This is a genomic window from Microcystis sp. M049S2 (assembly GCF_020245625.1).
GTDB classification, from domain to species: Bacteria; Cyanobacteriota; Cyanobacteriia; order Cyanobacteriales; family Microcystaceae; genus Microcystis; species Microcystis ichthyoblabe_A.
Genome location: NZ_JADBUN010000133.1, coordinates 1 through 46,205 on the forward strand (window position 1 = coordinate 1; position 46,205 = coordinate 46,205).

General features: G+C 43.4%; 42 protein-coding genes, 2 tRNA genes and 1 pseudogene. 23 read left to right on the forward strand and 22 right to left on the reverse strand.

From position 1 onward, the window contains the following. The 5 genes from IM496_RS11340 to IM496_RS11360 all read left to right on the forward strand — a co-directional run. Window positions 1-426, forward strand: a 426-nt coding sequence (locus IM496_RS11340) for a WD40 repeat domain-containing protein (protein ID WP_502861835.1), incomplete at its 5' end; no start/stop codon positions are given. Between the two features lie 105 nt (window positions 427-531). Further along, window positions 532-762 (forward strand): hypothetical protein, encoded by a 231-nt coding sequence (locus IM496_RS11345; protein ID WP_002742722.1) that lies wholly within the window; start codon window positions 532-534, stop codon window positions 760-762. A 3-nt stretch (window positions 763-765) separates the two neighbouring features. Then, a complete protein-coding gene (locus IM496_RS11350; protein ID WP_002742721.1) occupies window positions 766-990 on the forward strand; it encodes a DUF2283 domain-containing protein in 225 nt (74 codons plus the stop codon). Window positions 991-1,203: 213 nt separating this feature from the next. After that, complete coding sequence (locus IM496_RS11355; protein WP_287661961.1) at window positions 1,204-1,380, forward strand: hypothetical protein; 177 nt, start codon at window positions 1,204-1,206, stop codon at window positions 1,378-1,380. 88 nt (window positions 1,381-1,468) lie between these two features. Then, window positions 1,469-1,648, forward strand: coding sequence for a hypothetical protein (locus tag IM496_RS11360; protein ID WP_002758288.1), 180 nt, complete (start codon window positions 1,469-1,471; stop codon window positions 1,646-1,648). A gap of 485 nt (window positions 1,649-2,133) precedes the next feature. On the opposite strand, the gene IM496_RS11365 is transcribed toward IM496_RS11360, so the two are convergent. The 3 genes from IM496_RS11365 to nifJ form a co-directional block, all read right to left on the reverse strand. Then, window positions 2,134-3,348 (reverse strand): ATP-dependent 6-phosphofructokinase, encoded by a 1,215-nt coding sequence (locus IM496_RS11365; RefSeq protein ID WP_287661962.1) that lies wholly within the window; start codon window positions 3,346-3,348, stop codon window positions 2,134-2,136. Window positions 3,349-3,526: 178 nt separating this feature from the next. Then, window positions 3,527-4,552: a dihydroorotate dehydrogenase-like protein gene (locus tag IM496_RS11370; RefSeq protein WP_287661963.1), complete on the reverse strand. Its 1,026-nt coding sequence runs from the start codon at window positions 4,550-4,552 to the stop codon at window positions 3,527-3,529. Window positions 4,553-4,554: 2 nt separating this feature from the next. Then, complete coding sequence (gene nifJ / locus IM496_RS11375; RefSeq protein WP_287661964.1) at window positions 4,555-8,109, reverse strand: pyruvate:ferredoxin (flavodoxin) oxidoreductase; 3,555 nt, start codon at window positions 8,107-8,109, stop codon at window positions 4,555-4,557. Window positions 8,110-8,562: 453 nt separating this feature from the next. Between nifJ and lexA the strand changes: the two genes are divergently transcribed. The 5 genes from lexA (at window position 8,563) to IM496_RS11400 (ending at window position 14,187) form a co-directional block, all read left to right on the forward strand. Then, window positions 8,563-9,177 carry a transcriptional repressor LexA gene (gene lexA, locus IM496_RS11380; RefSeq protein WP_287661965.1) on the forward strand — a complete coding sequence of 205 codons (615 nt, stop codon included), beginning with the start codon at window positions 8,563-8,565 and terminating at the stop codon, window positions 9,175-9,177. A gap of 482 nt (window positions 9,178-9,659) precedes the next feature. After that, a complete protein-coding gene (locus IM496_RS11385) occupies window positions 9,660-10,292 on the forward strand; it encodes a cohesin domain-containing protein (protein WP_194014784.1) in 633 nt (210 codons plus the stop codon). Between the two features lie 302 nt (window positions 10,293-10,594). Beyond that, window positions 10,595-12,358 carry an LVIVD repeat-containing protein gene (locus IM496_RS11390; protein ID WP_287661966.1) on the forward strand — a complete coding sequence of 588 codons (1,764 nt, stop codon included), beginning with the start codon at window positions 10,595-10,597 and terminating at the stop codon, window positions 12,356-12,358. A gap of 104 nt (window positions 12,359-12,462) precedes the next feature. Beyond that, entirely contained in the window at window positions 12,463-13,425 is a 963-nt protein-coding gene (locus IM496_RS11395) for a diiron oxygenase (protein WP_108936686.1), read from the forward strand. Between the two features lie 48 nt (window positions 13,426-13,473). Then, window positions 13,474-14,187 carry a glutamine amidotransferase gene (locus IM496_RS11400; RefSeq protein ID WP_108936687.1) on the forward strand — a complete coding sequence of 238 codons (714 nt, stop codon included), beginning with the start codon at window positions 13,474-13,476 and terminating at the stop codon, window positions 14,185-14,187. Here IM496_RS11400 and IM496_RS11405 read toward each other — a convergent pair. Next, a complete protein-coding gene (locus IM496_RS11405; protein WP_255420527.1) occupies window positions 14,184-14,792 on the reverse strand; it encodes a MarR family winged helix-turn-helix transcriptional regulator in 609 nt (202 codons plus the stop codon). The two genes, IM496_RS11400 and IM496_RS11405, sit on opposite strands and share 4 nt — an antisense overlap. A 247-nt stretch (window positions 14,793-15,039) precedes the next feature. Between IM496_RS11405 and IM496_RS11410 the strand changes: the two genes are divergently transcribed. Further along, on the forward strand, window positions 15,040-15,276 hold the full coding sequence (locus IM496_RS11410) for a thioredoxin family protein (RefSeq protein WP_108936689.1): 237 nt from the start codon (window positions 15,040-15,042) through the stop codon (window positions 15,274-15,276). A gap of 616 nt (window positions 15,277-15,892) precedes the next feature. Here IM496_RS11410 and IM496_RS11415 read toward each other — a convergent pair. Further along, a pseudogene (locus tag IM496_RS11415) lies at window positions 15,893-16,194 on the reverse strand (IS5/IS1182 family transposase); the annotation flags it as partial. 169 nt (window positions 16,195-16,363) lie between these two features. Here IM496_RS11415 and IM496_RS11420 point away from each other — a divergent pair. Then, window positions 16,364-16,630, forward strand: a complete 267-nt coding sequence (locus IM496_RS11420) for a TIGR02450 family Trp-rich protein (protein WP_002737176.1) — start codon at window positions 16,364-16,366, stop codon at window positions 16,628-16,630. Window positions 16,631-16,907: 277 nt separating this feature from the next. Here IM496_RS11420 and IM496_RS11425 read toward each other — a convergent pair whose 3' ends face one another. Together IM496_RS11425 and IM496_RS11430 are read right to left on the reverse strand one after the other, a co-directional pair. Then, window positions 16,908-18,242, reverse strand: a complete 1,335-nt coding sequence (locus IM496_RS11425) for a DUF4335 domain-containing protein (RefSeq protein ID WP_287661967.1) — start codon at window positions 18,240-18,242, stop codon at window positions 16,908-16,910. A 196-nt stretch (window positions 18,243-18,438) separates the two neighbouring features. Next, the gene (locus tag IM496_RS11430; protein ID WP_039899825.1) at window positions 18,439-18,978 is read right to left on the reverse strand and encodes a DUF3038 domain-containing protein; all 540 of its coding nucleotides are present in this window, start codon (window positions 18,976-18,978) and stop codon (window positions 18,439-18,441) included. A 136-nt stretch (window positions 18,979-19,114) separates the two neighbouring features. Here IM496_RS11430 and IM496_RS11435 point away from each other — a divergent pair, with 136 nt between their 5' ends. After that, complete coding sequence (locus tag IM496_RS11435; protein WP_002758276.1) at window positions 19,115-20,686, forward strand: Na+/H+ antiporter; 1,572 nt, start codon at window positions 19,115-19,117, stop codon at window positions 20,684-20,686. A gap of 116 nt (window positions 20,687-20,802) precedes the next feature. Here the strand turns inward: IM496_RS11435 and IM496_RS11440 are convergent, their stop codons facing one another. The 4 genes from IM496_RS11440 to IM496_RS11450 form a co-directional block, all read right to left on the reverse strand. Further along, window positions 20,803-21,687, reverse strand: a complete 885-nt coding sequence (locus IM496_RS11440) for a PEP-CTERM sorting domain-containing protein (RefSeq protein WP_194014792.1) — start codon at window positions 21,685-21,687, stop codon at window positions 20,803-20,805. A gap of 288 nt (window positions 21,688-21,975) precedes the next feature. Beyond that, window positions 21,976-22,077, reverse strand: coding sequence for a PIN domain-containing protein (locus tag IM496_RS22715; protein ID WP_464472986.1), 102 nt, complete (start codon window positions 22,075-22,077; stop codon window positions 21,976-21,978). Then, window positions 22,074-22,325 (reverse strand): UPF0175 family protein, encoded by a 252-nt coding sequence (locus IM496_RS11445; protein ID WP_002754345.1) that lies wholly within the window; start codon window positions 22,323-22,325, stop codon window positions 22,074-22,076. The genes IM496_RS22715 and IM496_RS11445 overlap by 4 nt, the downstream gene beginning before the upstream one ends. A 217-nt stretch (window positions 22,326-22,542) precedes the next feature. After that, complete coding sequence (locus IM496_RS11450) at window positions 22,543-23,058, reverse strand: single-stranded DNA-binding protein (protein ID WP_287661968.1); 516 nt, start codon at window positions 23,056-23,058, stop codon at window positions 22,543-22,545. Window positions 23,059-23,143: 85 nt separating this feature from the next. On the opposite strand from IM496_RS11450, the gene IM496_RS11455 reads away from it, so the two are divergent. From IM496_RS11455 to IM496_RS11475, 5 genes are all read left to right on the forward strand, one after another. Continuing rightward, window positions 23,144-24,139, forward strand: coding sequence for an amino acid ABC transporter permease (locus IM496_RS11455; protein WP_287661969.1), 996 nt, complete (start codon window positions 23,144-23,146; stop codon window positions 24,137-24,139). 297 nt (window positions 24,140-24,436) lie between these two features. Then, on the forward strand, window positions 24,437-24,814 hold the full coding sequence (locus tag IM496_RS11460; protein WP_002737069.1) for a hypothetical protein: 378 nt from the start codon (window positions 24,437-24,439) through the stop codon (window positions 24,812-24,814). Between the two features lie 284 nt (window positions 24,815-25,098). After that, window positions 25,099-25,959 (forward strand): shikimate dehydrogenase, encoded by an 861-nt coding sequence (locus IM496_RS11465; RefSeq protein WP_287661970.1) that lies wholly within the window; start codon window positions 25,099-25,101, stop codon window positions 25,957-25,959. Between the two features lie 29 nt (window positions 25,960-25,988). Beyond that, window positions 25,989-27,032, forward strand: coding sequence for an AI-2E family transporter (locus tag IM496_RS11470; protein ID WP_287661971.1), 1,044 nt, complete (start codon window positions 25,989-25,991; stop codon window positions 27,030-27,032). A 67-nt stretch (window positions 27,033-27,099) separates the two neighbouring features. Beyond that, window positions 27,100-28,080 (forward strand): DMT family transporter, encoded by a 981-nt coding sequence (locus tag IM496_RS11475; protein WP_287661972.1) that lies wholly within the window; start codon window positions 27,100-27,102, stop codon window positions 28,078-28,080. Between the two features lie 94 nt (window positions 28,081-28,174). Here the strand turns inward: IM496_RS11475 and IM496_RS11480 are convergent, their stop codons facing one another. Continuing rightward, window positions 28,175-29,458: a class I SAM-dependent methyltransferase gene (locus tag IM496_RS11480; RefSeq protein ID WP_353737638.1), complete on the reverse strand. Its 1,284-nt coding sequence runs from the start codon at window positions 29,456-29,458 to the stop codon at window positions 28,175-28,177. A gap of 131 nt (window positions 29,459-29,589) precedes the next feature. On the opposite strand from IM496_RS11480, the gene IM496_RS11485 reads away from it, so the two are divergent. The 3 genes from IM496_RS11485 to IM496_RS11495 all read left to right on the forward strand — a co-directional run bounded on the left by IM496_RS11485 (window position 29,590) and on the right by IM496_RS11495 (window position 32,559). Beyond that, window positions 29,590-30,453: an MBL fold metallo-hydrolase gene (locus tag IM496_RS11485; RefSeq protein ID WP_287661974.1), complete on the forward strand. Its 864-nt coding sequence runs from the start codon at window positions 29,590-29,592 to the stop codon at window positions 30,451-30,453. Window positions 30,454-30,586: 133 nt separating this feature from the next. Further along, window positions 30,587-31,285, forward strand: a complete 699-nt coding sequence (gene ubiE / locus IM496_RS11490; protein WP_287661975.1) for a bifunctional demethylmenaquinone methyltransferase/2-methoxy-6-polyprenyl-1,4-benzoquinol methylase UbiE — start codon at window positions 30,587-30,589, stop codon at window positions 31,283-31,285. A gap of 35 nt (window positions 31,286-31,320) precedes the next feature. Further along, a complete protein-coding gene (locus IM496_RS11495) occupies window positions 31,321-32,559 on the forward strand; it encodes a DUF445 domain-containing protein (RefSeq protein WP_194017798.1) in 1,239 nt (412 codons plus the stop codon). A gap of 183 nt (window positions 32,560-32,742) precedes the next feature. Here IM496_RS11495 and IM496_RS11500 read toward each other — a convergent pair whose 3' ends face one another. Both IM496_RS11500 and IM496_RS11505 read right to left on the reverse strand, forming a co-directional pair. Next, on the reverse strand, window positions 32,743-33,447 hold the full coding sequence (locus tag IM496_RS11500; RefSeq protein ID WP_287661976.1) for an LmeA family phospholipid-binding protein: 705 nt from the start codon (window positions 33,445-33,447) through the stop codon (window positions 32,743-32,745). Window positions 33,448-33,809: 362 nt separating this feature from the next. Beyond that, window positions 33,810-34,616: a TPM domain-containing protein gene (locus IM496_RS11505; protein WP_012266581.1), complete on the reverse strand. Its 807-nt coding sequence runs from the start codon at window positions 34,614-34,616 to the stop codon at window positions 33,810-33,812. A gap of 572 nt (window positions 34,617-35,188) precedes the next feature. On the opposite strand from IM496_RS11505, the gene IM496_RS11510 reads away from it, so the two are divergent. Beyond that, the gene (locus IM496_RS11510; protein WP_287661977.1) at window positions 35,189-37,813 is read left to right on the forward strand and encodes a leucine-rich repeat domain-containing protein; all 2,625 of its coding nucleotides are present in this window, start codon (window positions 35,189-35,191) and stop codon (window positions 37,811-37,813) included. A 235-nt stretch (window positions 37,814-38,048) separates the two neighbouring features. Here IM496_RS11510 and IM496_RS11515 read toward each other — a convergent pair whose 3' ends face one another. From IM496_RS11515 to IM496_RS11530, 4 genes are all read right to left on the reverse strand, one after another. Continuing rightward, a complete protein-coding gene (locus tag IM496_RS11515; RefSeq protein ID WP_002735843.1) occupies window positions 38,049-38,414 on the reverse strand; it encodes a hypothetical protein in 366 nt (121 codons plus the stop codon). After that, window positions 38,415-38,774 (reverse strand): YtxH domain-containing protein, encoded by a 360-nt coding sequence (locus IM496_RS11520; RefSeq protein WP_287661978.1) that lies wholly within the window; start codon window positions 38,772-38,774, stop codon window positions 38,415-38,417. Between the two features lie 803 nt (window positions 38,775-39,577). After that, window positions 39,578-40,594, reverse strand: coding sequence for a glutaminase A (gene glsA / locus IM496_RS11525; RefSeq protein ID WP_002736106.1), 1,017 nt, complete (start codon window positions 40,592-40,594; stop codon window positions 39,578-39,580). A gap of 82 nt (window positions 40,595-40,676) precedes the next feature. Next, window positions 40,677-41,525 (reverse strand): carbonic anhydrase, encoded by an 849-nt coding sequence (locus IM496_RS11530; RefSeq protein ID WP_287661979.1) that lies wholly within the window; start codon window positions 41,523-41,525, stop codon window positions 40,677-40,679. Window positions 41,526-41,693: 168 nt separating this feature from the next. Here IM496_RS11530 and psbN point away from each other — a divergent pair, with 168 nt between their 5' ends. Beyond that, window positions 41,694-41,825, forward strand: a complete 132-nt coding sequence (gene psbN, locus IM496_RS11535) for a photosystem II reaction center protein PsbN (protein WP_002736132.1) — start codon at window positions 41,694-41,696, stop codon at window positions 41,823-41,825. On the opposite strand, the gene IM496_RS11540 is transcribed toward psbN, so the two are convergent. From IM496_RS11540 to IM496_RS11555, 4 genes are all read right to left on the reverse strand, one after another. After that, complete coding sequence (locus tag IM496_RS11540; protein WP_287661980.1) at window positions 41,822-44,830, reverse strand: alpha-mannosidase; 3,009 nt, start codon at window positions 44,828-44,830, stop codon at window positions 41,822-41,824. The genes psbN and IM496_RS11540 overlap by 4 nt on opposite strands. 365 nt (window positions 44,831-45,195) lie before the next feature. After that, window positions 45,196-45,267: transfer RNA gene (locus IM496_RS11545), tRNA-Thr, on the reverse strand. Window positions 45,268-45,275: 8 nt separating this feature from the next. Continuing rightward, a tRNA-Tyr gene (locus tag IM496_RS11550) sits at window positions 45,276-45,360 on the reverse strand. A 141-nt stretch (window positions 45,361-45,501) separates the two neighbouring features. Then, a complete protein-coding gene (locus IM496_RS11555) occupies window positions 45,502-45,801 on the reverse strand; it encodes a ferredoxin (protein WP_002775899.1) in 300 nt (99 codons plus the stop codon). Between the last annotated feature and the right edge of the window lie 404 nt (window positions 45,802-46,205).

Here is a 46,205-nt window from a genome sequence, read left to right on the forward strand (position 1 = left end):
GGCAAGACTTTAGTGAGCGGTAGTGTTGACAAGACTATCAAACTCTGGAATGTAGAAACAGGCAAAGAAATCCGCACCCTCAAGGGGCATGATGATCTTGTCACAAGCGTTAATTTTAGTCCCGACGGCAAGACTTTGGTGAGCGGTAGTTGGGACAAGACTATCAAACTCTGGAATGTAGAAACAGGCCAAGAAATCCGCACCCTCAAGGGGCATGATAGCGCTGTCAGAAGCGTTAATTTTAGTCCCGACGGCAAGACTTTGGTGAGCGGTAGTGATGACAACACCATCAAACTCTGGAATGGAAACAATGGCTGGGGTTTAGATGCTTTAATGGAGCGTAGTTGCGATTGGGTGCGGGTTTATTTGCACAATCCTAATTCTGGTGTCAGGGAGGAGGATAGGGGTTTGTGTGATGGGATTTGATCCCCCCCTGCCCCCCTTAAAAAGGGGGGAGAATTTAGTATCTGGGGAAATTTATCTAAATTTCGTTAAAATTATGATAGAAGGAATCGATCAGAAAAATGATGAATGAAAACTACCCGCTACTTTGAAGAACAAGTCTTGGTCAAAAGACCCTATCTTAAGCGAGAATGGTGTCAACAGGCTATCCAGAATCCAGTTAGACGAGAAATAGAACCAAATGGACGCATTCGTCATTGGTTATACATTCCCGAATTAGGAAAATACTTGCGAGTTGTCACTCTAGATGATGGAGAAACCATTCATAACGCCTTCCCAGATCGTAACTTTAAGGAGTAAAAAATGAAATTTAGTTATTATCCTGAAACCGATTCTCTATACATTAGCCTATCAGAAAAAACAAGCACCGATTCTCAAGAAATCGCCCCTGATATTGTTTTAGATTTTGATAGCGAAGGAAAATTAGTTGGAATTGATATTGATCAAGCTAGTCAAATTGTTGATTTAACTCGTTTAGAAACTGAATCTTTCCCCCTTAATTCTGTTATTTTAGCTCAATCAAAATAGTCTATATTAGAATCAAATACCCAAAGAGATAACCATGGCTAAAATCTCCATTTCTTTACCCGATGAACTGGTTAATTACCTAAACCAGAAAGTATAAGATAAAAGCATTTTCATCGCCTCAATTTTACAACAATGGCGACAACAACAAGAAGCAGAAGAACTCGCCCAAGCTTTTTTAGCAGTAGATGAACTAGAATTAGGATGGACTGACGAATGGCAAACAGCAGCGATTATCAACTCGGAAGCATTATGGCTGAAGTAAAACTGAGTTCTAAACATCTAAACTCCTTAAAAAAATTTATTGAAGACGCATTAACCGAAAGACTGCAAGAACTTCAAGAAGGAATTAAGCGCACCCAAGAACGAATAACTTTTTTTGAAAATAAGTAGCTGGTTATAATTAAATTAAAAATGGATTTTAGGTTCGATCCCCCCTGCCCCCCTTGATAAGGGGGGTGCCGATAGGCGGGGGGATCTGATGATTTTTAACGCCTACCTACTTAAGTATCAAATGCAGACACAAGAATTTCTCAGACGATTTGAAAACAATGAATTGCAGCATACCTTAGACTTTGATGAATGGATGGGAGAAGCTTGGATGCTAGAAGCTTTACTGCAAGACAAAGAAGAAATTGAGGAGATAGAATTTGTTGATTAATGACTATTTTCAAGAGATTAGACATCTCATTGAAGCTTGTCCAATAGTTCAATCTTATAACCTCATTACTGATAGTAGAAGTCTTTATGTAGGGTTTGCTGAAAAAGTACGGGCGAAGCATTCGGATAGAAAATCTCTGGTTTCACCGATAGGTTATTGCCCGAATGCTTCGCCCCTACAGGACGCGGGCCGATGAAGACGCAAGGTTTTGAACGACGATTCTCTCAAAATCTTGCACCTGTTTCGCGAGAAAAGCCACAAATTTGACAGAAAAGAATTTGATTCGTCGGGTTGAGAAGGATATACAGTTCGGGTTTATAATGATAAAAGTTTATGCTCAGAAAATTAATTACACTCTTTTAAAAAGTTTCTTTATTTCGACAGTAGCTGTCAGTATCTCCCGTAATTGTAGCGTTTAGAAATACCTAATCTTAACCAATTAACAAAGCGAGAAAGTATTAGCAACCCTTCTCGCTTTATTATCACTAAACCAACGCCTCCACAGCTTGCGGAACTACTGCCGTCTCGGTCGTGGTCGTGGGATTTTCCCCTAGATAAATTCCCAAAGAACGGGCTGTTTTCACGATAAAACCCTCAGGATCCACGGGATAGGCACAGCGATGCTCTTGATGACATTGTTTGATAATTTTGATCACTGGTTTCAGGGGCAAACTACGCACTTGTCCCCCGCGCCAAATCACCACGCGATCGAGTTTTCCCTGTTCGATTAATTCTACGGCCTTAATGCCGAAGGCCGTGGCTAACAGTCGATCCATGGCCAAAGGAGGACGACTTCTTTGCAGGTGTCCCAAAGACATGGCCCGCACATCCATGGAATTGAGATAACAGAAGACGGGATCGGTAACGCACAAAGAGCGAGTTTTGTCAAATATTAATTTTTCTAAATAATCGGCAATATACTTCTCTTTTTGGTTATTTTCGTTCTTAACACCCTCAGAAATCACAATGAGAGCGAATTTACGACCTTGAGCGCGTAATTCTGCCAAATGACGACAACAACCGTCGATAATTGCGGGAGTGAGAGCCGGGGTTAATTCGGGAATAAAAATCGCATCGGCCCCCCCGGCAATTCCGGCATGAAGGGCTAGATGACCGGCATCTCTACCCATCACCTGCACAATCATCACCCTTTCGTGACTAGCGGCGGTAAAGGTGAGATCATACAAAGCTTGAGTGACGATATCGACGGCAGTGGTAAAACCGACTGCCCATTCCGTATAGGGAACGTCATTATCGATGGTTTTGGGAACCGCGATAATATTCCAGTTGCCTTTCTGGGCGAGATCGTAGATGATATCGATGCTCCCATCGCCTCCAACGACGATCAGGGCATCTAATCCCAGCATTTCGTATCCTTGAAGGATTTTCGTGGCAATTTCTGGGTTTTCGGGATGTCCTTTGCTCAAAGAACCCAAAACACTACCACTAAGAAACTGCAAAACGTCTAATCCTTTCAAGACCCCGGGTAGGTTATAGCCATGCTGAGTCAGGATTAAATCTTCGGGGTGATATTTTCCCTCGGCAATCTGCATAAAACCGTCGGTCCCGTAGGGAATGCCGTACACATCCCAACCCTTGAGTTTTGATGATTTCACCACGGCACGAATTACCGCATTTAACCCCGGGCAATCGCCACCACTGGTCAGAATGCCGATTTTTTTCTTTTGATTCTCGTTCATAGTTATATCCTCCAGGATTTTTTTTTCTTTGTCGGGAGTCGGGTGGGTGTTAGGGTTTTAGGGTTTTGGGGTTTTGGGGTTTTGGGGTTTTAGGGTTTTAGTTGAAATTCCCCATTCCCCCATTTCCCCATTTCCCCATTTCCCCATTCCCCCATTCCCCCATTCCCACTTCCCACTTTTATTTACTGGTGGTTTGAAAACGTTTCCAAACAGGTTCGTAACTTTGCAGAGCTTTCATATACTGTACCCGTTCAAAAGCGGTCGGATCTGGGCAGTTCATTTGACTCATACTGCCAATTAACTGCTCGATCGATTCGTATTCATTTTCTTCCAACCAATGCAATAAACCCTGTTCGATCTTGGTAATTTCCTCCAAACCGTGGCGTAATAAAACACTAACTAACATGGTCACTTTTGCCCCCACCATCATCATTTTGATCACGTCGATGGCGTTATGAATACCACTGGTAGCGGCAAAATCCGTCGCTACACGACCGTAAAGCATGGCAATCCAGCGCAGGGGTAAACGCATTGCTTGGGGATTACTGAGGATAATATTAGGGTGAACATCTAAGGTGTCTAAGTCGATATCCGGCTGATAGAAACGGTTAAATAATACCAACCCATCGGCCCCCGCTTCCGCTAATTGTTTAGCCATATTGGCCGTATTGCTAAAGTAGGGACTTAACTTCATCGAGACGGGAATCGATACCTCCGATTTGACAATTTTGAGGATATCAATATAGTTTTGTTCGACGTGATTTCCGGTTAATTCCAGGTCGTTGGGAACATAATAAACATTCAACTCCAAAGCATCAGCGCCCGCTTGTTGAATTTGAATGGCATACTCCAACCATCCCCCAGAGGTCTCACCGTTGAGACTGGCAATAATGGGAATATCGACCATTTCTTTGGCTTTGCGAATATGGTTGAGATATTCGTCGGAACCAACGTGAAAAACCTCCGGTTCGGGAAAATAAGTCAAAGCTTCCGCAAAACTCTCGGCTCCGTGGGTAAAATGATGGTGTAGAGCCAGTCTTTCGTGTTTAATCTGCTCCTCGAAAAAGGAGTGTAAAACCACGGCAGCGGCTCCGAAGTCTTCCATTCTCTTGATATTGTCGATATCCTCGCTCAAGGGTGCGGCCGCACCGATAACTAGCGGCGATCGCAATTGTAAACCCATGTAAGTAGTGTGTAGATTCATAACTATTCGTTGCTCCCTGTACCTTTTGCTGCTAAATACTGATACATTTGCCAGCGCGTATCCACATCTGCTTGTGCTTCTTTGAGCAGACGTTTAGCTTCCTCCGGCTTACTGGTGGCCAACATCTTAAAGCGATTCTCCGAGTAGAGAGTTTGCGCTACGGTAAGCTTAGGCGCACGGCTGTCCAATTGTAGGGGATTTTTGCCTTCTTTAGCTAAATCGGGATGATAACGGTACATTAACCAGCGACCGCTTTCCACCACTTCTTTTTGATGGTTCATGGCGGTGGTCATGTTGATCCCGTGAGCAATACAGTGAGAATAGGCGATAATTAACGATGGCCCGTTATAAGCTTCCGCTTCTAGGAAAGCTTTGATAGTTTGCTCGTTTCTTGCCCCCATAGCCACGCTGGCCACATAGACGTTACCGTAGGTCATGGCCATTAAACCGAGGTCTTTTTTCGGCCCTGGTTTGCCACCAGAAGCAAATTTAGCTACGGCGGCGCGAGGAGTAGCTTTCGAGGCCTGGCCGCCCGTATTCGAGTAAACTTCCGTATCCATGACCAAAATATTCACATTGCGACCACTAGCTAAAACGTGATCTAAGCCACCATAACCGATGTCGTAGGCCCAACCGTCACCCCCGACAATCCAGACGCTTTTCTTGACCAGATAATCGGCCACGGATAACAACATTTTCACCTGCGTGGTCGGGGTTAATTGCCCTAAACGGGATTTTAGGGCCTCTACCCGATGCCGTTGTTCGTAAATTTCCGCTTCATCGACTTGGTGACAATTGAGAATATCTGCCGCTAGACTTTCTCCGATTTCACTAGCGAGGGTTCCTAACAGTTCGGCGGCAAATTCTGCCTGTTTATCGATGGAAACTCGGAATCCTAAGCCAAATTCGGCATTATCTTCAAAGAGGGAATTCGACCAGGCCGGACCGCGACCTTCGGCGTTAACTGCCCAGGGCGTTGTCGGTAAATTACCTCCGTAGATAGATGAACAACCGGTGGCATTAGCCACTATCATGCGATCGCCAAATAGCTGACTGACCAATTTAACGTAGGGAGTCTCACCACAACCGGCACAAGCGCCGGAAAACTCAAAGAGAGGTTCCTGCATTTGCTGATGGTTAATTTTATTGAGATTTAGGCTTAATCGGTCTGGATTAGGTAAATTAAGGAAGAAATCCCAGTTAACTCGTTCCTGTTCCCGCAGGGGCAATTGGGGAGCCATATTAATCGCTCTTAGACGTGGTTGCGATTTGTTTTTAGCGGGGCAAACATCAACACAGAGACCGCAACCGGTACAATCTTCGGCGGCCACTTGGATGGTGAATTTTAGCCCTTTCCAGTCGTGATCCTTGGCATTTGCGACTTTAAAGGTTTCCGGGGCCGTGGCTAATTCGGCCTCATCATAAACTTTCGAGCGAATAACGGCGTGGGGACAAACGAGAACGCATTTACCGCACTGAACACAGACATCCGCATCCCAAACGGGGATTTCTTGGGCAATATTGCGTTTTTCCCATTGGCTAGTGGCGGTGGGGTAAGTACCATCGTTGGGAAGGGAGCTAACGGGCAATTCATCCCCGTGACGGGCGATAATTTTGCCGAGGACTTCTCGGACGAAAGCGGGTGCGTTGTCGGGAATCGGTGGTCTTAATTCAAAAGCTTCGGGGGTGACAGTGGCGGGAATTGGCACTTGATAGAGGTGTTCTAGGGCAGAATCCACAGCTTTGATGTTCATCTGCACGATTTCTTCGCCTTTCTTGCCGTAGGTCTTGCGGATGGCTTTTTTGATTTGTGCGATCGCATCTTCCCGAGACAAAACCCCCGCTAGGGCAAAGAAACACACCTGCATCACGGTATTAATCCGACTGCCCATCCCCGCTTCTTTGGCTACTTGAGTCGCATTAATCGTATAAACTTGCAGATTTTTATCGATGATAGTTTGCTGGAGATGGCGAGGTAAGTGACTAAATACCTCCTCCGGTGGATAGGGACTATTCAGCAGAAAAATTGAGTTCGATTTAGCGGTTTCTAGCAGATCAAATTGTTCGACAAATTCCCACTGATGACAGGCGATAAAGTTAGCATCGGTGATTAAATAGGTAGAGCGAATCGGATGGGGGCCAAAGCGTAGGTGAGAAACGGTGACGGAGCCAGATTTTTTGGAATCATAGACGAAATAACCCTGGGCATAATTATCAGTATCTTCACCGATGATTTTAATTGAATTTTTGTTAGCTCCCACCGTACCATCGGAACCTAAACCGTAGAAAACCGCCCGCACTACTTCGTCTGGTTCAGTGGAAAAACTGCGGTCATATTCCAGACTGGAAAAGGTGAGATCGTCAACGATACCAATAGTGAAGTGATTTTTCGGTTTGTCGAGACTTAAGTTATCAAATATACCAGCAACCATGGCTGGAGTAAATTCTTTGGAAGATAAACCGTAGCGTCCTCCCACAATTTTCGGCAGCTTGCCTTCGTACTCTTCCATAAAGGCATTTACCACGTCTAAATATAGCGGATCACCCCCGGCACCGGGTTCTTTACAGCGATCTAAAACGGCTATTTTTTTCACCGTGGTGGGCAAAGCTGCCAGTAATTTGTCGGCGGCAAAGGGACGATAAAGACGAACTTTTAAGACCCCAACTTTAGCCCCATTTTGATTGAGATAATCCACGGTTTCATGGACGGTTTCCCCTCCCGATCCCATTAAAATAATCACTCTTTCGGCATCGGGCGCACCGTGGTATTCATAGAGATGGTATTGCCTTCCTGTTAATTGGGCAAAACGATCCATAATTTTTTGGGCGATATCGGGACAAGCATGATAGAAAGGATTGACGCTTTCCCTTGCTTGGAAATAAACATCGGGATTTTGTGCCGTGCCTCGTAACACTGGTCGATCGGGAGTTAAAGCTCTTTGACGATGGGCAATAATTAGGTCTTCATCGATCAGTTCTTTGAGAGTTTCATCGCTAATTAATTCGACTTTTTGCACCTCATGACTGGTACGAAACCCATCAAAAAAGTGCAGAAAAGGAATCCTGGTTTCTAGGGTGGTAGCCGTGGCAATAGCCGCCAGATCTTGAGCTTCTTGAACGGAATTAGCCGCTAACATAGCCCAACCCGTACTTCTGGCAGACATGACATCACTATGATCTCCAAAAATTGACAACCCTTGGGCTGCTAAAGCACGGGCCGCCACATGGACTACTGAAGAGGTTAATTCTCCCGCAATTTTGTAGAAGTTGGGGAGCATTAATAATAATCCCTGGGAGGAAGTGAAAGTAGTAGTTAAAGAGCCTGTTTGTAGCGCTCCGTGCAGGGTTCCCGCTGCCCCACCTTCGCTCTGCATTTCGATTACGGAAGGAATGGTTCCCCAGAGATTAGCTCTGCGTTCGGCTGCCCAACTATCGGACCATTCACCCATAGGCGAGGAGGGAGTGATAGGATAAATAGCGATTACTTCACTGAGACGATAGGCAACGCGTGCAACAGCTTCGTTACCGTCTATGGTTGCATAGGTTTTTGTGGTCATGTGTTCCCCTTAGTTTTTACGATATTTGTCGGGATTTTAAGTTTTTTTACGGCTCAATTTCGCACTAAATATCCCCTCGTTTCCCTGACAACCGAAGGATTTTCTTGAGCGTCGCTTTTGACTCCCTATCTACTATTGGACGCTTACGGCAGACAGGCTTAAGTAGAGCGATTTTTCTGTCTCCACCTCGATCATTATCCAGATTCTTGGCTTTCTAGCAATTCGTTATTTTTTCTTAATACGCTGCTGAGTTTGCCAGCAATTGTCACCTGGATTAATTAATATTGAGAATTGATAAGTAATCGTGCAGAATTAATTTCCTAAATTTTTGATTTTTGCCAGCGATCTCAATAACCAGTTGATTTAGTCGGCCGATGAAGTTAAGATGTACTAGGTTGAACACAAATGAACTAAAGTACAAATTATCTTAACCTAAGGATGGGAAAATAGATCATGACTAACCTCGAATCCCTTACTCAAGCGCAACAGGAGTTGTACGACTGGCTAATTGAGTATATTCGTACTACGCAACACGCCCCTTCCATCCGGCAAATGATGCGAGCGATGAATTTACGCTCTCCCGCACCGATTCAAAGCCGTTTAGAACGTTTACGCACCAAAGGCTATATTGATTGGACAGAAGGAAAAGCACGCACCCTGCGGATTCTCAAACAACCAGTGCAGGGTTTACCGATTCTCGGCGTGATCGCTGCTGGTGGTTTAGTGGAACCCTTCACCGATGAGGAAGAAAAACTCGATCTTTCTAACCTGTTGCAACGCAGTCAAGACTGTTATGCTCTGCGCGTTTCCGGAGACAGTATGATCGAGGATCATATTGCCGATGGGGATCTGGTGATTATGCGTTCTCTGACGGGTAGTGAAGCGGTGTCCAATGGGGAAATCGTCGCCGCTAGAGTCGAAGGCCACGGCACTACTTTAAAACGTTTCTACCAAGAAGGAGAAATCATCACTCTCCAACCCTCCAATCAAAAATACCAACCAATTACAGCCAATACCGAACAAGTACAAGTACAAGGGGTTTTGGTTGGTGTTTGGCGCGGTTATTAGCCAAAACTGGGGCGCACTTAAGCGCCCCGATAATTTTTCCTCTCCTTGGCTCCCAGAAAAGAACCGGTTTGGCAGACTAGGATAAGCTGTTGACTATCCAAATTACTCGTTAAGATTGCCGGGGAGCGGGGAGCGCCAGAGCTGCGGAGCAGGGAGAAGGAGTTTGAGCATTTGTACTAAAATTTTCAATAGGCAGTTTAAATTCAATACAGCTTACCAGCACTTTTTGAGAATTTACTCAGACAGTACCTGATGAGCCTTTCTTTGTCAACTCTTGAGGTTGATGCGTTTCATTTTTGAATTGGCGCTAAATCAGCATCATGTCTCTCTTGTAAAATTTTGTAATGTTTGCGGAAAGCCCAAGAGTGAATTGTAGAAATAAGGGTAAGATAACAAAAGATTAGGAGTGCTAAATATTAAAATATTTAGGATACCTAAATTACGTTAACTTACATTTGTTCTTTACACACAAGAGTAATTTGATGAACCAGAATGTATTGCCTCTAGGTATAGTCTTTTCATTGCTATTAACGCTCCCGACACCAGAAATAGCTCAAGCAGTGTCGATAGAAATGTTTCCATCAAAACAGGCTGTAGCAGTAGGAGAAGCATTTCAGGTAGATATCGTTATTAATGGACTAGGAAAGATGACTGCGCCTTCTTTGTCTGCCTTTGACCTCGATTTAGGTTTTAATAATAGTGTGCTGAAATTCGACAGTGCTATCTTTGGGGGTTTTGTCGATTTGTCTGGCACGGGAACGAAGGGGTTTAACAATAGTCAACAGGGAATTGTGAACTTCTTTGAGATTTCTTTAGATTCTCCTGAAACCCTTAATGCTTCGCAACCCAGTAATTTTAAGCTAGCAACATTAAACTTCATGGGACTTTCTCCCGGCAGTAGTGTCCTTTCGCTCTCTGTCAATGATTTGACAGATGAAAACACGAATCCTCTTACTTTAAATACGTTGCCTACTGATAAATCCGTTCAAGTTATTCGTGTACCTGAATCAAGCTTTGGTTTGTTAAGTTATTTGACTACCCTTGGATTGGGTTTGGTACTGACAGGCAAAAAGTTAAAAGTCACGCTCCCATTAGTGGCAGACAAAGAAAGATAACACAGCGATTCAAGACTGTTGAGAAAATCCCAGGAGATATTTTGATTATGGAAAATTCTGCCGCATCTTTACCTGTTTCCGGTTTAAACTCATCTAATGTAAATCCCATGCTGTCAGGGCTTGATCTGGGTTATTTATCAGGGACGAACACCTCCCTAAACTCAGGATTACAGCAGATGATGTCCACAAGTGTCCCTATTAGCGATCTAAACCTTCATGGATATACTCAACCTCAAAAGACTGAGATAATCCCAATTACTAATAAAGATTCTCTTACGGGACTAATCCCCCAAGATTCTCCAATGCAAGTTAGCTACTTAGGAGATCAGTTATTAAAAGGAGATGCTGATGGCGATGGGGATTTAGAGCAAGACGATTACAATGCCATTGTTAATGCCCGCAATACTAAAGCTTCAGGAGCCAACGATCTGCGTGATCTTGATGGTAACGGACGTATTACTGTAGCGGATGCCAGAATATTAGGTTTACAACTACGCAATAACACGGATCATAGCGGGCCAATTGTTACCAATGCGCTCTTGCGTGATACAGCCCACGATCTGGGAACAACAAGCGATAATATTACCGCCGATCCTTCTGTCACAGGAACAGTAAGTGACGCTAGTGGAGTAACGAGGGTCTTAGCTACCTTTGATGATATTCACTTTACTAATGTTACCAATTGGATCAATGCTGATGGCAGTTTCACATTTCAGCGTTATCAGCTAGAGCAAATCAATGGTGCTCCCTTAGGAGAAGGTAATCACACATTTCATCTTCTTGCTAAAGACAAATGGGGAAACACAACTGATTTCGATATCAACTACACCCTCAACCGAGTCATTTATGCAGCAGTGGATATGATGGACGAAGATTTGGTCTTGATTAACACTGAGACGGATCAAATACTTCAATTTCCTCTAGCAAGTTTAGGTACAGGAGCAAATGCTTATCCTGGGGGTAATCCACAGCACGCTTGGATCACGCCTGATGAAAAGACGATCTATCTGACAAGTGACAACTCAGCCACTACCCCAAGCGCAATTACAGTGATCAGTATTGGTGATCATATAGATTGGTCAGGAGGCCCATCAGATATAAGCATTTCTAAGGTTTTAATTCTCGATCCGCCTGGAAATCCATCCAACTATCCCACTGTCAGTCAAGTTGATCCGAGCCAACGAATTGCTAGTTGGACTCAACCGCCATTGACTCAAATACATGGCCCCACTTTTCTGCCGGAGTCTCCCTATACTTATATGACTGTTTGGACGGATAATCGTTTTCCCGTCATTGATACGAGAACAAATGAGTTTGTCAGCATCTCACCCTTGACTTTTGGAAGTAACAGTAATCAAACTCACACCGTTACATTTAACGATGCTGGAACTCTCGGATTAGGAACTGGTTATTACTACGATCACAATGAGATTGATTTGTATTCACCTAATCGTGAAACAGGACAACTTACTCATATCAGTTCTGTCAAATTAGAGCAAGGGAATAACTATGCTGCTTTCACCCATCACATGATTTGGCGAGATAACCGCTATATTCTCACAGGTTCGTTGCAGTTTGGACCGACATCCTTGACTCCCGAAGGCAAGAATATCATTGGGCCGAGTATTTGGTTAATTGATACCCTCAATCCTAGCGCCCCAACTGCTAGTCTGATTATTCCTCATGTCAATGATCCTAATCAGCCTGGTATCTACCGTTCTGCCTCAGATATGGCGATTGTTGGAAATAAGCTGTATGTAGGTGAAGAAGACTCTTTAGGAGACACTTTTGGACGAGATGGCTTTGTTTCTGTATTTGATATCACTGATATCAATAACCCTGTTTTTCTCAAACGGTTCAAACCAGGTGAAGATTTACCCTCAGATTTTGCTGTTGCTCACGGTATCGCTGCTACACCCGACGGGACATCCGTTTATGTGACTAGCTATGCTTCTAACTACATCATCAAAATTGATCCAAAAACAGACCAAGTAGTGAAAATTTATGGGGCAGCCGATGGACTGATGATGCCTCATGGAGAGTTAATTGCAGGGAATTATCGATAAGTTTCTAAGAAATCTCCGGTCCTGTGTTCTGAGTGAGGAGTTAAAGCCAATAACACAACGGAGATTTCTGAGTTTCTTGACAATTTTACATTAAGGAGTTAACCATGAATCCTCTAACAAATCAGAAGCCTCTCTCCCATTCTCGTAGCCTACTACAAAAGATGAATAAGAATTGGGCATTAAGAGCCCAAGTCAAAAAAGAAGAGTCAAATTTAGAATCCTTATTAGACCCCACCTTACCTGACTTTCGAGTTGATTTGTTGCCATTTCACAAGCACTCTCGTTTTTTGACGGTTGCTCCTAGTATTCAACAAAAAATTCTTTCTTGTGGCTGGTTAATCTATAATCTCAAGACAGTTGATATTGAACTTAAAGTCATCAATCCTGTTTGTGAAGATATTCTCTATCAAAAACTTCCGGGAGTCGAAGATGAAAATATTCAGGAAATTGTCGCTGATACTTTGATAGACGAATCATTTCATGTTAAGTTGGTCAAAAGAGCCTGTAGCATTACAAAGCAACAACGAGGATTAGAATTCCAGAATCTACCAGCTTTTAATCTGATTAGCAGTATGCAGCGTGAACAAGATTCCTATTCGGAAAATTGGCAAAAAACTATCATTAGGTTAGTCACAGCAATTGTTTCGGAGGTCTTTATTAGTGATTATCTCAATTTACTCTCAGATGATCGAAAAATTCAACCCTTTAACCGCATGGTTGTTTATACTCATCGCTGTGATGAACAAGCTCATGGGTGTATTTTTAAAAACTTGACCAAGTGTATATATAACCAACTAAACCCACAAGAGAAGGAATTTTTCATTGAGAAGTTGCCATTACCTGTACGTTGGTTTGCCAATATGGAGTTTCCACTTTGGAACTCGCTGTTAGAGCAAATTGGATTTGATCATACTCAGGAAATGTTAAATGACTGCGCGGCTGATAATGAAGTTAACTTGATGCGGCTCGATTATAGCGGAATCATAACCCTCGCCCAAGAGCTTGGTATTTTCGATTCTCAGCATGGTATTGATAGTTTTGTTCGACAGGGACTTTTTAACTCCTGATATTTGTTTTCTCTCAAAAAAGGTCAATTCATTCATTCGGTAAACAGTATGAAGAAACAAGCGATCACTATTAGACATGTCCCCTTTGAGGATTTGGGAAATTTAGGTCATATTCTTGAGCAAAATAACTACGCTGTTAATTATGTCGAGGCAGCTTCTGGTTTAGTCTCTCAAATTGATCCTCTCAATCCCGAACTAATCGTTATTTTAGGAGGTCCGATTGGTGCCTACGATGATGTTGATTACCCTTTTCTTCAGGATGAGCTTACTCTCCTCGAACGACGTTTAAAGGCTGATCGTCCCACATTAGGCATTTGTTTAGGAGCCCAACTTATGGCACGAGCACTTGGAGCTAAGGTCTATCCGGGACAGGAAAAAGAAATTGGTTGGTTTCCCATTCAATTAAGTGAACAAGGAGAAAAGTCTTCTTTAAGTTATATAGCCTCAACTCCTGTACTGCATTGGCATGGAGATACTTTCGATCTTCCTAATGGTGCTATTCATCTTGCTTCTAGTTCCAAATATAAAAACCAAGCGTTTGCGTGGGGAGAATGCGGTTTAGCATTACAGTTTCACCCTGAAGTAACGGCTCAAGGATTGGAGCATTGGTTGATTGGTCATGCCTGTGAGATTAGTACAACCCCTAATCTTGGGGTTAGTCAATTGCGTAAAGATACGGATTGCTACGCTCAAACATTAGAAGCCCACGCTGCTCTATTCTGGCAAGCTTGGCTAAAACGGCTAGAACAGAGGCTAGGCTAATTCTGTGAGAGAAAGGCTTGCCAAGCTTGGTTCGCTGCTTCTGGTTCTGCTGCAATATGTTCTGGGCAGTCAAGCCGGAGGTGGCGATCACCAAAGGGCGCATTGACCAATTGACAATGATGAGGAAGCTCCGAGTTTGGGTAAACATTGGGGCGGAAAAACTTACAGTTAACACACATCCGAGACACAGGTATCTGCCCTTTCTCTTGCAAACTTCGCACCATTTTTATCAGACAACGAAAGAAGATCATTTGTTCTGACTCGGATAGTTCATCTACTGCTGCTAGCAAAAAATCCGGCCAACTGGCTACACTTTCCGCTTCAATCCGTCCAGCCTTAGTAAGAGCAATGGAAATTGCGCGACCATCTTCAGTATCTTTCCCTTTCTTGACGAGTCCTTTTTCTACCAAGGTAACAACAGCATCGCTAGCCGTCGCTGGTTTTACCGCTAACCCCTCTGCAATTTCTGTCAATCTCAAGGAAGAATGTCGAGAGTGCAAAAGAGTTAAGATTTGTCCTTGAGTGGGTGTAAGACCCTTTGGACTGGCATCCTGCCAAGCATGGCTTTTGAGTGCGAGACCAATCTTAAGAAGACCAGTAACCACTTTTTGCTCAACTGGGTCTTTAGCCGTATCGAAGGGATTGGTGATGGGACTGTCCTCTTGAATTTACTTACGCCTGGTTTCTGGATTATAAACAAATTATCCAACACAGTCAAGTCTTGAGTAGATTGATAAATATTTTTTTTACCACTTGACAATACACAGAGACAAGGTTTATTATTTAGGAGTCCTAAATAAAAACAAGACACCCTGCTCTTGTTACACATATCTTGTTTACTGGAGAATTATTATGACTCAAAAAGCAGTTTTTTATCATGCAGGATGCCCCGTTTGTGTCGCCGCCGAAAAACAGTTTGTTACGGCACTCAATCCCTCTGAATATGAAGTTGAAGTAGTTCATCTAGGGTATGACAAATCTCGTCTGGCAGAAGCGGAGGATCTAGGGGTTAAATCAGTCCCTGCTTTAGTGATTGCTAAAACTCCCTTCCATATTAATTTTGGGGCTTCTCTTGATGCTCTGAAATAACCTTTAAATCAAAATAAAAGAGTATCCTGTTTTGGGGTTGTGTCACCTATAATATTATGATTATATAATTAAGGAGATGCCAATCCCAAAAGGAACTCATTAGAACTCTTGCAAATTATAGCGGTTCTCGTACCTGTACGGCACAGTTAGATCTTTGCTGATTAAGCTTTTTAAACTCGAAAATGTACCTTTTATTAATGGGAAACACTATAATTATATGTTATAATAATCGGTTAACTAATTTTACCCCAAAAATTAGTTAATTCGTACGTTAGTTCTGGATGAAAACTTGAAGTTTTACTTCTAACTCAAAACTCTTTAGAGCTGCTTTAATTTGGTTATAAAAACCTCTTTATTTGAGCTGCAGAAACTATCTCAATTTTTATATAGCAGTTTTCATCAGAATGAGGTATGGGCAAGGGGCTTAAACCCTTTGTTGGCAAAACTTGTTGATACCTCAGTAACGTGAAAAGCGCTATAATTGAGAGTAAATTCTCCTTGACTTGATTAATGTTTGGCAACTTTTAAGAAGTAGCTATACCTAACTCACAGTTATAAATAGCCGCCAACAAGTTAACTCTTAAACTATATCTTCGACGACGATTCCGACTACTTAACCTCTTTTACCTGAAAAAAAAATCTTTCTGTTTCTTTTGGGTGCGTTCCAGGGGAGTTTCCGTCACATCCATTACCGTTACGACCGGTATCTCTGCTTGATTTAGTCAAGCTTTTTTTCCTTTTAAACGGAAGTTTCCCGATGGTAAAAGCATTTTTTTCGTCTTATTTACAATTAGAGTCGGCTTCAACACTTTTTACTGATTCTACCATCTTTCTATAGGTTTGTTTATACACACCGAAACGGCGTTTGAAATGTTCATCTGATAAGTTTTGATAATCCATAATTTTGCTAATCAATATAGCAGAAGTATGGATGATTTCCCGAGCTAAGATCACATTTTATTCTTTTTTCCACTTCCATCTAAAAATCGAGAAAAAAGCAAGAAGCTCAATTATACCATAAAAAAATTATGAAAAAGGTCTAATATAAGGGTTTTAGCCTATCCCGAACTCAGGTGTTTTAACTTTTATGCCCAAAAAACAGAAATATCCCCATCTCTTGGGGTCAAAATGGACGGCAAAACAAAAAACATGGGGCTGGCGACATTTTCAAGTGGTCAATCGTCAAAATCGCGGTCAATGGGTTTTTGCCGAATTAGTCGCTTCCTGCGATCCGACTGTCCGCTTCTGGATTAATGCTAAACAGTTGCAAGACGCGAATCTCTGGCAATCCGGTTGGCAAACCCTAACGGAAATGAACCAACCGGACAGCGCCGACGAGATTATTGTTAATTAGGGTTTGCGGCAAAAAGTTTTTCCTGGGGGCAGGGTGTGGGGTGTGGGGTGTGGGGTGTGGGGTTTTACCGGTTTTGAGGTGGCCAATTACCTAATTTTCAGGGAAAAAGTACCTCAATTTTCCCCCTGATCACTCCCATGCCTGGTACTTTTTGATTGACAAAAAGTTTAAAAGTCTTACCAAACAAGGTTTTTAGATTTTTTCAGCAAACCCTATTTAAATTGCCTCTTGCCTCGTCTCAACAAGCAATTTAAATGCGCGGGCAGCTTACAGCTTATTACTGTTCCATAAAAGTCCGCACCGTACCATCAGAACCAAGAACTAGACGCAATTGAGGATTACCAGAGATATCGAGGGGAGACACGAAAGGTTGATTGAGCAGGGGCATATTAGTGCGATCGAGATAGATTTTCGCCGCCTGTCCCAGGGGAATAATCTGTTTTAGGGAACCATCCTGATTTAAGACCAAACGGTACTCTAGAGTATGCTTGAGACTTTCTGGCGGTTGCCAACGGGACTGAAAATATTCTCTGGTTTCTGCCACTTGGGGAATGGTATCTAGTAAGTTCGTCTCTGGGGCTTTAGCGGTACTTGTGGGCGGTTTGGGGTCTAAATTGACATTTTCAGGGTTAATAGGGCTTAGAGGCGGTAAATTGGGCAATTTTGGCGGTGCTGGAGTCGGATTCATCGTGGTGGGGGGAATATTTGCTAGTGCGTTTGTACCCTGAGCGCTGGTGACGGGGGGGGCAGTAATCGGGATGTTCTGATTATTCGGTTCAATTACGATCGCCGTGCCGCCGGGACGCGAACCCGTGACTGGTGGCGGCGGTACAGGGGACGGCGGAATCACTAGGGGGACGCTAGAGGGGCGAACTGGGGCTGGAACGGTTGCCACGGGCGGCGGTGGCGGTAAAGGGGTTTTATTGCCCAAATTTGCCGGTAACTGCGGGTTTGGGGCGGCTGTTCCCGTGGGGGGTAAAGGCAGCGTTGGCAAGGGTTGGGGAATCTTGGCGTTATTGGGATCGCTGGTTAAATCATTGTTGACCACTTCTTGCCGTTGATAAAATGCGATCGCTATTCCCCCGATAGTTATTAGGGCTGAGGCGATTAATCCCGTCCAGATCAGGGCATTTTTTCGAGTTTTCTGGCGAATTAATGGGGGTATTAGGGGGCTTTCATGGTTATATTCCCCTAAAGCATTGGCTAGATCGAATAATTGCGATGTGGTTAATTCAATCTCCTGTTTATCTCGATCGGTTAGCAGGGAACCTAAAAATAATTGATGCTGGAGAAGTCCCTGACAACGGAGAGAGGGTAAGGAGGGAAGATGACTTTCGGGGGAACCACTAGCCACGAAAGAGAGGCTAGAAACGGGACTAGAGAGTAAATTCTGCACATAATTAGCGACAATTTCCCCTAGGAGTTGTAATTGTGTGCGATCGCCTTTGATCGTCACCTGTTTTTCCTCACTCAATCTAGGATCATCAAAGCGCAATTGAAAGTGGGCATCGTTTAAGACATTTTTACCTAGCCAAACCGCTAGAGGCGAACTATTTCCCCAAATTTCTAGGGTACAGGTGGGGGGTGTATATTTGCGAATTAGATTACTCATTTTTGGTTATCGGTGGGAATTATGAATTATGAATTATGAATTATGAATTATGAACTGGGAAGCTTTTTTTCAGTGTTGCCAAAGGCACGGCGTAGCCGTCCAGTAAACAGTAAACAGTGAACTGAAAACTTACATCTGAAAACTTACATCTGAAAACTTACATCTGATAACTGATAACTGATAACTGATAGCCTTTTTACTTTTTACTTGCCAAAAGGGTGTGCCAAAGAAGGAGATGACTGCGGGGGCTGCTGTAGAACAATAAATCGATTAATAATTTCCAAGCTAGGGAAGCAAGGCTAGAATCACTGAGATTATTTTCCGATATTTCTGGGTATTTTAAGCGAAAATTATCGATATAATTGCCTAAAAGCGTGGTTTTGACTGGTTCTTGTCCTTGAGTTCCCACTTGTTCCAAGAGAATTACAGCGCGACGGATTAACTCTTGCTTTTTTTGGGCTAGATGACAGAGGAGGAGAACTAGAGAACGGATGTCCGCTAGGGAAAGTTTTGACTGGGGTTGCCAGTGGTGGGCAACTAGGCGATCGCTTGTATCTGCATCTAAGGCTAATTCTTGGGCTGCTTGGGTGATAGAATCGGAGTCTAAATTAGCTAGAGAGACTAAAGCTGCCAAAATCAGGTTTAAATAGCTATTAATATTCTCTAACTGCTCGTTACTGGGTGAGATAGCTAGGGGTAAATCCTCACCCGTGGAGGACTCGGCAGACTGAGGCATAGTCAAGGACATAGATAATAAGGAATTGCCAGCAGAAAAACTTGGGTTTAGGAAAAAAAATCACTGGTTCTAAAGTGTCATAATAATTTAGATTGTTCTTTTCTTGCACGTCCGCTCACCGATTGCCTCCCACCCAATGAGTTTAGAATCCGCTACCGATGAAGTCATTAAGCAAAATTTAGAACAATTTCTAATTGTTTTGTCCGTTTCCCTGAGTGTGGCCACGGTTTCGAGGATTTTTAGCTGGTTTCGCCAAATTCCTTACACCCTATTGTTAGTGATAGTCGGTTTAGGTTTAGCCTTTATCGATATCCGTCTGGTGAACCTATCCCCCGAACTGATTCTAGAAATTTTTCTGCCCCCTTTGCTATTTGAAGCCGCTTGGAATACGCGCTGGCGAGATCTGAAGGATAATTGGATTCCCGTCAGTCTTTTCGCTATTGTCGGCGTAATTATCTCGATTTTCGGGGTTGGTTTTACCCTAGATGAATTGACCAATTTACCCCTATTTACGGCATTATTAGTGGGTGCGAGCCTTTCTTCTACGGATCCCGTCGCTGTTGTCGCTCTTTTTCGCGAATTAGGGGCCAGTAAAAACCTCACCGTGCTTTTGGAAGGGGAAAGCTTATTTAATGATGGGGTTGCTGTGGTCGCTTTCGCTCTTTTGGTGGAAATTCCCCTCGGTGCTAGTGGTCTATCCTTAGAGACAACCATTAGCCGGATTGCGGCTTTTATCGGTATCGGGGTGGCAGTGGGTTGTTTAGTGGGTTTTGGTATCTCCTATCTGACTCAACGTCTGGATTTACCCCTAGTGGAACAGTCTTTAACTCTTGTGTCCGCCTACGGTGCTTATCTATTAACCGAGGAGTTCGGGGGTTCGGGGGTAATCGGAGTGGTGACTACGGGGATTATTTTAGGTAATTTTGGCTCTAGAATTAGTATGAGTCCCCGTACCCGCCTATTAGTCACGCAATTCTGGGAGTTTCTCGCTTTTTTTGTCAATTCGATCGTTTTTCTCCTCATCGGCGATCAGATCCGTCTCTCCAGTTTAGCCGATAATCTCAATTTAATTTTTATCACGATCGCCGCCGTGGTGGCGGCCCGTTTTCTGGCTACCTTTGCTTTGGCAACTGTTAGTAATGCCTTGATGGAAACTAAAATTAATTGGCGGGAAAAAACGGTTTTATGGTGGGGAGGTTTGCGCGGTTCCGTTTCTATTGCCCTAGCTTTAAGTGTGCCGGTTATTTTTCCCAATCGTCAGGATATCATCGATATCGTCTTCGGAGTTGTTCTCTTTACCCTTTTGGTTCAGGGATTAACTATTCAAACTTTCCTATCGAGATTAGACCTGATCGGTGATCAACCAATTCGAGAAAACTATGCGGAACTTTTAGCCCGACGGGTAGCTTTAAAAAGGGTTTTAGACTATCTTTCTAAGTTAGATAAATCTCCCGATGTTGCCCCAGAATTCTTTAGTTATGAGCAGCATCTCGTCAAAGAAAAATTAAAGACCGTAGAAGCGGAAATTCAATCTCTCAACGATAGTTATCCCCAATTACAGCTATTGACAATGGAACAACTTCGGGAAACCCTCCTAGATATCGAAGCTGATACCTACGCTGAATTTATTCGATCCGGCCGTTTAACTAGCAATTTATCCCCCGTCCTCCAAGAAATTCTCGCTGAAAGTAAAATTAGTGAACAGTAGGACTATGTTGGGGTATATACAATCAATCTCAATTCTCCTAACGATCGACGACTGGGTTTTATGACAAAAACCCCTCCAATTAATGAAGGGGTTTTTGTGGGGTTTTATGGGGGATTTTAGGAGACTTTTGTAGTTTCTTTTTCAGTGGATTGGGAGGGTTTTAGTTTGCGTTTGAGGGTGGAAGCTGCGCCGAGTGTGCCGAGAGCGAGGAGACTGAGGATGGAGGAGGGTTCGGGGACAGGAGTAAAAGCAACTGTGTAGTTTAGATGTGTTGCTGTCTCGAAGTTGGCAGAAAAGGGATTAGAGCTATGTCCTCTAGTCGTGATTAGGCTCAAACTATTGAACAATTCTCCTAGAGTAAGGTTGGTGTCGTTGTTAGCGTCAGCCTTAACACTACCCATTCCATTAGGAGATAAAGATCTAAGCCATTCGGGGAGAAAAATAGAGTCACCTGGGGCGGTACAGTTTTCATCGGCTGTGCCAATAACCAAACCTCTGTTGATATCGGCAGTTCCGTCAATCATCTCGCCCGCGAAGCAGCTATCAAATATCGAGAGAACGCCAACACTTTGAGGGATCATATTGATGATCATAGCGATCTCATCATCTCTTGCACCAATAGGAAAATCATCTACTAAGCCAATTACACCTTCATCTCCATTGTTGCCAGGATTATTTTCATCAATCGGGGCCGCATCTGGAATTCCAGGTGCACCGCCATGACCAGAATAGTGGAAAATAAAAATATCACCGTTCTGGAGCATATTCTTGGCATTAGTCAGTTCGTTGAGAATTTGCGCTCCGTTTAAATTAAAAGAGAGGTTAATAATATCATTAGGTTTTAGAAAATGACGAAGCGCATTACTAGAAACATTTATATCATTTTGAAATTCATCATTGCCTATGCCAAGAAACTTAACTATTGCATTGGCCGGTTGGTAGCCTAATGACAAAACAGTGAAAAATGAAGATATAGTTGCCATTCTCGCCAATTTTTTCATTATAAATTCTTCCTTTAAAGCTTTGACAAGTAAGATCGCCCCCCTCGCAGCTAGGTCAAGCAATAGCCCAACCCAAGACAGGAGGCAGATGACAAAAGGATACACACTCCCCCCCCCCACAACTGTATCAAAAGTTACAATTTAATAAATCTTTATATTCTTCTCCCTAGCTTAGGGATTCACAGGGGAAAGAGTCTCAGGTATTTTCCCCTGTTTTACTGCTTCTCAGGCGACCTATCGCCTTCCGTGAGGGATTGTGGCGCGGTGTGTCAGATTCGGTAATAGGGTTCAAAATTTCGCTAACACGGTTTGGTAAATTGACTCTAGCAACCAGAGATGATCGACGATCGCCAGATTGCAAAGGGCAGAGGTATCGCTAACCACGATCATAGCCAGCCTCGATCGCGCAGATGTTGAACATCCTGCTCAAAGTCTTCTACATCGTAGTGAACACAAATACCGCGATCTGCCAGCAGTTTTTGAAAGTCCATGACTTCCATTCCGGCAATTTTACTGGCGCGACTGAGGGAAATCCGCTCTTGCTGAAACAGCGCAATGGCAATCTCCCGGAGCCAGTCGCCTTGGTTAAAGGTTTCGGCTTGGCTGAGGTTATCCGGTAGGTTCAGGGTAATTTGCATTAAGACATCCTCACGCACTAATACTTATTATTTTCTCTAGCCTGCCATATCTCAGTTAAAGCTTTGGCTCTTCTGGTTTCTGTGTGAAAACGAGGTCTATACTGATAGAATATCCGTCAAAATAGTGCTTAAAGTCTTGCCCGATAAGCATTCCACGATTCCATAAGCAAAAATTATCAGACAAAATCGAGAAGAGCCATTAATTCTGTTGGGGTACTTAGAAAGGAATATCGTCTAAATTTTCCTCCACCGATGTGTCGCTAGGTTGCCAAGCGGAAGGATTAGAAAGTTCATAGGATGCGTCATATTCAAAATCCCCGGTGGAGACAGGTGCGACGGGTTTTTCCACCTCGGTTTTATTCGATTTGTGGGCATTGATTGGTACGACTTTTTCTGGAGTCGGGGCTGCCATTTCACCGCTACTCACGCTACCGTCAAGATGATAGAGATGACTAATGACTAATTCGGCCCGTTTTTCCTTAAAACCTTCGGGACGATCGATCATCTGCATGGAGAGACGACCTTCTAAAATTACCTGATCACCTTCATGATAGTTCTGAGCGACTTCTGAGGCTAAATTTCCCCAAGCTACGGCCCTTAAATTAGTCGGGGTTGCCTCGGCACGATTGGGAGAAAACTCGACTAACATTTGAGCGTAGGGAGTTTGATTATCTTGGGTATAACGTAATTCGGGACGACGGACAATTTTAGCCATTAAAATGCAACTGTTCATGGTCGAAAATCAGTCTGAATTTTTCTAATAGCACCATTGTACTGAATAAGTACAATGATCACCACTGGGGAGGTTGGGGAATTTTATGGGACTCTGGTTAAGAAAAAATCTCTTTAACACTTGGTACAACGTCATCTTAACCCTTGCGGGTCTATTTCTCAGCCTCTGGGGGGGCTTAAGTTTTCTCGATTGGGCGATAAATCAGGCAAAATGGGCTGTAGTGACGGAAAATCTCGGTTTATTCGTAGTCGGTCGTTATCCAGAACAGTCAATATGGCGAATTTGGCTGATTTTAACGATAATTGCGGCTTTATCACTGTTTTCTTGGCAATTAAACCGGGGTCGCTTCCCCAATTGCCCCGCTTTTCTCCAACGCTGGTGGGGATTGCTCTGGTTATTGACTTTACCTTTAATCGCTTGGTTGCTATTGGGGGGATTATTTTTAAAGGCAATTCCCCTCGATGATCTCAGTGGTTTAATCTTAACTTTATTAGTAGCGATCGCCAGTATGATTTTATCTTTCCCCTTGGGAGTATTATTAGCCCTGGGGAGACAGAGTGAATTACCAGCAATTCGTTGGCTATCTATTGGCTATATCGAATTATTGCGCGGTTTACCTTTGTTGGGAATTTTATTCATGGCCCAGGTGATGTTACCCTTAATTTTACCCGCCGGGACGAGACCGGAACGGGTAATCAGAGCGATCGCAGGATTTACCCTTTTTGCAGCAGCCTATCTGGCCGAAAATGTCCGCGGTGGTTTACAAGCGATTCCCAAAGGTCAAGTTGAAGCGGCCAAAGCCTTGGGTTTAAAACCGATTTTCGTTTTATTATTGATCATTCTACCCCAAGCTCTAAAAGCGGTCATTCCCGCTATTGTTGGTCAATTTATCAGTTTATTTAAGGATACTTCCCTACTGGCGATCGTGGGGCTGGTGGACCTCTTGGGTATGGCAGGATCGGTTTTAGCTAATCCGAAATTTATCGGCGATTATCCAGAGGTTTATCTATTTTTGGCGTTTATTTACTGGATTTTCTGTTATTCTATGTCCCTAGCCAGTCGTAGGTTAGAACAGCGTTGATTGGGGTGTGGGGTGTGGGGTGTGGGGTGATGGGGTGATGGGGTGATGGGGAAGTGGGGTGTGGGGTGTGGGGTGTGGGGTGTAGGGTGTGGGGTGTGGGGTGTGGGGTGTGGGAAGCTTTTCAGTGATCAGTAAACAGTAAACAGTAATCAGTGAACTGAAAACTCACATCTGATAACTGATAACTGATAACTGATCACTGATAGATGGCTACCTAGCTTTTTGTCATAAATATTGATATTATTTAACAATGAGCAGCAATTTATGGTAAATATATTTATTTAGGAGAGCGAGAAAATGGCTGGATTCTTTGGCCTGTTTGGCAATAAGACGAAATACGTCGATGAACCGATGGATATGAGCGCACCGGAACCGAAAGAGGCTTTTTACTTGGAACCCGATGACGCTAAAACTCTCGGTGATATCGACTTTATGCGGACACCGATCACGATCCGACGTACTTTCCCGAAAACTGCCTCGAATAAAAAGGGTGGCGAATCGATTAAACAGATTTCTTCTATGGAAGTCAGCAAAGTCACCGATAACGGTATTGTGGCAAAATCGGCTACTTCCGAGGCTAATAGTAAGGCTAACGCTGCTAATGATAACGTTCGTCGCGCTAACGATGACAATATCAATCCTTTCCTGAAAATGGCCCGCGAAATCAAGAAATAGTATAGGGTTTGCTGAATAAATCTAAAAACCTTGTTGGGTAAAACTTTTAGACCTTTTGGCCATCAAAAAGTAATGGATCTGGGAGTGATCGGGGGAAAAATTCCTGGACTTTTTCCCTGAAAATTAGGTAATTGACCCCCTCAAAATCGGTAAAACCCTACACCCCACACCCCACACCCTACACCCTGCCCCCAGGAAAAACTTTTTCAGCAAACCCTAGTATAGTAAGGTGAGCATTGGCCACCCTTGATATCAAACTTTGGTGGGGAAAGCCCACCTTTTTTATGACCATTATTAACGGAAAAACCAAGTTATTAGGCGTAATCGGCGATCCTATCGGCCATACTCTTTCTCCCCCCATGCACAATGCCGCTATCGATGCCTTGGGGCTAAATTATGTCTATCTTCCCCTACCGATCGCCCCGAAAAATTTAGCAACTGCGATCGCTGGCTTGTCCGCCATCGATCTAGAGGGTTTTAGCGTCACGATTCCCCATAAATTAGCCATTATTCCCTTATTATCGCAAATTACCGAGAAAGCAAGGCTAGTGGGCGCAGTTAACACCGTCTGGCGCACGGAAACCGGCTGGCAGGGAACGAATACCGATGTGGATGGCTTTCTCGCACCCTTGAAATCCCTTGACAAAGATTGGAGTCGGGTGAATCCAGTTATTTTAGGCAATGGCGGCGCGGCCCGGGCGGTGGTGGTGGCTTGCGCCCAGTTGGGCTGTGGCGAAATTCATGTGGTAGGACGCAATCAAAAGAAATTAGATCCTTTTAAAGAAAGTTGGGCGAATACCAGCCTCTATGACCTCCTAGAAGTGCATAGCTGGGACGAATTAGAGGGGCTGGTATCCACCACAGAACTCCTGATTAATTCTACCCCGATCGGAATGTCCCCCCAGGGCGAACAATCCCCTGTTGAGTTAGAATTATTAGACCTTTTACCGCCATCGGCGATCGCCTACGATCTAATTTATAATCCCCGGCCGACCAAATTTCTGCGGTTGGCCCGGACTAGAGGGATAAGAATTATTGATGGGTTAGAAATGTTAGTTAATCAGGGAGCGATCGCACTAGAAATCTGGTTAGGTCAACCCGTCCCCGTCTCGGTCATGCGGGAAGCTTTGTTAAAACAATTCTAAATGCTAAAGTTCTATTTCTGGCTTGATTTATGACCCCTTCTAGCTCCTTTTGGAAAACTCTGAATAACTCGATTCTAGTGCGCTATCTATTATTATTTGGCTGTGGCTGGAGTCTAATTATCTTAATTAACTATTTCTACGGGATGATCGCTATTTTTACTGGTTCGGCAGTCCTGGCCGCTCTATTAAATTATCCCGTGGTTTGGTTATCCCGTTATCTACCGAGAGGACTAGCCATTGCTATTACCACCCTAGTAGCTTTTATCCTCCTATTTAGATTAGTCACAGGCATAGGATTAGAAGCGGTTAATCAGGGGAGAGGACTACTATTTAATCTTACCGATGCCCTTAGTCAAAAAGATTTTTTACCCTTTCAAGACTTTCTTGATCGATTAGATTTGAATAAAATGGTGGGAAGCTTACAAACCGGTTTAGCCACGGGTTTATCGCTTGTACAGGGAGTTTTTTCCAGTGTCTTTACGGGCATTTTCGGGGCGGTGATCAGTGTTTATATGCTCATCGACGGTGATAAACTCTGGCGAAGTTTTTTGCAACTTCTCCCCCTAGCATACCGGGAGCGTTTTGCCAAGTCTTTTCGACAAAGTTTTCTGGGATTTATTCGCGGGCAACTGTTATTAATGCTCTTTTTATCCGTGACGAGTTTCTTAAGTTTTTCCCTATTGGGAATCAAATATGGGCTAATTTTAGCGAGCATTCTCGGTGTTATCGATGCTATCCCGGGTATCGGGGCAACCCTGGGCATTTTGCTGGTAACTATCTTGACTTTTACCTCCCAGGGACTAGCAATTGCCGTTAAAGCTTTTATTGTCTGTGTTGTCTTGGTGCAAATTCAAGATAATATTCTTCGCCCTAAAGTTATGGGCAATGCCCTAGAATTAAACCCAGTAATTTTATTTTTATCCCTCTTTATCGGCGAAAGAGTTGCGGGATTATTAGGAATTTTTCTCTCCATTCCTATTGCTGGAATGATTGCGATCTGGATCGGATCGAGTGAAGAAAAACCAATAACAGATTTAGAGGAAAATCAGTTAGGAGAAAGTCAGGAGAATTAAGGGCTGATCCCCAGTCTCTACTATACAATTAGAGAAATTTGTTATCCACAACACTCGATCGCTACCTATGGAAAACCTAGATTTAAAGAAATCCTCGCCCCTCTTATTTATCTCACCGTTTTTTCTCTGGGGAACAGCGATGGTAGCGATGAAGGGTGTTATCCCCCACACCACCCCCCTATTTATGGCGGGAATTCGCCTTGTCCCCGCCGGAATGTTAGTTTTAATAGTAGCTTGGTTTTTAGGTCGTCCTCAGCCCAAAACCCTGCAAGCATGGTTATGGATTGCCCTTTTTGCTCTGATGGATGCCACTCTTTTTCAAGGTTTTCTGGCATTGGGATTAAATCGCACCGGGGCGGGGTTAGGCTCGGTAATTATTGACTCCCAACCTCTAGCGGTGGCTTTAATGTCCAGTTGGCTATTTAAAGAAGTTATCGGTGTCTGGGGATGGTTGGGATTGGGTTTAGGGATTGGGGGAATTAGTTTAATTGGCTTGCCCGATCAATGGTTTTATGACTTTTTTGGACAAAAAGCGGTAAATATTGACTTTAGCTGGCAGGAATTACTAAATAGCGGCGAAATGCTCATGCTTTTGGCTTCCCTATCCATGGCGGTGGGAACAGTGTTAATCCGGTTTGTCTGTCGTCATGCGGATCCCGTCAGCGCCACGGGATGGCACATGATTTTAGGAGGATTGCCGCTATTTTTAGCTTCAGGTTTGAGAGAATCCCATCAATGGCAAAATATCGATTTAAATGGTTGGTTAGCTTTAAGTTATGCCACGATTTTTGGTAGTGCGATCGCCTATGGAATATTCTTTTATTTAGCCGCCAAGGGCAATTTAACCAGTTTAAGTTCTTTAACTTTTTTAACTCCGGTTTTTGCCCTCAGTTTCGGGAATTTATTCCTCGGTGAGATGTTAAGTGTATTGCAATGGGTGGGGGTATCTTTAACCCTTGTTAGTATTTATTTAATCAATCAAAGGGAAAGAATCGCCCCACAAGTGCGGGCAATTTTTGCTAATCTTTCCTCTGCTTCCGTGAAGTAAACATGAGTGTTGGGTGTTGGGTTTTAGGGTTTTGGGGTTTTGAGGGATTAGTTAAAATTTCCCCATTTCCCCATTTCCCCATCCCCCTATTTCCCTATCCCCCCATTTCCCTATCCCCCCATTTCCCCATTTTCCTATCCCCAATCTCTGATTTATACCCAAAAGCAACTAACTCAAATTCTGTGCGAATTACCTCGACTCTGGCAAAATTTGCCTCTTGTAATTTATGGTTAAGATTTTGAGAGGTAAAACCAGTTTTATGAGCCATATAGGGCATTCCGGGGACTTCTGTTCCCATGCCGTAAAACATCCATAAAGCCCGCACGGGACCTCCGGGAGAAATATATAAAGGTTCATTTTCCATATCGCCTCTAGCGACAAATTCGGCGGCGGTTTGCATATCGGGAACTACGATCATCAAAAAGCCTTCGGGTTTAAGAATGCGTTTAAATTCCCCTAGGGCGATGGGAACTTCGTAATGATAAATATGTTCTAGATTATGACTAGAAAAAACCGCATCGACGGAGTTATCGGGAACGGCACTTAAATCGGTAATTGTTCCTAAAATATCTGGGTTAACAGCAGTATTGATATCGAGGCGAATTTCTTGCCAATTGCCATCGCGGAATAGTTGGGGTAAGGCTTCGGGATTATAGGGACCACAACCCACATTTAAAACCAGTTTTTTCGGGGATTTTAGCGCTGTTATCCCTGGGGGAGCATTCCAAGCTAATAAACAAATATTTTTCAAACCAAGCAAACCGTGATTAGCTACTTGATCATCTAAAATTATCTGGGCTTGGGGATGGGTTTTAGTAAAATCTTTTATTGCCTGTTGGAGAGCAGGATGCTGACATTTATTGATGATAATTAAAGCGGAATCAGACCAGAAATTTTTGGCGAAAAGTAACGAGATGAAGAGGGATCGATAGTCTTCGGCGGCATCGTAGTAATAAACTCCCAGCTTTTCTTCACTGTTTAATTCTTCCAGATCATCAAAAAAGTTTTCCGTTTCTTGATCGCTTAAAAATATCTGTTCTGATAGTTGAAAATCCTCCAAATCCTCAGATAATATAGTTAGCTTTTCTCCCGATGGATCGTATTTAAAAAAAGCTTCTACGCCATAACCGCAGCGATCGCTATTATCCCAGAAAGCGGCGACTAAACTACCGCGACGAAAACAGCCAATTTGACAGTAAACCTCGTCCGGTTGCAGACAGGCAACGGCTAGATTGAGCAGGGGAAAGAGATTGCGATCAGGATAGGAGGCGGTTTTTTCGCTTAAAAGGGTTAATTGCTCGGAAATAGGCGACATCAAAGGCGATCCCCAATCCTGATACTGTTGGGGCAGTTTTTCTAAGAATTTCTGTAAATCCATGCTCTTGCAAAAGTGACGATCCTCACCCTTAATCATAGATCGTTATCTTCGGGATGAAGTCACTGCCTTAATTGTGGAAGAGTGCTAATCTGATCTATTAGCCCATCAGCACAAGTAGACCAACTTCTGATATGCCCTACAACTGCTTCCAGATCAAATTTTGGGGAGTACGGGGGAGTATTCCCTGTCCAGGTTCGGAAACCGTTCGTTATGGTGGTAATACTTCCTGTGTGGAGATGCAAGTCGGTAGAGAAAGATTAATTTTTGACGGTGGTACAGGGTTACGCATCCTAGGACAGTCTTTGATGGCAGAAAGTCCAGCGAAAGCCCATTTATTTTTCACCCACTCCCATTGGGATCATATTCAAGGTTTTCCTTTTTTTACCCCTGCTTTTATCAGGGGCAATACTTTTAAAATCTACGGGGTTCCCTCCCCCAACGGAGCAACCATCAAGCAAAGATTACACGATCAGATGTTACATCCTAATTTTCCCGTGCCTTTGCAGATTATGCAGGCCGATTTAGAATTTTATGATCTAGAAATGGGCGAAACTCTCCACTATGGCGATGTCAGGGTCGAAAACCGTCCTTTAAACCATCCAGGGGAAGCGGTGGGTTATCGGGTAAATTGGCGGGGTTTATCGGCAGCTTATATTACCGATACCGAACATTTTCCTGATCGCTTTGATGATAACGTTTTGGCTTTAGTCCGGCAAGCGGATGTGATGATTATTGATGCTACCTACACCGATGAGGAATACAACGATCCTAAGTATTCTAAGGTGGGTTGGGGTCATTCCACTTGGCAGCAGGCAGTTAAAATTGCTCAAGCAGCGCAAGTTAAGCAGTTAGTTCTATTTCATCACGATCCCGCCCATAATGACGATTTTCTCGATCGCATTGGGGAACAGGTAAGAAAGATTTTCCCTCAAACTATTCTCGCCCGGGAAGGCCTGTTGATCGAACTGCGACCGGGAGATGATTCAGATAGATGAAGCGTAACCTAAGTCACTGTTCCCCACTATGACTATAACTGCTGTAGATGGTCAACAGCTTATCTCCGTGGGCGGAGATAGGATAGAATGATATAACTTCATCTGGGATTTTCTCCGGTGCTATATTATAAAAATGTCCAATCAATCCTCACCTAACTCCACAGAAATACAAGCAATTTTTGATCAGATCGCTCCCGAATATGACCGCCTTAATCAAGAATTAAGTTTAGGATTACACCGCGTCTGGAAATTAATGACAGTCAAATGGTGTCAACCCAAAAAAGGGGATTTTGCCCTCGATATCTGTTGTGGTAGCGGCGACCTGACTAACCTATTATCAAAACAAGTGGGTAAAACCGGCCAAGTGATCGGACTAGATTTTTCCCCACAACAATTAAAAATCGCCCGTCAACGTTTTAGCGCCACTAATATTAACTGGATGGAAGGGGATGCCCTTAATTTACCCTTTGCCGATTCTAGCTTTGATTGTGCCACTATTGGCTATGGATTACGCAATGTGGTGGATATTGCCCAATGTCTGGGGGAATTATACCGAGTCCTGAAACCGGGTGCTAAAGCGGCGATTCTTGACTTCCATCAACCTACCCAAACCATCGCCAAATTATTCCAAAACTGGTATCTCGATCATATCGTCGTTCCCGCCGCCGAGCGCTACGGCTTAACTGACCAGTACGCTTATATTAGTCCCAGTATCGATCGCTTTCCCCTGGGCCCAGAACAGGTAAAATTAGGCTATCGGTCGGGATTTTCCGGTGCCGTTCACTATCCACTCCTAGCAGGACTGATGGGAGTGTTAGTCTTGAAGAAATAACTTACTCACATTTCCGTTTATTTTTTGCTGCTAAATTGAATCTCCCTACTCTTTGGACATGGATCTTACCGCCGATCGCGGGGGCAATTATTGGCTATTTTACGAACGATGTAGCCATAAAAATGCTATTTCGTCCCTACAAAGCGATTTATATCGGTAAGCGTCCTCTTCCCTTCACCCCGGGGCTAATTCCTCGCAATCAAGATCGATTAGCTGTCCGGGTATCGGATACGATCATGGGTTCCCTGTTAACCCCCGAAGAACTACAAAAACTGGCTAAACGACTCCTCGACACCGAAAGGGTACAGGGGGCGATACTCTGGCTGTTACAATTAGCTTTAAAACAAATAAAAGGCGATCGGCAAGCAAAAACCGCCGAGATTTTGGCGGCGATTCTTCACGATTTATTCGGGGAATCTTTAGCGAGATTACTAAAAGTTTTAGCCCGACGGCAGGACTTTTTAGAAAAACAGATCAATCAAATTTTTGATCGCCTAGTCTTAGAATTTTCTCTCAGTGAACAACAGGCGCGACAATTCTCCGATTGGCTATTAGAAACCGTCCTACCTGCTGATGTTATCCGTCTAGCTTTAATCGATTTTTTAACCGATCGCAATATTCAAGTTATCGATGAAGGATTTCGGGAAAAAACCAGTGGAACCTATTGGGTAGTAGCCAATTTATTCGGTTTACGCAATGCCCTGGCCCGCTTACGCACTTTTTGCCTTGATGAAAAGGATTTAGCTAATACCAGAATCAAAGAATTATTACTATCTTTAGAGATGCGTAATCGTCTGAAAAACTGGTTACAAGGTATCTCTTTGCAAAATTTACCTATCTCCACCGTCAGACAATTGCGTAAAACCACTAGGGATACGGTGCGAATTTATATTCAAGAAAGTGGCGAACAATTTCTGCAAGATTTTGGACAAACGATCGACTGGGATCAAATCGCTAATTTAATTATTAATCGTCTGCAATCTTCGGGGTCAATGACTACATCATTAGGGGTAATTAGTCAAGAGTTAGCGTTAATTTTAGAGCGTTATCTAGAGGAAGATTTAGAGAAATTAGTCGCCCAAATTATCCCGATTCTCAACATCGATCAAGTGATCCGCGATCGGGTAAATGCCACTTCCCCTGCTGATCTGGAAAATGCTATTCAAGGCATTGTTAAACAGGAATTACAGGGAATTGTTAATCTTGGTGGGATTCTCGGTCTTCTAGTCGGACTAATGCAAACAGTTATTTTAATTGCACAGAATCCGGGGTAATAATTAGGGTCTGCTGAAAAAGTTTGTTGGTGGGGGCAGGGTGTGGGGTGTGGGGTGTAGGGTGTGGGGTGTGAATTTTCCCCCTGAAAAAGCCTTAATCTAACAAGGTTTTTAGATTTATTCAGCAAGCCCTAATTAGGTGGGTTAAACTAAGTTAACCCACCGGAATCATCCCGTTTATTGTTAAGGTAAAATCAAAAAACTTCCCTGACAGAAAAGAGTTTGAGCGTCGAGAATAAAAGATTTAATCTCCACATCTTTGCCTAAATCGACGGTAAAAGGTTGCAAATCAATAGATAAATCTGGGGCTAAACCTTGCCATTGTCGGGGACTAATCCCTAAAGTGCGGGCATCTTCTAGGGTAATATCAGCGCTAAAAATTACTTCTGCACCTGTTTCTCTATGGCCGAGAAGAGAGAAATAGCCCTGATTTAGAAGAACATTTTTCCAGTTAAACTGCTGTTGTGAGATAATTTCTCTGGCGTTAACAACTCCGTTATTTTCTAGGGAAAAAATTAGTAAATCGGCAAAAGCATTAACTAAAATAGTCGAGGCGATCGAATTATTTAAATCCTGCTCGTTAATTTCCACTTCACCGCTAACCCGAATAGGTTCCAAAATTTTTAGGGGTTTCCCTCGCAAAACCTGCCCGATATTAAGACGAATATTTTCCCCTCTTAATTGCGCTTTACCTAGATGTAAACCTTGATAAATCGCTTTTCCTACGGCTAAAAATACCCCGGGGATATAACCGCGCAAAATTTGCCGATCATGACCGTGCAGCTGCATTTCTAAATCTTCTATCTGTTCTACTTGTGTTCTTAAGAACAGACGTACTGCCGGCGGCAAAACCTTACTAATAATCTCACTTTGAGTATTGACCCACATAAACGTTATCTCACTCACTCCACAATGTTTCTAATTGTAACAGAGCTAGATCGATCGAACCATGAGGGGCTGCCGTCAGCTATCATACTAAATCCGTTGAGTACAGGCTAGTTATGAGGAGAGGCAAAAGGCAAAAGGCAAAAGGGAATAAATAATCAGTTTTTAACTAGGTAGGCGTTAAAAATTATCAGATGCCCCCCTTATCAAGGGGGGAAGGGGGGATTAAGGGGGGATCGAACCTAAAATTCATTTTTAATTTAATTATAACCAACAACTTAATAACTGGATTTGGTATCATTTATAGCTAAAAACTTCGCTACTTTCTGTTTACTGATTACTGATCACTGACAAGCCCCTAATTCTTAGGTTTTTGAGGCGTTGAGGGAATTAAAACGAGGGGAAAGATAGGCGACTAAAACCCCGAGGGCAAAACCGATTAAATTGCGGAAAAGGGGCAGTAATTCACTGGTGCGAGTAACCACCGGTCCGATGCCAAAAGCAACAAAGAGGATAAACCAGAGGGGAGAGACAATTAAAACCCATTGCCAAGCGAAAACCTGTCCTTCTTTGCGAGGAATACCGGCAAAACCGAAGACTAAACCGCCGACAATTGAGGTAATTAAAGTTAAAATCCACTGTTCCCTCGGTAAACCGGGGACCACCGCACAACCACCCTTAACTAAACAGCCTTTTACCGTGTCCAAGGATTGTACGATCGCATTATTTTCGCCATTTTCCCGGACAAAATACATATTACCGAAACGGGCCTGTAACTCGATCCAAAAAGTGCGGGGTAAAAATTCATAGACGGCATCACCAATACTAAAAGATAGTAAATTACCGCCGCGACCATCGGCCACTAGGAGAATACTTTTATCATCCAATCCCCAGAAATTAATCACTGCCCGGCCGGGGCTGCGGTCATATTGGGTTAAAACTCGCATTTTCCAGCCGGTTTCCCCTTGAAATGTCTCGATATCTCGGATTAATGCCTCTTCCTGTTTTGCGGGTAGATAATTGGCTAAATCAACGATCGGAGTGGCTTGATTGGGCAGTAATTCGGGATTATTCACCGCTAGAGCTTGATTTGGGCAGATAATCCAACCCAGACAGCTAATGACACCAATTACAAGAGCGATCGAGATTCCTCGGCAAAAACGATTGAGCATAGCACTTCTAGACAATGAGAATTTTTTCAGCAAGGGTGTAGGCTAACTTTCAGTTTCTTTACACTTATTTACTTTATCTTAAGGGAATTCTCAACTTTAGTCACCCAGTTAGGGACTTGCGCTTTGATAATGTACCTTTTGGGCGAACGCAGTTCGCCCCTACATTAATGTACCTTTTGGGCGAACGCAGTTCGCCCCTACATTAATGTACCTTTTGGGCGAACGCAGTTCGCCCCTACATTGTGGACAAAATCCGTTACTGTAGGGGCGCAAGGAACCTGCGCTCCGATCGCCCAGGTTTGCTGATCACCCTAAGTAGGGGGAGAGCCTTTGAGAGTCCCCGCAGCTAAGGGACTTGCGCTTTGATAATATGCCATCTGGCCGGCCTGATTCTTCTACAGAGCGATTTTCTGGCTAGGATATTATTCCCACGCAAGTCCCTTATCGGTCATCAGATGCGAGTTTTCAGTTCACTCTCCAGAAACTCAACTCAAGCTGATGAGGTCTCAACCAGTGGCATTAACTGGATCTTTTGCCAAAATGGAGTAAATATAGTAGCGGGGGGATTGTCAATGACAGCACAGGAAGTATTAGAGTTAATTCAACGGGCAAAGGACGAAAGAGCGAGGAAGTTGGATCTGTCCAAAAAAAACTTAACAGAAATTCCCCCCGAAATCCCTCAACTCACCTCCCTGCAAGAACTCCACCTCAGCTTTAACCAAATCAGCGAGATTCCAGAAGCGCTCGCTCAACTCACCTCCCTGCAATACCTCCACCTCAGCATTAACCAAATCAGCGAGATACCAGAAGCGCTCGCTCACCTCACCTCCCTGCAACTCCTCGACCTCAGCAATAACCAAATCAGGGAGATTCCAGAAGCGCTCGTTCACCTCACCTCCCTGCAAGACCTCTACCTCTACAATAACCAAATCAGGGAGATTCCAGAAGCGCTCGTTCACCTCACCTCCCTGCAATACCTCAACCTCAGCAATAACCAAATCAGCGAGATTCCAGAAGCACTCGCTCAACTCACCTCCCTGCAATACCTCCACCTCAGCATTAACCAAATCAGCGAGATACCAGAAGCGCTCGCTCACCTCACCTCCCTGCAAAGCCTCCACCTCAGCAATAACCAAATCAGGGAGATACCAGAAGCGCTCGCTCAACTCACCTCTCTGCAACGCCTCTATCTCGACAATAACCAAATCAGCGAGATTCCAGAAGCGCTCACTCACCTAGTCAACCTGAAGCGATTAGTCCTCGAAAATAACCCGATTACCAACGTTCCCCCGGAAATTATTCGTCAGGGATGGGGTGAAACAATATGGGATGATGGCAACCCGCAGGCGATTTTTAGTTATCTCAAGGATAAAGCTAAACGCCCTCTTAATGAACTTAAAGTTTTATTGGTGGGGGAGGGGGATGTGGGGAAAACTTCCCTGTTAAAGCGGTTACTGCACAATACCTTTAATTCCGGAGAACCCAAGACCCCCGGCATTAATATTGAAAAGTGGCCACTGCCCCAAAAACCCGATATTCGCCTCAATCTCTGGGATTTTGGCGGTCAGAAAGTGATGCAAACCACCCATCAGTTTTTTCTGACTAAACGCAGTCTTTATCTGCTTGTCCTCGACAACCGCAAAAACGAACAGCAAAACCGTCTGGAATACTGGTTAAAACTCATTGAAACCTACGGAGGCAATTCTCCCGTGATTATCGTGGGTAATTGTGCCGATGAAAATCCCCCCCAAGTTAAGATCCGCACCCTCCGGAAAAAATATCCCCAAATCACCAAGCTAATCGCCACTTCCTGTAAAACCGGTGCGGGAATCGAGCAACTTGTGCAAGAAATCGCCTCCCAAATCGATGCTATTCCCCATATCAAAGATTTATTGCCTAATAGTTGGTTTGAGATCAAAACTCAACTAGAAGCGATGCAAAAGAGTTATGACTTTATTTCCTACGAAAAGTATCAGGAAATGTGTCAGACAGCCGAGATTAAAGAGGCCAGCGATCAAAAAAGTTTAGTGCAGTTTCTCCACGATCTCGGTATTGTCCTCAACTACCAAGATGATCCGCGACTGAATGAAACCAATGTCCTGAACCCGGAATGGGTAACTAGCGGTGTTTATGATATTCTCAATAATCACGATTTGATGGTGCAAAAAAAGGGCATTCTTTCACTGCCAGATCTGCAAGATATTCTCAAAAAAACCCAACGTTATCCCGAAAATAAACGCCGATTTTTGATGGATTTGATGGGAAAATTTGAACTCTGTTTTCCCCTTGATGGTTACAGTCCCGATCGCTATCTAATCACCGATCTTCTACCCATCGATGAACCGGATGTGGATATCTACGAAAACGCACCTTTACACTTCCAGTACCGTTATGATATCCTGCCCGGTAGCATTATTTCCCGCTTTATCGTCCGTAATCACCAGATGATCTATAAAACCATGCGTTGGCGTAGTGGTGTGGTTCTGACAATGGATCTTAATAAAGCTTTGGTGCGTGCCGACGAGGAAGATAACTATATCAGCATAAAAGCCCAGGGTTCCCGTGCTAGTGCGCTTTTAGCTATTATTAAGACAGATTTTGACAAAATTCACGATACTATCCCTAATTTAGCCGTACAGGAAAGGTTAGTGATTCGAGAATTGCAAGGGGAAAAACCCACCGGGGTAGAAGTTCCCGTCGATTATCTCCATCTGATAGAACTCGATCGCCAAGGTGTCGTGGAGGCAATTCTCCCCGGTTTGCGCGGCAAATATAATATCCGCGATATCTTAGAAGGGGTGGAATCTAAGACAGAAAGAGCAAGAGATCTCGATATAAGGGAGGAACGTGGCCGCAAAAGCCGAGAAAATCGCCCTATGAGTCCCAAAACGCCAGAAACTCCCAATCTCCTGAAACCTAGTCTCCCTTTGTTGCTGGTTTTCGCTGTGGTTGCTTGTATAGTTGCGGTGATTGCCCATTTTGTGCCAGATTCAAAGCATATTACCAGCGTTTTGACAATTATTGTTATCTTTGCTTTTATTGTCTTTGTGTTATTGCTCTTGACGGGTAAAATCAATCAAACGACCTTTAATCAGCTTTTTGAAGTTTTGTCGCGATTTATCCCTACTTTTAAAGGACAAGAACCAAAAACCAACAACGATGACACCCCCCAAGAAACCCCCGAATCGGAGCAGTAAAGATTTGCTTACCACAAAAAGGTAACTTAGACGAAAAAGTTTACAAATATTTAGGGTTTGCTGAAAAAGTTTGTTGGTGGGGTTAGGAGTTGAGAGTTGGGGTTTTAGGGAGTTGGGGTTTGAGGGTTTTGGGGTATTAGTCGAAATTCTCCTATCTCCCCACTTCCCCATTTCCCCACTTCCCCACTTCCCCACACCCCACACCCCACACCCTACACCCCACTGCCCCATCTCCTTAACTGCGTTTCCAAGTATTCCAAGCGACTTTAAAACCGATCAAGAGGCGACGGCTGCCACGATCGAGCTTGCTAAGACCAGCTTTAGCACTACCGAGACTGCGATCGACTCCTTGGACAACTTGGCGGGTACTTTTGACCCCTTCATCGATATTGTCGGTTAATTCGCTGATTTCCGCCCCTGTTAGGCGAATTGCTTCTAGAGTCGGGGGAAATTCCCGATGGAGGGTATCGAATAATTTTTCGGCACTGCGGGCTGCCCGGGCTAACTCTTGCAGGGCAGGTAAAGCGGCGATGAAAACCGCCGTTAAACTAACGGCGACTAGCAGTAAAGAACATCCTAGCCAGAAAATAGGTTCGGTCATTTAGTAGTGATTCGAGTGTTGATTATCGCCTTGGGGGGATTCTTGCGAGTCGGGGAAAGGATTGTCCGTGGCTAGACTTTGACTAGCTTCGATTCCGGCTGTCACCGCCTCTTTTAATCTCATTAAAGTATCATCCCAATTACGTCGGGCCGATTCCGATAGGCGATCAGCCTGCAATTGCATCGTCGTGGTCAGATCTTCGGCTAATTCAGGCAAAGCCTGGGCGGATTTTCGCAGAATTCGACGGGTTTCTTTTCCAGATCTCGGCGCTACTAATAAACCCGCCGCTACTCCGATCGCACTGCCCACTAAAACCCCGACGAGGAATAAGCCGCCGTTACCGTTATTTTTATCTGCCATAGGATTGCCCTTGTACTTAATTCCCAATTTTACGAGCAATTACACTTCTCTTGTGCAGTTTCTTCGGCAAAATTTTGGACTGTTGCTCTTGGTAAACAAAAACAGAGGCTCTCTTAGGTTTGGTGGGCAAAATGTATTCTAAGATACAGTCCTGCTGGCGAGCGAGTGGAAGGAACCACAAAGACACAAAGGACACAAAGATTGATCGATCATAGAGTAAGTTAAACTTATCACACAGAACCTAGAAGAGCCAAACAGACCTAGAAGGGATAAATTGAGAAAAAACTAGCGATCGGGAAAAACCTGATTTTATTGCTGACTTTGAGCCAATAAGGGAGTGAAAAAGAAGAACCTCTGGGAGTCTTGCCGTGTTTCGACCCCAAAGGTTCCTCTTATGCTGAACTTATACTCCTCACACAATATTTATATTACACACAACCCACTGCTTTTGTCAAGAGGTTTATGACATTTTTTTCCACAGACCTCTGGCCAAATTAATTTCCCAGGGCCGTTAGGCGTTCTTGCCGGGGACAGTTAAGTAGGGTTTGCGGCAAAAAGTTTTTCCTGGGGGCAGGGTGTGGGGTGTGGGGTGTGGGGTGTGGGGTTTTATCGATTTTCAGGACAAAAGTAAAGTTAACTGTGGGGTAAGGAGAACGTATGTTGGGTTGAAGCATGAAACCCAACGCCCGCATGGGTTACGCTACCGCTAACCCATCCTACAAATAATTGTGCCTCCCTACTTATCAGACTAAATCCTGTTTAAAAGCCATGGAAGAGTGGGGAGTGGGAAGTAGGGGGTGTTATCAACTATTGCCTTCAAGCCACGTTTTTAAATCTCGTTCTGGTTTAGCCACATTGAATAAATGTAAACCAAAATCCTCTGAAATATCTTGACAAATTTTCACTCCTCTGATGCTGTTGCCTTTTTCATCTAAAAGGGGCGAAAAAGTCCCAATTCCCAACTGATGGGGAACTACTGCCGTAATTCCGCCACCGACACCGCTTTTTGCTGGTAATCCTACCCGATAGGCCCATTCTCCTGAAGCGTCGTACATTCCACAGGTAAGCATAACACTGATCACATCTTGAACGTAGTGTTCATCGATCGCCCGTATTCCCGTGATTGGGTTGACACCTCCATTAGCTAAGGTGGCAGCCATCAGAGCTAAATCGTGAGCATGGACGAGAATGGCGCATTGTTGACAGTAAAGATCGAGGGTTTCTTCAATTTTATCGCTGACCATGCCAAAATTTAGCATCAGATAAGCCATGGCCCGATTGCGATTGCCGGTGGATTTTTCCGAGAGAAAAACGGGGACATTAATCTCGTGATCCCTGCCGGTATAGCGTTTAAACATTTCTAAAATACGTTTTAGCCTTTCGGTGGCATTCTGTCCGGTGATTAAATCCGTGGTAGCGATCGCACCAGCATTAACCATAGGATTATAGGGACGATTGGTTTTTTCATCGAGAATAATCGAGTTAAAAGCTTCTCCGGTGGGTTCAACACCGACTTTACTATTAACGTATTCTCTTCCGTGATCTTCTAGAGCTAATCCAAAGACAAAAGCTTTAGAAATTGATTGTACTGTAAAGGTTTGCTGACAGTCTCCCACCTCAAAAATCTGACCATCAGTGCTAATTACGGAAATACCAAACCATTCTGGAGCTGCTAGGGCTAATTCCGGAATATAATCGGCGATATGACCCGTCTGTAAATCAGAGTATTTTGCGTGCAGATAGTTAAGATAGTTCCGAAAAGGATAGACTAACTCTTGCTCGGAATTGACGGGACTAATAAAATCTTTTGGGGAAGCCATAGAGGAGTATAGCAGTTATCGTTTAATTGCCACTCTAGAGACGTTAATAAGCACATCTCTAGAGAATTTCTGTAATCCCTAATTAACTTCTCGAACCGCGATAAATGCGATCAGCTTGGGAGGGTTCTAAATAATTATAGCCCGGTTTTTGGGTTGAGGAGCCATTCTTTTTGGCCACAGTATTAACCGCAGGAGTCGCTTTTTTTACCTCCGCGTGAGTCCTGATATAATCCTCAGAAATCTTGAAGGGATGACTATTGGGAAGATGACGACTAGAGGGTAAATTGTCTGCTGCTTCGGGGTGGGTAATTTTACTATGGGGAGCGACAAAATCGTGTAGGATGGGATCGTAGGCTAAAATTTCGCCAGTTTCAATCCGAAAAATCCAACCGTGTAGAGATAATTTACCCTGATGTAATCGGGAACGAATAATTGGATAGCTTTGCAAATTACTTAACTGATTGAGAACATTTTCTGCTACTGTCACCTCGATCAGTTCTTCTCCTTCTAATTCTTTGTAATTATCCTTAACTAAACGTCGAGTAGCTTCTGCTTGCTTTAACCAATCGTAAACTAAAGGCATTTCATCGGCTAGACTCTGCAATTTTAACAAACCTTTCATCGCTCCACAATGGGAGTGACCGCAGATAATCACTTGCTCGATGCCGAGAGCGTTGATAGCATATTCTATAGATGCACCCTCACCACCATTGGTTGCTCCGTAGGGAGGAATTATATTTCCCGCATTACGAATTACGAATAATTCCCCCACCTCCGCTTGGGTAATTAGGTTAGGATCGATCCTGGAATCGGAACAGGTGATAAACAGGATTCTCGGTTTTTGTCCGTGGGAGAGTTGCTCAAATAATTGCCGATGTTCATCAAAATAACCACTCTGGAACTTTTCTAGTCCCTGTAGGAGTTTCTTCATAATAATTTTTCTGGTTTAGTTTGATCGCTATTGAGTCGATCCTTTCAGCATTATCGGGCATGAGATAACAGCAATGCAACCGGCCAGATTAGCGATCGCTATCGGCTGCGAGATCGGTTATATTTTGTTAAGATAAGATACAGACTGTATCTAAGCAAATTTTATTCTATGGAAACTGCAACAATTTTGGGTGTTTCGATCGCTGCCGCTTTGGTAGGGATTACCGCTTTAGCTCTTTATACCGCTTTTGGACCGCCGGCAGCAGAATTAAGCGATCCTTTTGAAGATCACGAAGATTAATTCTTTAATAACCATGTGGCTATCTGCCAAGGAGAAATTTGCTCCATAGGATCGATCGCTCTTTCTAAACCATCGATCGATTCTTTTATTGTTAATTGTAATTGATTTTGCCAATCAATAACAGCGTTTTCTCCCTGACATTCATAAACGCGCATTACCCAACCCCGAGAGGCTGTTTCACTTTGTTTGAAACTCATTAAAATTAAGTTATCGGCCGAGAATTTTAACCATTGTGCCACGGGTGGCAACTGGGTTGATCGAGAAGAATTATTAATAAAAATAACGTTGACAGGTGAGTTTAACTGCCAAGCGTGATGGACAGTTTTCGCCGTTTTCCAGTTACCTTGATGGGGATATATTGCATAGGTAAATTCTTGTTTACCCAGATCTGCCTCGGGATCGGGCCATCGGGGACTTCTCAAGAGAGTTAATCGCAGTTGCTGGTTAGTAGCATCATAGCCATATTTATTATTATTTAAAAGACTTACCCCATAGTTTGCCTCTGTATCGGTTAAATCCGCCCATTTATGGGCGTAAACTTCCCATTTTGGCGATTCTGGTTCGTGGGAACGCTCGATCGCACCACAGGCAATTTCATAGGTGGTAAAATCGCTGTTGAGGGTGAGAGGAAAAGCGGTTTTTACTAAAGTATGTTCCTGTTGCCAATTAACAATAGTTTTAATCTGGAGAATAGGAGCATCTTTTTCTAAGATATAATCTTGACAAAATTGCGAATCACCTAAACTTCTGATCACGCGAATCTGCCAGCGCAAGGGACCACATTCTAAGCATTTGATCGATTTTAATACTGTTTTAGGTAAGGTATATTGTTGATAATTCGGATCGATATTCCAAGCGTCCCAATATTGTCCTTGATCTTTAAATGCCTGTAATTGATTACCAGCAGCTTGTAGGATTTCTCTTTGATTAATTATATCAAATATACTATCTATATCTCCCGTTTCCGAGTTAATAGTAACTTTAAGCAGTCCATTATCTAAAATAAATTGGCAGTTAGTTAAATTTTGCTCAGCTGCTTGCTGATTGGCAACTAACCAAAATAACTTATAACCCACAGAAGGAATATTTTCAGCGAGAAATAATAGCTGATTGTCGTGGGATAATTGCGAAGGACAGAGACAATTATCCCAGTCATAAACTGAACAATTTACAGATTCTATAGCTAAAGAGATAACCTGGGTTCTTTCCCAGTTAAGAGAATTAAAAACTAGAAAAGGTTTTGCTTGGGGATGGGGGAGATTAGGTAAATTAATTTGATTAGCAATTGCCTGTAAAGCTTGATCTAAAATTGCTTCACCTGTGCTGATAACTTGCCGCCATAACTGATTGGCATCCCTAAATACTTCGGGGATCGAAGTACCCGGCAGTATATCATGAAACTGATTTAATAAAACCTTTTTCCAAGCGGATTCTATCTCGACTTTCGGATAGGGAATATCTAGTAAGATATTAGCCAGAGAAGACCATAATTCCCCTTGATGTAAGAGGATTTCACAGTAACGATTATAGGCTTTTTGGTCGGCGTGGGTAGTATAACAACCCCGATGGAATTCTAGATATAATTCATCATCCCAGATAGGGAGATTACTTGTCTCGAGACTGTCCAGATAAGTTGTTGCTTGGCTAAATTTTAACTGGGGGAAAAAAGGAGATGTTTGCCAACGTTGGGCCACTTCTAACATATCACGAGTCGGACCGCCACCATGATCGCCAACACCAGGCAACCAAAAAATCTCTTTTAAGCCGGTTTGCCGTTCCCAATTGAGAGCATGATCGGTCATAATAATTGGATTAGTATCCATAACTCCGGCAACATTGGGAGGAGACATGAGGGAAAGAATTTTACTGCCATCGGGAGATTGCCACCAGAAAAAACCGTGGGGAAATTTAGTCGTATCATTCCAATGTAGTTTCCCGGTTACAAAGTATTTGATGCCAAAGGATTTAAGAATTTGCGGCAATTGGTAGGGAAAACCAAAGGTATCCGGCAGCCAAGCAGTTTCAGTGATTTGTCCAAATTTTTCTTGAAAATATTTTTGTCCATAAAGCAGCTGTCGAAATAGGGATTCCCCAGAAATTAAATTGACTTCTGGTTCTACCCACATCCCGCCTAAAAGTTCCCAGGATTGCCCTTTATATGCCTCTAGAATTGCTTGAAACAGGTCAGGATGATGTTTTTCTATCCAGTCGTAAATTAGGGGACTAGAATGACCAAATATGAGGTCAGGAAAATATTTTCGCAGGTTTAAAACCGAGATAAAAGTGTTTTTTGCCACTTGCCAAGTTTCTGCCAATGGCCACAACCAAGCCATATCTAAATGTGCGTGGCCGAGAAGATGAAAACTGCGTTCTTTGAGAGGTTGAGCGAGGGTTTGTAGGGATTGACGAATTGATTCTAGGGAGCGATTAAATCTATCTTTGTTGGTGACATTATCCCAGTCAATATTATCGAGAGTAGCGGTAAAAGCTGCTAAGTTTTCAGGGTAAAAAGTTTGTAGATAATTATGGAGAATGGTTAATTCATCGGCAACAAAACTGGGATCGATCGCTTGGCTATATTCATAGATTAACTGCGATTTCATCAAACCACCAATATCATGATTGGGACTGACTAAACGGAGAGTAACAAGAATTTCTTGACCAGTAGAGACCGAGTTAGAAAGTAAAATGCGCGTGGAAGAATCAAAGAGATCTCCTGCTTGGATCAATTGATTATTAACATAAATTTTGACATCTTCCGCCCACCAAGTTAAGATTAATCTAAGTTCCATTCCCGCCAAAGGATAACCGGCTAAATGTTCGGGGACAATAATTTTTTGAGTTAGATATTGAATTTGTCTGCCGGCTGGCCAAATAATGTATTGTTTTTCATTAAGGGTGACGGGTTGAATTGGTTTTCCCGCTGCTGTAGCGATCCACCAATTTTTCTGGACATCTGTGCGGGTGAGGTGAGACAGTTTAGCGATGTTGTCGAGAGGAGACATGAGCCAACAAATAAGTTAATTTTGACCATTTTAGGCGATCGATGCCTAATCGGGCTAGGGGATAACTTCTGTTAACGCAATAGTGCTGAAGACTTACTTAGGGTTTGCGGCAAAAAGTTTTTCGGTGGAGGTAGGGTGTGGGGTGTGGGGTGTAGGGTGTAGGGTTTTACCCATTTTCAGGGGGTCAATTACCTAATTTTCAGGGAAAAAGTCCCTAAATTTCCCCCCCGATCCCTCCAATGGCCGGTACTTTTTGATTTCAAAAAAGCCTAAAAATATTATCCAACAAGGTTTTTAGATTTATTCAGCAAGCCCTACTTAATCTCATCCTTCAATGGTTGATTGAGAATGAGAAGCAAAGAGAAAGCCCGTGATGAGGATTGAACTCATGACCTCACCCTTACCAAGGGTGTGCTCTACCACTGAGCTACACGGGCATTGATCGTGGTGGGCCGGGCCGGATTCGAACCAGCGTAGGCGTAGCCAACGGATTTACAGTCCGCCCCCATTAACCACTCGGGCACCGACCCATTAATTCCACGATTAACAATCATAGCACCCTTAGCTAAAACACACAAGGGTTTAGGGAAAAAAATTTTTGAGCCATAAAATAACTCCCGTTAAGCACCATAGATAGCACTTAACGGGAGTTTTCTGAATAATCTTGAAGATTACTTCAAAGCTTCTTCTTCTTGGTGGGTGAGGATCACACAGTCAGAGGTGGGATAGGCGACGCAGGTGAGGACATAACCCGCTTCAATTTGATCGTCACCGAGGAAGGATTGATCGGATTGATCAACGCTACCAGATACAAGTTTACCTGCACAGGTGGAGCAAGCTCCTGCGCGGCAGGAATAAGGTAAGTCTAGTCCTGCTTCTTCGGCTGCATCGAGAATGTACTCATCATCTTTAACCTCAATTGTTTTACTCTCGCCATCGAGTGTTTTTAGGGTGACTTCATAGGTTGGCATCGGTTGTTCCTCTTAATTAAATGCTAGTGAAAGCGGCAGTCTCTACAATTGCCTCTCGCCCGTCCTCAGAGTGAACGATTGGAGCGAGTTTCATTTTTGATACTACGGGAAAATCTCCCCGACTCAGCCTTGCATTAGTAATGACAGTCTTAAATAAACTTAAAATAAAATTTACTTATATATCTAACCCAGAATTTTTGAGGATACTTGCTTGATCTCTAGATAATTTCATTGATCTACAATCTAGCTAAACTAACCACTAATAAGCATTTGGAGCTATAATGTTAATTGTTTTTTTAGCCTTAAGCCGATTTTTGTTAAATATTAATTTAACTTATAGTTAAGATAGATGTCGATGAATTGTCTTTAACCCAGCCAAGAAATTGCTTTTCGGCACTACTGCC

Coding starts and splice junctions, on each gene's coding strand:
- IM496_RS11345 (WP_002742722.1), top strand. CDS start 532: ATGAAAACTACCCGCTACTTTGAAGAACAAGTCTTGGTCAAAAGACCC.
- IM496_RS11350 (WP_002742721.1), top strand. CDS start 766: ATGAAATTTAGTTATTATCCTGAAACCGATTCTCTATACATTAGCCTA.
- IM496_RS11355 (WP_287661961.1), top strand. CDS start 1,204: ATGGCAAACAGCAGCGATTATCAACTCGGAAGCATTATGGCTGAAGTA.
- IM496_RS11360 (WP_002758288.1), top strand. CDS start 1,469: ATGATTTTTAACGCCTACCTACTTAAGTATCAAATGCAGACACAAGAA.
- IM496_RS11365 (WP_287661962.1), bottom strand. CDS start 3,348: ATGAACGAGAATCAAAAGAAAAAAATCGGCATTCTGACCAGTGGTGGC.
- IM496_RS11370 (WP_287661963.1), bottom strand. CDS start 4,552: ATGAATCTACACACTACTTACATGGGTTTACAATTGCGATCGCCGCTA.
- nifJ (WP_287661964.1), bottom strand. CDS start 8,109: ATGACCACAAAAACCTATGCAACCATAGACGGTAACGAAGCTGTTGCA.
- lexA (WP_287661965.1), top strand. CDS start 8,563: ATGACTAACCTCGAATCCCTTACTCAAGCGCAACAGGAGTTGTACGAC.
- IM496_RS11385 (WP_194014784.1), top strand. CDS start 9,660: ATGAACCAGAATGTATTGCCTCTAGGTATAGTCTTTTCATTGCTATTA.
- IM496_RS11390 (WP_287661966.1), top strand. CDS start 10,595: ATGCAAGTTAGCTACTTAGGAGATCAGTTATTAAAAGGAGATGCTGAT.
- IM496_RS11395 (WP_108936686.1), top strand. CDS start 12,463: ATGAATCCTCTAACAAATCAGAAGCCTCTCTCCCATTCTCGTAGCCTA.
- IM496_RS11400 (WP_108936687.1), top strand. CDS start 13,474: ATGAAGAAACAAGCGATCACTATTAGACATGTCCCCTTTGAGGATTTG.
- IM496_RS11410 (WP_108936689.1), top strand. CDS start 15,040: ATGACTCAAAAAGCAGTTTTTTATCATGCAGGATGCCCCGTTTGTGTC.
- IM496_RS11420 (WP_002737176.1), top strand. CDS start 16,364: ATGCCCAAAAAACAGAAATATCCCCATCTCTTGGGGTCAAAATGGACG.
- IM496_RS11425 (WP_287661967.1), bottom strand. CDS start 18,242: ATGAGTAATCTAATTCGCAAATATACACCCCCCACCTGTACCCTAGAA.
- IM496_RS11430 (WP_039899825.1), bottom strand. CDS start 18,978: ATGCCTCAGTCTGCCGAGTCCTCCACGGGTGAGGATTTACCCCTAGCT.
- IM496_RS11435 (WP_002758276.1), top strand. CDS start 19,115: ATGAGTTTAGAATCCGCTACCGATGAAGTCATTAAGCAAAATTTAGAA.
- IM496_RS11440 (WP_194014792.1), bottom strand. CDS start 21,687: ATGAAAAAATTGGCGAGAATGGCAACTATATCTTCATTTTTCACTGTT.
- IM496_RS22715 (WP_464472986.1), bottom strand. CDS start 22,077: ATGATCGTGGTTAGCGATACCTCTGCCCTTTGCAATCTGGCGATCGTC.
- IM496_RS11445 (WP_002754345.1), bottom strand. CDS start 22,325: ATGCAAATTACCCTGAACCTACCGGATAACCTCAGCCAAGCCGAAACC.
- IM496_RS11450 (WP_287661968.1), bottom strand. CDS start 23,058: ATGAACAGTTGCATTTTAATGGCTAAAATTGTCCGTCGTCCCGAATTA.
- IM496_RS11455 (WP_287661969.1), top strand. CDS start 23,144: ATGGGACTCTGGTTAAGAAAAAATCTCTTTAACACTTGGTACAACGTC.
- IM496_RS11460 (WP_002737069.1), top strand. CDS start 24,437: ATGGCTGGATTCTTTGGCCTGTTTGGCAATAAGACGAAATACGTCGAT.
- IM496_RS11465 (WP_287661970.1), top strand. CDS start 25,099: ATGACCATTATTAACGGAAAAACCAAGTTATTAGGCGTAATCGGCGAT.
- IM496_RS11470 (WP_287661971.1), top strand. CDS start 25,989: ATGACCCCTTCTAGCTCCTTTTGGAAAACTCTGAATAACTCGATTCTA.
- IM496_RS11475 (WP_287661972.1), top strand. CDS start 27,100: ATGGAAAACCTAGATTTAAAGAAATCCTCGCCCCTCTTATTTATCTCA.
- IM496_RS11480 (WP_353737638.1), bottom strand. CDS start 29,458: ATGGATTTACAGAAATTCTTAGAAAAACTGCCCCAACAGTATCAGGAT.
- IM496_RS11485 (WP_287661974.1), top strand. CDS start 29,590: ATGCCCTACAACTGCTTCCAGATCAAATTTTGGGGAGTACGGGGGAGT.
- ubiE (WP_287661975.1), top strand. CDS start 30,587: ATGTCCAATCAATCCTCACCTAACTCCACAGAAATACAAGCAATTTTT.
- IM496_RS11500 (WP_287661976.1), bottom strand. CDS start 33,447: ATGTGGGTCAATACTCAAAGTGAGATTATTAGTAAGGTTTTGCCGCCG.
- IM496_RS11505 (WP_012266581.1), bottom strand. CDS start 34,616: ATGCTCAATCGTTTTTGCCGAGGAATCTCGATCGCTCTTGTAATTGGT.
- IM496_RS11510 (WP_287661977.1), top strand. CDS start 35,189: ATGACAGCACAGGAAGTATTAGAGTTAATTCAACGGGCAAAGGACGAA.
- IM496_RS11515 (WP_002735843.1), bottom strand. CDS start 38,414: ATGACCGAACCTATTTTCTGGCTAGGATGTTCTTTACTGCTAGTCGCC.
- IM496_RS11520 (WP_287661978.1), bottom strand. CDS start 38,774: ATGGCAGATAAAAATAACGGTAACGGCGGCTTATTCCTCGTCGGGGTT.
- glsA (WP_002736106.1), bottom strand. CDS start 40,594: ATGGCTTCCCCAAAAGATTTTATTAGTCCCGTCAATTCCGAGCAAGAG.
- IM496_RS11530 (WP_287661979.1), bottom strand. CDS start 41,525: ATGAAGAAACTCCTACAGGGACTAGAAAAGTTCCAGAGTGGTTATTTT.
- psbN (WP_002736132.1), top strand. CDS start 41,694: ATGGAAACTGCAACAATTTTGGGTGTTTCGATCGCTGCCGCTTTGGTA.
- IM496_RS11540 (WP_287661980.1), bottom strand. CDS start 44,830: ATGTCTCCTCTCGACAACATCGCTAAACTGTCTCACCTCACCCGCACA.
- IM496_RS11555 (WP_002775899.1), bottom strand. CDS start 45,801: ATGCCAACCTATGAAGTCACCCTAAAAACACTCGATGGCGAGAGTAAA.